Consider the following 56,298-nt stretch of genomic DNA (forward strand, 5'->3'; position numbering starts at 1 on the left):
TCGCGCGCGCGCGCGCGCCCCCCCCCCCCCCCCCCCCCCCCCCCCCCCCCCCCCCCCCCCCCCCCCCCCCCCCCCCCCCCCCCCCACCGCTCAGGACCGGTTGGTCTTGGCGAGCCGCTGGAGCGCGGCCGCGTAGACCTCGTCGGGGTCCAGCCGCCGCAGCTCCTCGGCGAGCAGCTCCGACGTCGGGCGCCGGGTCAGGGCGACCCTGCGGTCCGGCTGACCCGGACGCGAGAGCGTGGCCAGGTGGCCGTCGGACCGTGTGATCACGATGTCGCCGTCGGCGGCCGACAGCCTCACCGCGGTCAGGCCCGGGCCCTCGGACTCGGAGACCTTCACGGACGCGCCCAGCCGGTCGCTCAGCCAGGCCGCCAGCAGCAGGGCGCTGGCGTGACCGGGCACCGCCTCCACGCCGCCCCGCTTGACCTTGCCCACCGGCTGGTCGAACGCGGCGGCCAGCAGGCTCCGCCACGTGGTCAGCCGCGTCCAGGCCAGGTCGGTGTCACCGGGCACGTAACCGCGGGCCCGGCCGACGATGGCCTTGACCGCGTCGGCCGCGGCCCGCGCGTCGACGATGCGGCGCTGGGCCAGCATGCCGATCGGGTCCTTGGCCGGCACGTCCGGGCACTCGCCCGGCCACCAGGCCACCACCGGGGTGTCGGTGAGCAGCAGCGGGCTGACCACCGAGTCGGCGTGCCGGGTCAGCTCCCCGTACAGGCGGAGCAGGATCACCTCGCCCGGCGTCGACTCGCCGAACCGGATCTCGGCGTCCAGCCGGTTCGGCTCGTTCGCGTCGCGGGAGATGACGACCAGGATCCGGGAGGGGTGCTCCCTGGCGGCCTCGGTCGCCGCGCGGACCGCGTCGTACTGCTCGCTCTCGCCGCAGACCACCACCAGGGTCAGCACCATGCCGACCGCGGGGGTGCCCATCTGGTGGCGCAGGTGGGTGAGCTGCGAGGAGATCTTCGAGGCGGTCGTGCCGCTCAGCATGAAGCTGGTCATCTACAGCCGCCTCCAGACGCGCCCGTCGCGGGCCATCATCTCGTCGGCCGAGGCCGGCCCCCACGTGCCCGCCGGGTACTCCTCCGGCGGGCCCTGGGAGCTCCAGTACTCCTCGATCGGGTCGAGGATCTTCCACGACAGCTCCACCTCCCGCTGGTGCGGGAAGAGCGGCGGGTCGCCGATCAGCACGTCCAGCAGCAGCCGCTCGTAGGCCTCGGGGGAGGACTCCATGAACGACTCGCCGTAGGCGAAGTCCATCGAGACGTCCCTGACCTCCATCGCGGTGCCGGGCACCTTGGAGCCGAACCGCACCGTGATGCCCTCGTCCGGCTGCACCCGGATCACCAGGGCGTTCTGCCCCAGGATCTCGGTGTCGTCCTTGCTGAACGGCAGGTGCGGCGCCCGCTGGAACACCACGGCCACCTCGGTCACCCGGCGGCCGAGCCGCTTGCCGGTCCTCAGGTAGAACGGCACCCCGGCCCAGCGCCGGTTGGCGATCTCCACCTTGACGGCGGCGTAGGTCTCGGTGATGGAGTCCGGCGGGATGCCCTCCTCCTCGGTGTAGCCGATGACCGGCTCACCGCCCTGCCAGCCGGGACCGTAGCGCCCGCGCGCGGTGGCCAGCGACAGGTCGGCCGGCAGCCGCAGCGCCTTGAGGACCTTCTCCTTCTCCCTGCGCAGCGAGTCGGCCCCGAACGACGTCGGGTCCTCCATGCCGACCAGGGCCAGCAGCTGGATCAGGTGGTTCTGGATGACGTCGCGGGCCGCGCCGATGCCGTCGTAGTACCCGGCCCGGCCGCCGATGCCGATGTCCTCGGCCATCGTGATCTGCACGTGGTCGACGTAACCGCGGTTCCAGATCGGCTCGAACAGGTTGTTGGCGAAGCGCAGCGCCAGGATGTTCTGGACCGTCTCCTTGCCCAGGTAGTGGTCGATGCGGAACACCGAGCTCTCCGGGAACACCGCGCTGGTGATCGCGTTGAGCTCCTGGGCGCTCTTCAGGTCGTGCCCGAACGGCTTCTCGATCACGACCCGCCGCCAGGAACCGTCCGGGCCGTCGGCCAGGTCGGTCCGCTTGAGCTGCTGGACCACGACCGGGAAGAACTTCGGCGGCACCGACAGGTAGAAGCCGTAGTTGCCGCCGGTGCCCCGGGTCTGGTCGATCTCCTTGAGCATCATCGCCAGCGCGTCGAACGCGCCGTCGTCGGTGAACTCGCCCCGGCAGAAGAAGATGCCCTCCGACAGCTGCTTCCAGACCTCCTCGCGGAACGGCGTCCGCGCGTGCTCCTTGACCGCGTCGTGGGTCAGCTGCGCGAAGTCCTGGTCCTTCCAGTCGCGGCGGGCGAAACCGACCAGCGAGAAGCCCGGCGGCAGCAGCCCCCGGTTGGCCAGGTCGTAGATCGCCGGCAGCAGCTTCTTGCGGGCCAGGTCGCCGGTCACGCCGAACAGCACCAGCACGCAGGGCCCGGCCACACGCGGCAGGCGCTTGTCGCGCGGGTCGCGCAGCGGGTTGGCGTCGATCACGGCCTCGGTGATGCCGACGCTGGAGGCGGCGGTGGCCGCGGTGGTGGTGTCCGTCCCCTTCGCGGGACTCTTGTGCCCCTTGTGCCCGCCCTGCCGGTCGGACGCGGCCGGGGAGCCCGTCCTGCTCTCCCCGGCGGGCGCCGGGGAGCTGTCCTTGCTCATGCGAACCTCCAGCGGCCCATCAGACCTCCCTGGCGGCGGCCAGCAGGCGCGCGACGCCCGCGACGCGGTCGGTCAGGTGCAGCCGCACGACGGGACGTCCGCGGCCGGCGAGGGCTCCCAGGTCACCGAGCGCCTGGGCGAGCTGGAGCCTGCCCAGGGTGTACGGCTTGCCGGGTACCTCGAGATCGTTCTCCACGGCCCCGGTGATCTGCAGGAACGCCCCGTTCTGCGGGCCGCCCTTGTGGTACTGGCCGGTGGAGTGCAGGAAGCGGGGGCCCCAGCCGAAGGTGACCGGGCGGTCGGTGCGGACGGCGAGCATCCCGCGCAGCGTGGCCGCGTCGGCCCCGCTCCACACGTCGGTCATCTCCTCGAACGAGGCGCCCTCGGCGTAGGGGGCGTCGAAGGCCGCCTCACGGTCGAGGTAGGCCATCACCGCGAGGTAGCCGTCGGAGGGGATCGCCTCCAGCAGCCGGGTGAACACGTCGGACAGGTCCTTGGCCTCGCCCTCCCCGGGAAGCTCGCCGTAGACCTCCACCGGGCCGTCCACCAGGAGCGGCGTGCCGACCGGCAGCTCGGCCCGGTCGAGCAGCGCGGCGGTGTTCTCCTTGGACTCCGACACGTTCGGCTGGTTGAACGGGTCGATGCCCAGCACCCGCCCGGCCACGGCCGTGGCGTACTCCCAGACGAGGAACTGCGCGCCCAGCGGACCGGCCACGGTCACCACGCCGTCGGTGTCGATCCCGGCGAGCAGCTCGTCCTCGGCGTCGCTCGGGTCGGCGCCGACCACGGGCAGGATGCCCTTGCCGGACTTGCCGGTGGACTCGGCGACCAACTGCTCGATCCAGTCGGGCAGGCCGTTGATCTCCGACAGGCCGTCCTCGATGACCAGCTTGTCGCGCCCGGCGGCCGCGGCGGCCCCCAGGGCGGCGCCGAGGTCGAGGCCGGGGTTGCCCTCGGTGCGCGACAGCAGCGGCAGAACCTCGGCCGCGTCGTCGAGCAGCCGCTCGACGTCGGCCCCGGCCAGCGCGCTGGGCACCAGGCCGAACGCGGTCAGCGCGCTGTAGCGCCCGCCCACGTTCGGGTCGGCCAGGAACACCTGGTAGCCGGCCTCGCGGGCGGTCTGCTCCAGCGGCGAGCCCGGGTCGGTGACGACGACGATCCTGCTCGCCGGGTCGATCCCGGCGTCGCGGAAGGCCTTCTCGTAGATCCGCCGGTGGCTGTCGGTCTCGACGGTCCCGCCGCTCTTGCTGGCCACGACCACGATCGTGCTCTCCAGCCGGTCCGACAGGGCCCGGCGCACCTGGCCGGGGTCGGTGGTGTCGAGCACGGTCAGCGGTACGTCGTCGGAGGCCGTGATGACCTCGGGGGCCAGGGAGGAGCCGCCCATGCCGGCCAGGACCACGTGGTCCAGGCCCTCGGCGCGGGCCCTGCGCACCAGCGCGTCGATCTCGGGCAGCAGCTCCCGGCTGGTGTGCGGCAGGTTCAGCCAGCCGAGGCGGACGGCCGCCTCGGCCTGGGCCTCGGGCCCCCACAGGCGGGAGTCGCCCGAGGCCAGCGCCTGGGGGACGCCCTCGGCGGCGAGACGCCCCGCGGTCTCGGCGGCAAGCTCGGTGAGATCGTCCTCACCGAACGTCACGGACACTGACATGTGCTCCCTCACGCCTTCTTCAGCTCGGCGGAGACGGTCGCCAGCAGCTCGGTCCAGGAGGCCTCGAACTTGTCCAGGCCGTCCGTCTCCAGGAAGCCGACGACGTCGTCGTAGTCGATGCCGACCTCCTTGAGGGCGGCCATGGTGTTCCAGGCCTCCTCGTAGGAGGAACGGATCGTGTCGCCGTCGATCTTGCCATGGTCGGCGGTGGCCTCGAGGGTCTTCTCCGGCATCGTGTTGACCGTGCCGGAGGTGACCAGCTGGTCGACGTAGAGCGTGTCGGGGTAGTCGGGGTTCTTGGTCCCGGTGGAGGCCCACAGCGGGCGCTGCGGCCGGGCACCGGCCGCGGCCAGCGCCTTCCAGCGGTCCGAGGCGACGACCTCCTCGAAGGCGGCGAAGGCCAGGCGGGCGTTGGCGAGCGCGGCCTTGCCCTTGAGGGCCAGCGCCTCGGGGGTGCCGATCTTGTCGAGCCGCTTGTCGATCTCGCCGTCCACCCGGCTGACGAAGAACGAGGCCACCGATTCGATGCCGCCCAGCTCAAGGCCCTTGGCCTTGGCCTGCTCCAGGCCGGTCATCCAGGCGTCCATGACCGCGCGGTAGCGCTCCAGCGAGAAGATCAGCGTGACGTTGACGCTGATGCCCTCCGCGATCACCTGGGTGATCGCCGACAGGCCCTCGACGGTGGCCGGGATCTTGATGAACAGGTTGGGCCGGTCGACCAGCCACCACAGCGCGCGCGCCTCGGCGACGGTCTTGTCGGTGTCCTTGGACAGCCGCGGGTCGACCTCGATCGAGACCCGGCCGTCGGTCTGGCCGCCGCTCTCGTAGACCGGCTTGAGCACGTCGGCGGCCCAGCGGATGTCGTAGGTGGTGATGGCGCGCACCGCCTCCTCGACGTCCACGCCGCGGATCTTCAGGTCGTGCATCTGCTCGTCGTAGGCGTCGCCCTTGCTCAGCGCCGAGGCGAAGATCGTCGGGTTGGACGTGACGCCGACCACGTGCCTGTCTCGGATCAGGTCCTGGAGGTTGCCGGTGCGCAGGCGCTCGCGGCTGATGTCGTCCAGCCAGATGGAGACGCCCTGCTCGGACAGTTTCCTGAGAATCTCACTCATGATCAGTTTCCCGTCGTCTCGCCCTTGTCGGCTCCGGTCTTGGCGAGGGTCGCCTTGGCGGCGGCGGCCACGCGCTCGGCGGTCAGCCCGAACTGCTCGTACAGGGTGCGGTAGGGGGCCGAGGCACCGAAGTGGTCCAGGCCCAGGATCACGCCCTCGTCTCCCACGAACTCCCGCCAGCCCAGCGGGATTCCCGCCTCGACCGCGACGCGCGCCTTGACCGAGGGCGGCAGCACCGACTGGCGGTAGGCCATGTCCTCGGCCTGGAACCACTCCACGCACGGCATCGACACGACCCGGGCGGTGATGCCCTCGGCCTCCAGGAGCTTGCGGGCCTCGACGGCCAGCTCGACCTCGGAACCGGTGGCGATCAGCAGCACCGACGGCTGGCCGTCGGAGGCGTCCTGCAGGATGTAGCCGCCGCGGGCGACCTTGGTGGCGTCCCGGGTGCCCTCGTAGACCGGCAGGTTCTGCCGGGTCAGCGCCAGCGCGGCCGGGCGGTCGTGGTGCTCCAGCACGACCTGCCAGGCGGCGGCCGTCTCGTTGGCGTCGGCCGGGCGGACCACGTCCAGGCCCGGGATGGCGCGCAGCGCCCACAGGTGCTCGATGGGCTGGTGGGTCGGGCCGTCCTCGCCCAGGCCGATGGAGTCGTGCGTCCACACGTAGGTGACCGGCAGCTTCATCAGCGCCGCCAGCCGCACCGCCGGGCGCATGTAGTCGCTGAAGACCAGGAACGTGCCGCCGTACGGGCGGGTGCCGCCGTGCAGCGCGATGCCGTTCAGGATCGCCCCCATGCCGTGCTCGCGGATGCCGAAGTGCAGCGTGCGGCCGTAGGGGTGCCCCGGGAAGTCCTTGGTCTGGAACTCCTCGGGGATGAAGGACGGCTCGCCCTTCATCGTGGTGTTGTTGGACTCGGCCAGGTCGGCCGAGCCGCCCCACAGCTCGGGCAGCACCGGCGCGAGGCTGCTGAGCACCTCGCCGGAGGCCTTGCGGGTGGCGACCGAGGAGCCGATCTCGAAGGTCGGCAGCGCGTCGGTCCAGCCCGCGGGCAGCCGCCGGGAGGCGATGCGGTCGAACTCGGCGGCGCGCTCGGGCTCGGCCTCGCGCCAGCTCTCGTAGCGCGCGTTCCAGTCGGCGCGGGCGGCGCGGCCGCGCTCGACGACCTCGCGGGCGTGCCCCAGCACGTCGGCGGGGACCTGGAAGTCCTTCTCCGGGTCCAGGCCCAGGACCTTCTTGGTGGCGGCGACCTCCTCGGCGCCCAGCGCCGAGCCGTGGATCTTGCCGGTGTTCTTCTTGTTCGGCGCGGGCCAGCCGATGATCGTGCGCAGCCGGATGAACGACGGCCTGCCGGTCTCGGCGCGGGCCTCCTCCAGCGCCTGGTACAGCGCCTGGACGTCCTCGACGTAGTCGCCGGTCTGCGTCCAGTCGACGGTCTGGGTGTGCCAGCCGTACGCCTCGTAGCGCGCGACGACGTCCTCGCTCAGCGCGATCTGGGTGTCGTCCTCGATCGAGATGTGGTTGCTGTCGAAGACGACCGTCAGGTTGCCCAGCTTCTGGTGCGCGGCGAGCGCGCTGACCTCGTGGCTGATGCCCTCCTCGATGTCACCCTCGGAGGCGATGCACCAGATGTCGTGGTCGAACACGCTGGTGCCCGGCGCGGCGTCCGGGTCGAACAGGCCGCGCTCGCGGCGGGCGGCCATCGCCATGCCGACCGCGTTGCCCAGGCCCTGGCCCAGCGGGCCGGTGGTGGTCTCCACACCGGCGGTGTGCCCGTGCTCGGGGTGGCCGGGGGTCAGGCTCTGCCACTGGCGCAACCCCTTGAGGTCGTCCAGGCTCAGGCCGTAGCCGGACAGGTAGAGCTGGATGTAGAGGGTCAGGCTGCTGTGCCCGGCCGACAGGACGAACCGGTCGCGGCCCGTCCAGGAGGGATCCGACGGATCGTGCCGCATGACCCGCTGGAACAGCAGGTAGGCGGCGGGCGCCAGACTCATCGCGGTGCCGGGGTGTCCCGAGCCCGCCTTCTCAACCGCGTCCATGGCCAGAGCCCGTACGACGTCGACCGCGCGGCGGTCCAGGTCGCTCCATTCAAGGGTTGGCACGAGTTCACTGCTCAAGTGCTCGATCTCCGGATCTTTAATCGTGTGATGATGGCGCCGATCTGGCTAGTTCCCGCCCACACCGGACCCTAACGGTTTCGGCCGCGCCGTCGTGGCGCGAGCGGCTCCCGGGCGGGCCCGCAGGACCCGTGATCCGTCCGCGCCGCCGTGGCGCGGGCGTTCCCCGACGGGCCCGCGGGACCGGTGAGCGGCCCGGACGCCGTCCCCGCGGGGTGGCGCGCCATGCCGCTTCCGTACCCCGTGCCGGGACCGTCCCCCCCTGCAACTACAGTTGAGTCCTCAAGGCTGGCTGGTGCCCGCATTCACGGATCCGCTCTAATCAGAGGTTACGCGTTGACCCCGCACGTGCTGGAAGCGCCTTAGATGGTGCTCACCGACAAGCAATCGACGGCCCCGCACGAGCCGGGCGCGACCCCGCACACGCCGGGCGCGCCCCGCTCCCTCGGCGACGTCGTGAAGGCGTACGTGGCCCTCACGAAGCCGCGGATCATCGAGCTGCTGCTGATCACGACGCTGCCGGTGATGTTCCTGGCGGCAAAGGGCCTGCCGCCGCTCTGGACCGCCGTCAACACCCTGGTCTTCGGCACCCTGTCGGCCGGTAGCGCCAACGCCCTGAACTGCTACATCGACCGGGACATCGACGCGGCCATGCGCCGCACCCGGCGCCGGCCGCTGGCCCGGCACCTGGTGCCGCCCACCAACGCGCTGATCTTCGGGATCGTCCTGGGCGTGCTGTCCACCCTGGGCCTGGGCCTGACGGTGAACTGGCTCGCCGCGGGCCTGTCGCTGGCCGCGAACCTGTTCTACGTGCTGGTCTACTCGATGATCCTCAAGAGGCGGACCTCGCAGAACGTGGTCTGGGGCGGGCTCGCCGGGTGCATGCCGGTGCTGATCGGCTGGGCCGGCGTCACCGGAAGGCTCGACTGGGCCCCCGTGGTGCTCTTCGGCGTGGTGTTCTTCTGGACGCCGCCGCACACCTGGACCCTGGCCATGCGCTACAAGGAGGACTACGCCGCGGCCAAGGTCCCCATGCTCCCGGTGGTCGCCACCGAGCGCCGCGTGGTGATGGAGAGCATCGTCTACACCTGGGCCACCGTGCTCTGCTCGCTGCTGCTGTGGCCGGTGGCCGGCACCACCGCGCTCTACCCGGTGGTCGCCGCCGTCCTGGGCGCCGCCTGCCTGTGGGAGGTGCACCGCCTCATGGGCCGGGTCAACGCCGGCAAGACCGGGGTCGACCTGCGCCCGATGCGCTTCTTCCACTGGTCCAACGCCTACCTGGCGCTGCTGTTCCTGGCCGTGGCGATCGACTCGATGCTCGTCTGAGGCCGCCCGTCGGGCCGTGGTCTCCACGCGCCCCGGGGCGGGCCCATGGGGGAGACGGGAAGGGACGCTCGTGGTCACCGGTGACGGGTACGGGCCGGATTCCGGGTTCGCTCGCGAAAGCGGGCCCCCACCCGGTAGGGTCACGGGATTCCAGGCGGCCGTACGGGGCCGCCGGACCGTCGGCAGGGTGTGGGGGCCCCGCCGCCGGACGATCCGCCGTCCGGTCGCCCACCCGGTGATCCGCGCCCGGCCGATCGCCGACGCCGGAGGTGGAATCCCCCTGTACGAGCCGTGGTGTGCACATCAGCGGTTACGGTTGCCACATGTCCAGCAGTGATCCCCGATGGGTGCTCAGGGACCGCCCGTCACGCGCGCTGATCGGCGGGCTCGTGGCGACCGGGCTCTGCGGCCTGGTGTCGCTCTCCTTCGACGTGCTGAACGGCGACCCGGTCTACTTCTTCATCGCGCTCCTTCTGGCGCTGGCGCCCGTCCCGGTGCTGCTGGCCGCGGTGCTGGCGCTGGACCGGATCGAACCGGAGCCGCGCGGCAACCTGGTCTTCGCGTTCGCCTGGGGGGCGGGGGTGGCGGTCCTGTTCGCCGGGGTGATCAACTCCTTCAACCTGATCTACCTGGAGAACACCGTCCGGCTGGGCTACGACTACGCGCGCAACCTCACCGCCACGTTCGGCGCCCCGGTGGTGGAGGAGACGATGAAGGGCCTGGTCCTGCTGGGCCTGCTCAGGTTCAGGCGCGCCGAGCTCGACGGGCCCACCGACGGCATCATCTACGCCTGCATGGTCGGCCTCGGCTTCGCCATGAGCGAGAACGTCAGCTACTACGTGGCCGCGCTCGACGAGATGGGCGCGCAGGGCCTGGCGGTGACCGTCGTGCTGCGCGGGGTCCTGTCGCCGTTCGCGCACCCGCTGTTCACCTCGATGATCGGGGTCGCGGTGGCCTACGCGGCGCAGCGCAGCGGGCCGGGCCGGATTCTCGTCATCGTCGCCGGATGGGTCGGCGCGATGCTGCTGCACGGCATCTGGAACGGCTTCGCCTCCTACGTCGGCATCGCCGGCCTGGCCATCGCGTACGTGCTGCTGATGATCGTGTTGTTCGTCCTGATCTGGATCGTCTTCCGCGACCGCAAGCGCATCATCGGGCTCATCCAGGCCTACCTGCCCGCCTACTGGGCGACCGGCCTGGTCTCCTCCGCCGACGTCGCGATGCTCTCGTCCCTGCCGGGCCGCCGTCACGCCAGGCAGTGGGCCAGGGCCAACGGGGGGCGGCCCGGGCTGCGGGCGATGAGCGACTACCAGCTCGCCGCGACCGAGCTGGGCCTGCTGCACGAGCGGGCCAGGGGGCACGTGATCGACGAGCCCACCTTCAACGCCGAGCAGCGGGCGCTGCTGGAGTGCATGGCCGCCGCCCGCACCCGGTTCCCCGCCGTGCCCCCGCCCCCGCCGCCCTCGCCGTTCCCGGGTCCCCAGGCCGGGGGCGCTCACCTCGGCTGAAGCGCCGCGTCCAGGGTGGTCTCGCGCGGCCCGGGGAAGACCGGGGCGGAGTCCAGGACCACCGAGTCCAGGAGCCCCTTGGCCGCGGCGGCGAACTCGCGGGCCGCGTAGGCGTAGGTGGGCGCCGCCCACGCCCGTGAGGAGTCGTCGCCCACACCGAAGGTCTCCAGGCCCGCGGTACGGCAGAGCGTGACGGCCCTGGGCAGGTGGAAGACCTGGGTGACCACGGTGAGCCGGGTGGCGCCGAACACGGTACGGGCCCGCACGCAGGAGTCCCAGGTGTCGAAGCCCGCGTGGTCGAGGACGAGCGAGCGCCCGGGGATCCCCCGGGCGAGCAGGTAGTCGCGCATCACGGTCGGCTCGTCGTAGCCCGTCCGGCCGTTGTCGCCCGAGAGCAGGATCGCTTCGACCCTGCCGGCCCGGTACAGCTCGGCGGAGATGTCCAGCCGCCTGGCCAGCATGGCGGAGGGGGTGCCCCCGAAGGCGGCGGCCCCCAGCACCAGCGCCACCGGCGCCGCGGGCACCCCGGCCGTCCAGCCGGGGGAGGTTCCGGCGACCACGCGGTGTCCGGAACTGGCCAGCCAGACCCAGGTCAGCGGCGCGATCGCCAGGACGCTCAGCAGCACGGCGCCCTGGTAGCAGAGGCGGAGAGCCCGTCGTGACGGTGACATCCGATCATTGTCCCGGCCGGGCGGGACCGTGTCGAACCTGCGGGGCGGGCACGGGTCCGGGGGACGGGGTCGGGGACGAGGCCGGGACAGGGACGGGACGGCCGCCGGGAGGACGCGGGGGCGGGCGAGGGTCAGGCGTGAACGGTGGAGGCGGGGGCGGCGGGGGCGGCGGGGGCGGCGGGGGCGCTGTCGAGCCGGTCCGCGTCGCCGGTCCCGGAGGTGCCGGTGGGCTCGGCCGGGACGTACGGGCGGGTCGCGAAGAGCACCCGCAGCGCGCAGACCCAGACCAGGGCGGCGCCGAGCACGTGCAGGTTGACCAGGGCCGCGGGCACCCCGGTGAAGTACTGGACGTAGCCGACGAGGCCCTGGGCCGCCTCCACGGCCAGCAGTGTCCACGCGGCCTTGCGGGCGCGTCCGGAGGCGCCGGTGAGGTGGAACGCGAACGCCAGCGCGAAGGTGAGGCCGACCGTCACGTAGGCGATGTCGGCGTGGATCCGCGCCACGGTCTCGATGTCGAAGCCGAACCGGGAGGCCATCTCGTCGCCGGAGTGCGGGCCGGTGCCGGTGACCACCACGCCCGCGACCACCAGGACGAACGTGGACGCCAGCAGGGCCCAGGCGAGCGCGCGGACCTCGCGGCGGACCGGCGGCTCGGGGCCCTCGTACCGGCGGGAACGCGCGTACAGCGCGTACGCCGCGGCGGTCATGCCGATGGAGACCAGGAAGTGCACGCTCACGGTGACCGGGTTGAGCGCGCTGCGCACGACCAGGCCGCCCCACACGCCCTGGAAGGCCACGCCGATCGGCTGCACCCAGGCCAGCAGGACCAGGTCGCGGCGCCGGGGCAGCAGCCGCAGGGCGGCGAACAGGCAGCCCAGGGCGATGATCAGCACCACGAAGGAGAGCAGCCGGTTGCCGAACTCGATCGCCATGTTGATCGGCGAGATCTCGTCGTGGGCCCTGGGGATGAAGCTCTCCGGCGTGCACCGGGGCCAGGTGGGGCACCCCAGCCCGGAGCCGGTGACCCGCACCGCCGCGCCCGTGACGGTGATCAGGACGTTGACGGCCACCGCCACCAGCGCCCAGCGGTGCACGGTGGGAAGGGTGGGGGGCCCCACGATCCGTGCCGCGCTCAGGGCGCGCCGGCCGGCCCGGTCAAGGAGGTGTTTCACGGCTCATATGGTAGGCGGCCAGGTGGGCGGTCCCGTGGCGGACCCCGGCGGGCGAGGGGGCCGGGCGGGCGAGGGGCCGGGCGGCGCGTCCCCTCGATGCCTGATTTGGGGCATTGATCCGGTTAAGGGTATGTGACATAGTACTGACGGATCCGGGCCGCGAGAGCGAGGTGGGACATGCCGGACGTCGTGGTCATCGGGGCCGGGGTCGTCGGTGCCGCCTGCGCCTACTACGCCGCCCGCGCCGGACTCGACGTGGTGGTCGTCGACCGAGGACCCGTGGCCGGGGGGACGACCGGCGCCGGCGAGGGCAACATCCTGGTCTCCGACAAGGAGCCCGGACCCGAGCTGGACCTGGCCCTGCTGTCCAACCGCCTCTGGCGCGACCTGGCCGGGGTGGAAACGGGCGACGGACCGGGGAACGGCCGGGGGACCGGGTCGGGGAACGGGTCGGCGGACGCGGCGGGTCGCGGGGACGGGGCCGCGGCGGGCGGGTTCGAGTTCGAGGCCAAGGGCGGCCTGGTGGTCGCCGAGACGGACGAGGTCCTGGAGGCGCTCACCGGCCTGGCCGCCGCGCAGGGGGTCGAGCACGTCCTGGCCGGTCCCGGAGAGCTGCACGACTACGAGCCGCACCTGGCCCGGGGCTTCGCCGGGGGCGTGTTCTACCCGCAGGACGCCCAGGTCCACCCCATGCTGGCGGCGGCAGGACTCATCCGGCGGGGCGCCGAGCGGTTCGGCCACGGCGCCCTGATGCTGCGCACCGGCGTCACCGTGACCGGCTTCGTCCGCCGCGGGGGCCGGATCGCCGGTGTCACCACCGACCAGGGCGAGATCCTCGCCGGGGCCGTGGTCAACGCCGCGGGCACCTGGGGCGGCCAGGTCGCCGCGCTGGCCGGGGTGCACGTCCCGATCCTGCCCCGGCGCGGCTTCATCCTGGTCACCGAGCCCCTGGCCGGGCCGCTCGTCCGGCACAAGGTCTACACCGCCGCCTACGTCACCGCGGTGGCCAGCGACTCCGCCGGGCTGGAGACGTCCGCCGTGGTGGAGAGCACCCCGTCCGGACCGGTGCTCATCGGCGCCAGCCGGGAGCGGGTCGGCTTCGACCGCACGGTCTCGATCCCGGTGCTCGAACGCCTCGCCCGCCAGGCGGTGGAGCTGTTCCCGGCCCTGGCGGACTACCGGGCGATCCGCGCCTACTGCGGGTTCCGCCCGTACTGCCCCGACCACCTGCCGGTGATCGGCGAGGACCCCCGGGCGCCGGGCCTCTACCACGCCTGCGGCCACGAGGGCGCGGGCATCGGCCTGGCCCCGGCCACCGGCCACCTGATCGCCCGGCTCCTGGCGGGCCTGCGCCCCGAGCTGGACCTCACCCCCTTCCGCCCGGACCGTTTCGCCGAGGAGGCATCGTGAACCCCGCCGACGGCGACCCTCCGAAGGGCGGTCCGGTCCTGGACGGCCGTGCCCGCGGCTCCACCCGGAACGGCGCCGACGGCGCCGACGGCGCCGACGGTGCCGACGGTGCGGTCCGGGACGGCTCTGCGCGGGGTGCGGCGACGTGCCCGGCCACCGGGAGCGCCCGATGAGGGGGCCGTACGACCTGGTGCGGGCGCGTCCCGAGCCGGGGTTCGAGATCAGCGTGGACGGCGTCGGTGTCCCGGTGGTCCCGGGTCAGACGATCGGCGCGGCCATGCACGGCGCGGGCATCCGGTCCTGGCGGACCACCAGGTTCGGCGGGCGCCCGCGCGGGCTGTTCTGCGGCATCGGGGTCTGCTTCGACTGCCTGGTCACGGTGAACGGCGTCCCCTCCCTGCGCGCCTGCCTGACCGAGGCCCGCCCCGAGGACCGGGTGACCACCGGCGCCGCCGGGGACACAGGGGACACAGGGGACACCGGGGACACCGGGGACACGGCAGGCAAAGACAGTGGCGGGGACATCGGGGACCTCGGGGACGAGGGCGGGAGCGACGGAGGACGGGCGGTGAGCGGTCCGTGACGCGGGTCCACGACCTGGCCGTGGTCGGCGCGGGCCCCGCCGGGGTCGCCGGTGCGCTCACCGCCGCCCTGGCCGGGCTGGACGTGGTGCTGCTCGACGGCGCGGCCAGGCCGGGCGGCCAGTACTTCCGCCGTCCGGCCGAGGGCTTCCACGCGGCCCGGCCCGGCGCCCTGCACCACGGCCTCGACGGGTTCACCCGCCGCTGGGAGCTGCTCACGGAGCACGCCGAGGTGCTGCTGCGTCACAGGGTGTGGGCGGTCGAGCGCACCGGGGAGACGGTCGTCCTGCGCTGCCTGGAGGGGGACCGCGAGGAGCGGCCCCGCACGGTGACCGCCCGCGGGCTGCTGATCGCCACCGGCGCGCACGACAGGCCGCTGCCCTTCCCCGGCTGGGACCTCCCCGGCGTGCTCACCGCGGGAGCGGCACAGGCGCTGCTCAAGGGGGACCTGGTCCTCGCCGGCCGCGAGATCGTGGTCGCCGGCACCGGCCCGTTCCTGCTCCCGGTCGCCGCGGGCCTGGCCGACGCCGGCGGACGGGTGGCCGGCGTGTACGAGGCCAACGGCCGGTTCGGGCTGGCCGCGCACCCGATGCTGGCGGCCGGCCGGGCCGGGGAGGCCCTGGGGTACGGGGCGCGCCTGGCCCGCCACCGGATCCCCTACCGGGGACGGCGGGCGGTGGTCGCCGCGCACGGGGACACCGCGCTGACCCACGTCACCGTCGCGACCCTGGACGCCGCCTGGCGGCCGGTCTCCACGACGACCGTCGCGTGCGACACCCTGGCCTGCGGCTACGGCTTCGTCCCCCAGCTCGACCTGCCGGTCCAGCTCGGTTGCGCCACCCGCCGCGACCACGACGGCAGCGCGGTCGTCACGGTGGACGCGGGCATGCGCACCAGCGTGCCCGGCGTGTACGCGGCCGGGGAGAGCACCGGCGTGGGCGGCGCCGTCCTGGCCGAGGTGGAGGGCCGCCTCGCGGGCCGCTCCGCAGTCACCGACCTGGGCCGATCCACTGCCGCCGACCTGGGCCGATCCACTGCCGCCGGTCGGCCCGGTCCCGCGGCCGACCGGCCCGATCCCGCGCTGACCCGCCGCAGGGACCGGCTCGCGGCCTTCGCGCGGGCCCTGCAGGAGGCGTACCCGGTACGGCCCGGCTGGCAGGAGTGGCTCCGCGACGACACGCTCGTCTGCCGCTGCGAGGAGGTGCCCCTGTCGGCCGTGCGCGAGGCCCAGGCCATGGGCGCCGCCGATGCCCGTTCGGTCAAGCTGCTGGCGCGGCCCGGGATGGGCTGGTGCCAGGGCCGGATGTGCGGGTACGCGGTCGCCTGCCTGGCCGGTGAGGATCCCGCCCCGGCCGGGCGCCCGATCGCCCAGCCCATCCGGCTCGGCGCCCTCGCGTCACAGACCGGACCCGAGACCGCACGGACCGATCCCGGGACCGCGCGACCCGGACCCGAGCCTTTTCCCACGGAACCGCCGGTGTCCCCGGCGGGCCCGGACCGGCCCGAACCCCCTCGGGACCGACCCCACCGGAAGGATGAACGATGACGACCCGCGTGAAGCCCTGGCACGGCGTGATGGTGGCCACCGCGCTGCCCCTGGCCGAGGACCTCTCCGTCGACCTGGACGGCTACGCCGAGCACTGCCGCTGGCTGGTCGAGTCCGGCTGCGACGGCGTCGTGCCGAACGGGTCGCTGGGGGAGTACCAGACGCTGACCCCCCAGGAGCGCGCCGCGGTCGTGGAGACCGCGGTGGCGGCCGTCGGCGGTGACCGGGTGATGCCCGGGGTGGCGGCGTACGGCTCCCTGGAGGCCCGTCGCTGGACCGAGCAGGCCGCGGAGGCCGGGTGCCGGGCGGTGATGCTGCTCCCGCCGAACGCCTACCGGGCCGACGACCGGACCGTGGTGGAGCACTACCGGGAGGTGGCCGCGGCCGGCCTGCCGGTGGTGGCCTACAACAACCCCTTCGACACCCGCGTGGACCTGACCCCCGAGCTGCTGGCCACCCTGTACGGCGAGGGCCTGATCGTCGGGGTCAAGGAGTTCAGCGGCGACGTCCGCCGCATCTACGAGATCGCCGAGCTCGCGCCCGGCCTGGACGTGCTGGCCGGGGCCGACGACGTGCTGCTGGAACTGGTCACCGCGGGCGCGGTCGGCTGGGTCGCCGGGTACCCCAACGCGCTGCCCGTCTCGACCGTGGCGCTGTACCGGGCGGCCGCGGAGGGGGACATGGCCACCGCGCTGCCGCTCTACCGCGCGCTGCACCCGCTGCTGCGCTGGGACTCCCGGCCGGTGTTCGTCCAGGCCATCAAGCTCTCCATGGACCTGGCCGGGCGCACCGGCGGCCCGTGCCGCCCGCCCAGGCTCGCGCTCGCCGGCGAGCAGGAGGCCGCCGTGCGCGCGGCCACCGAGAAGGCGCTGGCCGAGGGCATGCGATGACCCCGGCGCCACCGGTGCCCGCCCGGCCCGTATCCGTACCCGTGCCGGTGCCCGTTTCGCCGGTTCCCGGCCCGTCCGTGGCGGGAGACCCCTCCCGCGAGGAGCGCCCATGAGAACGAAGAGGGTCTTCCACGCGGTGGACTCCCACACCGAGGGCATGCCCACCCGGGTGATCACCGGGGGAGTGGGGGTGATCCCGGGTGCGACCATGGCCGAGCGGCGCGAGCACTTCCTGGCGACGATGGACCACGTCCGCACCCTGCTCATGTACGAGCCGCGCGGCCACTCGGCGATGAGCGGCGCCATCCTGCAGCCCCCCACCCGGCCCGACGCCGACTACGGGGTGCTCTACATCGAGGTCTCGGGCTGCCTGCCCATGTGCGGGCACGGCACCATCGGGGTCGCCACCGTCCTGGTCGAGACCGGGATGGTCGAGGTCGTCGAGCCGGTCACCACGATCCGGCTGGACACCCCCGCCGGGCTGGTGGTCGCCGAGGTGCGGGTCGCCGACGGCGCGGCCGTCGAGGTGACCATCACCAACGTGCCCTCCTTCAGCGTGGGCCTGGACCGCGTGGTCCGGGTGCCCGGCATCGGGGAGGTCGTCTACGACCTCGCCTACGGCGGCAACCACTACGCGATCCTGCCGGTCGAGTCCGTGGGCCTGCCGTTCGAGCGCTCGCACAAGCAGGAGATCCTCCAGGCCGGCCTGGCCGTCATGGGGGCGATCAACGAGCAGGACGAGCCCGTCCACCCGCTGGACGCCGCCATCCGGGGCTGCCACCACGTGCAGTTCACCGCGCCGGGCTCGGACGCCCGGCACTCGCGGCACGCGATGGCGATCCACCCCGGCTGGTTCGACCGCTCGCCGTGCGGCACCGGCACCAGTGCCCGGATGGCCCAGCTGCACGCCAGGGGGGAGCTCCCGCTGGGGGCCGACTTCGTGAACGAGTCGTTCATCGGCACCCGGTTCGTCGGGCGGCTGGTGGAGGAGACCCGGGTGGCGGACCTGCCCGCGGTGATCCCGACGGTCACCGGCAGGGCGTGGATCACCGGCACCGCGCAGTACTTCCTGGACCCCTCCGACCCGTTCCCTGCCGGTTTCCTGCTCTGACCCACCGGCCGCGGCCCGTCATGACCGGGTCGCTGCCCGGCCCCGTCACGACCGGGCCGTGGCTCCGGGGGCCCGTTCCGGTCCTGTCACGAACCGGGTCGCGGCCCCGGGGTCCGCTCCGGGGACCCGCTCCGGCCGGGGCCGGATTCGGGCTGTCCGGAAACCCCCGCGACACCCCCGTACCCAGGGCCGGGCAGGGGCCGCCGGGGCCGTCGCGACGACGGTTCGTACCCGACGAGATGGTTTCGCGGGGAAACGGCCACTTAACGCTAACGGTCTGATTTCGGCCCTTGACGTTGTGCTTCCCTTACCCATGCAATGTCACACATCACCAGATGTGAGGAGCGGCAATGCGCGCCATCCCCCTGAAATCCTTCACGTCCCTGGCCGTCCTCGGTCTCCTGGTCACCGGATGTGGCCAGGGGCTGCTCGGCGGCGGCGAGGACGGCGGCCAGGCGGCCGGCAAGAAGGACGAGCCGATCGTGCTCGGCATGCTGATCCCGCAGTCGGGCAGCGAGGCCGCCATCGGTCCGTACATGAGCAACGCGGCCCAGCTCGCGATCGACGAGATCAACGCCAAGGGCGGCGTGCTCGGCCGCCAGCTGCAGCTGAAGACCGCGGACGACGCCTGTGACGCCCAGTCGGCGGCGGCCGGTGCCAACAAGCTGGTCACCGAGGGGGTCGACGTCTCCGTGGGCGGTTACTGCTCCGGGGCGACGCTACCCACCCTGCCGATCTTCGGCAAGGCCGGCATCCCGATGATCATCCCGGCCGCCAACTCCCAGGAGCTGGTGGACCAGAAGCTCAAGCACGTCTTCCTGATCAACGGCACCGGCTCCCAGCAGGCCGCCGCCGCCGAGAAGTGGATCACCAAGCAGGGCGCCGAGAGCGTCGCGCTGATGCACGACAACACCAGCTACTCCAAGGACATCGCGCTGCGCACCGAGACCCTGCTGAAGGCCCCCGACGGGGCCGAGGCGGTCATCACCGAGGCGGTCACCCCCAAGGAGAGCGACTACAGCGCCAACATCACCAACGTGCTGGCCAAGAAGCCCGACTTCGTCTACTGGACCGGCTACTTCCAGGAGGGCGGCCTGATCGCCCGCCAGCTGCGGCAGGCCGGCTACAAGGGCTCCATCATGGTCGGCGACGGCTCGGTCTCGCCCAAGTTGATCGAGATCGCCGGGGACGAGGCCGCCGAGGGCGTCTACGCCACGATGACCCAGACCCCCGACACCCTCGAGGGCGCCGAGGGCTGGATCGACGCGTACAAGAAGAAGTTCGGCACCGACCCCGGGCCTTACTCCAACCAGGCCTACGACGCGGTGCGGCTGGCCGCCGAGGCGGTCACCAAGGCGGGCGGCACCGACGGCCCGAAGGTGATCGCGGCCCTGGAGGCGGTCGACGGCTTCTCGATGTTCTCCGGGCCGCTGAAGTTCACCCCCGAGCACACCCTGGCCAACGGCGGCTTCCAGATCCTCGTCGTGAAGGGCGACGCCTTCACCCTGCAGGACTCCCTCAAATGACCGGCAACACCTCACCCGGCGCCTACGGCGGCGACGCCGGGTGCGACAGGGCCCGGGGCGGCGAGAACGACGCCCGCCCCGAGCCCTCCGAGGACCGGCAGCCCGCCGGGTACCGGGGCCGTCACCGGCGCTCGGGCACCGGCGGCACCGGCGGCACCGGCAACGGCGGCAGCGGCGGGCACGGCGGCCCGGACCGCCCGCCGGGGAAGCGGGCCGCGCGATGACGCAGCTCGTCTGGAACGGCCTGTTCGTCGGCTCGTTCTACGCCCTGGTGGCCCTGGGCTACAGCATGGTGTACGGGATCATCAAGCTGCTCAACTTCGCCCACGGCGACCTGTACATGCTCGGCGCGTTCGCCGGCTTCGCCATCCTCGGCGCGGTCGGCGGCGTGACCTCCTCGATGGCGCTGCCGCTGCTGCTGGCGGTCCTGCTGGCGAGCATGGCGCTCACCGGCCTGGCCGGGGTCGCGCTGGAGCGGATCGCCTACCGGCCGCTCCGCCGCGCCCCGCGCCTGTCCCTGCTGATCACCGCGGTCGGCGCCTCCTTCGCCCTGGAGTACGGGATGCGCGCGGTGGCCGGGGCCGACCCGCGGGTCTACCCGGTACGCCTGGGCGGCACCTCGATCGAGATCCTCGGCGCCCGGATCACCCTGCAGCAGCTCGCCCTGATGGGGGTCGCGGTGGTGCTGATGGCCGGGCTCAACCTGCTGGTCACCCGCACCCGCGAGGGACGGGCCATGCGGGCCATCGCGCTGGACCCGCGCACCAGCGCGCTGATGGGCATCGACGTCAACGCCGTGATCTCCCGCACCTTCTTCATCGGCTCGGCCCTGGCCGGGGCCGCGGGCGTGATGGCCGGGGCCTACTACGGGAAGATCGACTTCCTGATGGGCTTCCTGATCGGCCTCAAGGCCTTCACCGCGGCGGTCATCGGCGGCATCGGCAACATCCCGGGCACCATGCTCGGGGGGCTGCTGCTCGGGCTGCTGGAGTCGTTCGGCACGTTCTGGCTGGGCGGCGAGTGGCGCGACGTGTTCGCCTTCGGGGTGCTGATCCTGTTCCTGACCGTGCGGCCCACCGGCCTGCTCGGCGAACGCGTCACGGAGCGGGTGTGACGGCCGGGACCAAGGTCCGCCGCCGCGGCACGGACCGTCCCCCCAGCCTGGCGTCGAAGCTGATGCAGAACAGGTGGGCCGGCACCGCCGGCCTGCTGATCGCGCTGCTGGCGCCCTTCGTCAACGCCAGCCCGTACGCGCTGTCGGTCATGACCAGCGCGGCCATCGCCGTGATGCTCGCGGCCGGGCTGAACATCGTGGTCGGCTACTGCGGCCTGCTCGACCTGGGCTACGTCGCCTTCTTCGCGGTCGGCGCCTACACCAGCGGCGTGCTGGCCACCCGGTTCGACCTGCCGCTGCTGGCCACGGTGCCCGCGGTGATCGTGGTCACCGTCGTCGCCGGGATCGTCATCGGCGCGCCCACCCTGCGGCTGCGCAGCGACTACCTGGCCATCGTGACGCTCGGCTTCGGCGAGATCATCCGGATCACCGCCAACAACCTGGACGTCACCGGCGGCCCGTCGGGCATCTACGGCATCCCGTCCCTGGTGGACAGCCCGGTGCTCTTCTACTACGTCACCGTCGCCGTCGTCTCGCTGGCGGTCCTCGGCTCGGCGCGGCTGGGCCGCTCCCGGCTGGGGCGGGCCTGGCGGTTCGTCCGCGAGGACGAGGACGCCGCCGAGGCGATGGGCGTGCACACCTACCGGGTCAAGCTCGCCGCCTACATCGCCGGCGCGGTCTGGGGCGGCCTGGCCGGGGTGCTGTTCGCCGCGCAGCTGTCCGCCGTCTCACCGGGCAGCTTCACCTTCCTGGCGTCGGCGCTGGTGCTGATGGCCGTCGTGCTCGGCGGCATGGGCTCGGTCTCCGGCGTCGTGGTGGGCGCCGTCGTGATCAGCGTCCTGCCGGAGATCCTGCGGGACCTGGCCGACTACCGTTACTTCCTGTTCGGCGTCCTGCTCATCGCCTTCATGCTGCTGCGCCCGCAGGGCCTGTGGCCGGCCCGTTCCAAGGAGGTGCCGTGAGCCTGCTGAGCGTGACCGACCTGCGCCTGACCTTCGGCGGGGTGACGGCCATCGACGGCCTGTCGTTCTCGGTGGACGAGGCGGAGATCGTCTCCGTCATCGGACCCAACGGGGCGGGCAAGACGTCGGCCTTCAACTGCGTCACCGGCTTCTACCGGCCGACCGCGGGCCGGATCACCCTGCGCGGCAAGGACCTGCCGGGACTGCGGCCCTCGGCCGTGGCCGCCCTCGGCGTCGCGCGCACCTTCCAGAACCTGCGCCTGTTCGGCGAGCTGTCGGTCCTGGACAACGTACGGGCCGGATCGCACCTGTGGCTGCGCCAGAGCGTCTTCGACGCCCTGCTGCACACCCCCCGGTACCGGCGTTCCGAGCGCGAGTGCACCGAGCAGGCCCACCACTGGCTGGACTTCGTGGGCCTGCGCGGCGACCGGTACGGGCAGGCCCGCAACCTGCCCTACGGCGAGCAGCGCCGCACCGAGATCGCCCGCGCCCTGGCCCGCAAGCCCGACCTGCTGCTGCTGGACGAGCCCGCCGCCGGGCTCAACCACGGCGAGAAGGCCGAGATGCTCGACCTGATCCGGCGCATCCAGGCCCTCGGCGTGGCCATCGTGCTCATCGAGCACGACATGGGGCTGGTCATGGAGGTCTCCGAGAGGGTGGTCGTGCTCAACTTCGGCAGGGAGATCGCCGACGGCCGTCCCGAGGACGTCCGGCGGAACCCGGCCGTCATCGAGGCCTACCTCGGCGGTGACATCACCGCGGGGGAGAGGGACACCCCGCAGGACGATCCCTCCGCGACCACGCCGGGCACGGACGCCGCGCACACGCGGGCCCCGGACGCCGACGGCGCCGACGGTGCCGACGGGGACGACCCCGCGGACGGCTCCGGGGACGGGGCCGGAGACGGGGCCGGGAACCGTACCCCCGCACGTGACAGGACCGCCGGGAGCGACGCCGATGCTTGAGATCGAGGACCTCGACGTCCACTACGGCGGCGTGCACGCGCTGCGCGGGCTCTCCCTCACCGTCGGCGAGGGGGAGATCGTGGCCCTGCTCGGCAACAACGGCGCGGGCAAGACCACCACGCTGTCCGCGGTCTCGGGGCTGGTACGCCCCAGCGGTGGCGGCGTGACCTTCGACGGGCGGAGGATCACCGGTGAGAAACCGCACCGGATCACCGCCTCCGGCCTGGTGCACGTCCCCGAGGGACGCAGGATCTTCAGCACGCTCAGCGTCCACGAGAACCTCCAGCTGGGCGGCTACCTGGTCCGCGACCAGGCGGAGGTCCGCAGCCGGATCGAGCGGGTCTACGGGCTGCTGCCCCGCCTGGCGGAACGGCGTACCCAGCAGGGCGGCACGCTGTCGGGCGGCGAGCAGCAGATGCTCGCCATCGGCAGGGCGCTGGTCACCGGGCCGCGCCTGCTGCTGCTCGACGAGCCGTCCATGGGCCTGGCCCCGCTGGTGGTCGCCTCGGTCATGGAACTCATCGCGGGCATCAACGCCGAGGGGACCTCGGTGCTGCTCGTCGAGCAGAACGCCACGGCCGCCCTGGGGATCGCGCACCGCGGGTACGTGATCGAGAACGGCGCCTGCCTGCTGGACGGGCCGGCCGCCGGGCTCCGCCGGGACCCCCGGGTCGTCGAGGCCTACCTCGGCGGGGTCTGACGGCCGGGGTCCGGCGACGGGGTCCGGTGCGGGCTCGGCACGGGTTCGACGGAGAACCCCGCAGGACCTCGGATGTTCGATGGCGGGCGCACCGCCTGGGAGGATGTGACGGTGGCGGGTTCCGTCCGCCGGACATGGACGCGGTCGACAGGAGAGGCTCCGTTATGGCTTCGAGGGCGGACGGCCGGCTCGACCTGCCCGCGGTGGGGGAGAGACAGAGCCTGCGGGAGCAGGTGGCCCACGCGCTGCGGGCGGCCCTGATCACCGGTGAGATGCGGCCCGGCATGGTCTACTCCGCCCCGCTGCTGGCCGCCCAGTTCGGCGTCTCGGCCACCCCGGTGCGCGAGGCCATGCTCGACCTGGCCAAGGAGGGCCTGGTCGAGGCGGTGCGCAACAAGGGCTTCCGGGTCAGCGAGATGTCCGAGCGCGACCTGGACGAGCTGGCGGAGATCCGCGAGCTCATCGAGGTGCCCACGGTGACGCGGCTGGCCGACGCCGGTCGCGCACCGGCCTTCGAGACGCTCCGCCCGATGGCCCAGGAGATCGTCGACGCGGCCGAGCGGGGCGACCTGCTCGCCTACGTCGACGCCGACATCCGCTTCCACCTGGAACTGCTCGCCCTGGGGGGCAACTCCCACCTGGTGGAGGTGGTCCGCGACCTGCGCAACCGGGCCCGCCTGTACGGGCTGTCCGGCCTCCACCGGCGCGGGCGGCTCGCCGACTCCGCCCGCGAGCACCTCGCCCTGCTGGAGCTGCTCTCCACCGGTGACGCGAACGGCGCCGAGCGGCTGATGCAGCACCACATCCAGCACGTGCGGGGCATCTGGGCCGGGGCCACCGAGCCCTGACGCCAGCCCCGGGCACCCCGGCCGGAGCCGCGAACAGGCCGGGAACAGGCCGGAGCCGCAGTGGGATCCCCGGGCGCGGTGGATCGGCCCGAGCGGTGGGGTCAGCCGGAGGAGCGGGTGGCGCCCAGGGTCGCGATGACCACGCAGCCGACCGCCGCCCACTCGCGCGCCTGGAGCACCTCGCCCAGGATCACCAGGCCCGCCAGCGCGGCCACGGCCGGCTCCAGGCTCATCAGGATGCCGAAGACCCGCTTGGGCATCCTGCGCAGCGCCTCCAGCTCGATCGAGTAGGGGATCACCGACGAGAGCAGGCCCACCCCCAGGCCGATCAGCAGCACCTCGGGCCGGAGCAGGTCGGCGCCGCCCGAGGAGATCCCGACGGGGGCGACCACCACGCAGGAGATGATCATCGCCAGGGAGAGCCCGGTCGCCCCGGGGAAGCGCCGGCCGACCGAGGCCGACAGCAGGATGTAGGCGGCCCAGCAGGCCGCCGCGACCAGGGCGAAGGCGATCCCGGACCAGCTGATCCTGGACGCCGACGTCCCCCACGGTGCCAGCAGCACCACGCCCGATCCGGCGAGCGTCACCCAGAGCAGGTCGAGGCGGCGGCGCGAGGCCGCGACCGCGACGCCGAGCGGGCCGAGGAACTCGATGGCCACCGCGATCCCCATGGGAAGGCGGGCCAGCGCCTCGTAGAACGACAGGTTCATCACGCCCAGCGTCACGCCGAACGCCAGGCCCGCCGCCGCGTCCCCCCGGCTCAGCCCCCTCAGCCGTGGCCTGGCGACCGCCCCCAGGATCAGCGCGCCGGTGGCGATCCGCAGGAACACCACCGCGCTCGGCGAGAGCTGGCCGAACAGGTCCTTGGCGAACCCCGCGCCGACCTGGACCGACAGGATCGCCAGCAGGACCAGCCCGGACGGCGGAACGGCGTCGGAGGCGGCCTTCAGCAGCGCGCCGGGCCTGACCGGGCCGGGCTCGTAGGGTTCTGCGGGCCCGTGCAGGGCTTCGGCGGTCACGGCACTCCTCAGGTGCGAAAAGGTCGGTCACACCTTACCGGGCGGGGTGTCCCCGCTCAGGGGCATCCGCCATGTGAGACGGAGCCCGCCCGCCCCGGGCCCGCCGGCCACGCGGGCCCGAAGCGATCCCACGGACCCGCTCCGGACCTGCTCCGGCCCGCCGTGCCCCCGAAGCGCCCCGCGATCCCGCTCCGGGCCCGCGGGGGTACGCGCTCAGCGGGTGTAGAGGGCCACCGTCATGCCCGGTACCCGGCCCGTCCGCCACGCCTTGGCACGGACGAACCCCTCCCCGGTCAGGACGGCGACCCGGTCGACGCGCGAGGCCGCCTCGGACCCGCCCCGCCAGACGACCCAGACCCGCTCGCGCCCGGCGACGGCGGCGGCCAGGTCGGAGCGCTCCGGGTAGCCGAACGAGGCCGGCAGCGGGTCGCGGCCCGTGAGCATCACGTCGTCGGGCAGGCCCGCGCCGCCGTAGTAGAGCAGGCCCTGGCGCAGCGAGGAGCGCCCGTAGACGAGGGCGTCGCCGGGCCGCGCCTCGCTCGCCAGGATGCGCGCCGCCCGGGGGAAGTTCTCGTGGTGCCCGTCCTCCCCGCGGACGTCCAGCTGGCCGGGGAACCCGGCCGCCAGCACGCCCGCCACCGCCAGGACGGCGGGCGGCCGGGGCAGGGCGGCGACCGTGAGCCCGGCCAGCAGCGCGTACCCGGGCACCGTCGCGAACAGGTAGCGGTCCACGTACACCGGGGTGATCAGGTGGGAGAGGGCGAACAGCGCCAGGGGCGGCAGGAGGGCCCAGCCGGCCAGCAGCGCCACCCAGAGCCGGTCGGCGCCGTGGCGTCGCAGGAAGGGGGCCGCCGCCGCGAGCAGGAACAGCGCGCCCCCGGCCAGGGCGGTGCCGCCGATCATCTTGGGCAGCGCCAGGAACACGTCGGGTCCCGGCAGGGTGATCCAGCTGATCGCGTGCCGTTCGGCGAACCCGACCACCGCCCAGACGGCCCCCGGCACGAAACCGGCCGCCAGGCAGGCCAGCACCCTGGGCGCCACTCCCCGCCCGTACAGCGCGACCGCCGTCAGGTGCGCCGCCGTGACGAGCAGGGCGAACACCTGGGTGCAGCCGAGCAGCGCCACGGCGGCCGCGTACCCCCACCAGCCGCGGCGCCGTCCCGGCTCCTCGATCGCCCGGTACAGCGTCCAGGTGGCCAGGACCGCGGCGGCCGCGGCGAACGCGTACGAGCGGGCGTTCTGCCCGTGGTAGGAGACCGACGGCAGCGCGACGTAGACGACGGCCGCGGCCGGCCCGGCCGGCCACGAGCCCATCCGGCGTCCCAGGTCGGCGATCAGCGCGGTCGCCACACCGGTGGCGAGCGCGGAGGGCAGGCGCATCCACCACTCCGCCTGCCCGAACTCCAGCCACAGGTGCATGAACGCGTAGTACGGCAGGAAGTGCCCGTCGATGTGCTGGGCCAGCTCCCAGAGCCCCGCGGCGCTCCGGCGGGCCGCGCTGAGGGTGGCGAGCTCGTCCGAGGAGTGGGAGACCGTGGAGGCGCCCGCGACGCAGACGAGCGTGGCGACGATCCCCGTGGCCGGGCCCGCCCACGTCCGTCCCTGCCGTTCCCGCGCAGGCCGGGATGGACGTCGCGCTCCGGTAATGATCACCCGGAGGATGTTAGGCGGAAACGATCACCCTTGATCGTCTTTCTCTGACAAAGACCGTATTTCTACGGGAAAAGTCGGATCATTCCCAGCGGAAGGTCCGCGCGGTCAGCAGGAGCGACCCCGCCGCCCATGCCGCGAGGACCACCACCGCGGCCGGCGGCGGCCCCGACCCGTCGGCGAGCACCGCGCGGAGCCCGCCGGTGAGCGCGGAGATCGGCAGCAGCTCCAGCACCGGCCGCACCGCCTCGGGGAACCGCTCCAGCGGGAAGGCGACCCCGCCGCAGGCCAGCAGGACCAGGTAGACCAGGTTCGCCGCGGCGAGCGTGGCCTCGGCGCGCAGCGTCCCGGCCATCAGCAGGCCCAGGCCGCTGAACGCGGCCGTGCCCAGCACGATCAGCAGCAGCGCCGCGAACGGCGAACCCGCCGGGCGCCATCCCAGGGCGGCCGCCACCGCGCAGAGCACCGCGACCTGGACGACCTCCACGGCGATCACCGCGAGCGTCTTGGCCAGCATCAGCCCGGTCCGCGACAGCGGGGTCGCCCCCAGCCGCTTCAGCACCCCGTAGCGGCGCTCGAAGCCGGTCGCGATGGCCTGCCCGGTGAAGGCGGTGGACATCACGGCCAGCGCGAGCACCCCCGGGGTCATGAAGTCGATCCGGGAACCGCCGCCCACGTCCAGGATGGGGGCGACCGAGAGGCCGACGAGCAGCAGCACCGGAATGATCATCGTGAGCAGCAGCTGCTCGCCGTTGCGGAGCATCGCCCGGATCTCCGCGCCGGTCTGGGCCGCCACCATCCGTCCCAGCGGCGCGGCCCCCGGGGCCGGGGTGAGGTCCAGGGTCGTCATGTGCGTCGTCTCCTTCGGGGCGGGCCGCGTCAACGGAGCTCACGCCCGGTCAGTTCGAGGAAGACGTCCTCCAGGGTGCGCCGCTCGATGCTGAGGTCGTCCGCGGTCACGCCCTCGGCCGCGCACCAGGTCGTCACGGTCGCCAGCAGCTCCGGCACGACCTGTCCCTCGATGATGTAGTGCCCGGCCGGCGACTCCTTGGCCGCGCTGCCGACGGGCAGGGCGGCGAGCAGCTCGTCCAGGGAGAGTCCCGGCCGGGCGCGGAAGCGCAGCTGCCGCTCGGCGCCGGTGAGGGAGGAGGGGGTGCCCTCGGCGACCACCCGGCCGCGGTCGATGATCACGATCTGGTCCGACAGGCGCTCCGCCTCGTCCATGTGGTGGGTGGTGAGCACCACCGAGACCCCGCTCGCGCGCAGCTCGCGGACCAGCTCCCAGCAGGCGTGCCTGGCCTGCGGGTCCAGGCCCGCGGTCGGCTCGTCGAGGAAGACCAGCTCGGGACGGCCGATGACCGCCCCGGCCAGCGACAGGCGCTGCTGCTGGCCGCCGGAGAGCCTGCGGTACGGGGTGCGGGCGTGCTCGGTCAGCCCGAGCCGCTCCAGCAGTGCCCCGGGGTCGAGCGGACGGGCGTGGAAGCGGGCCATCAGCCGCAGCCACTGCCCGCAGCGGGCCGCGGGCGGGACGCCACCGGCCTGGAGCATCACCCCGACCCTGGCCCGCAGCTCCCGCGCGGACGGGTCGAGCCCCAGCACCTTCACGCTGCCCGCGTCGGCCCGGCGGAACCCCTCGCAGATCTCCACGGTGGAGGTCTTGCCGGCCCCGTTGGGGCCCAGCACCGCGGTGACCGCGCCGCGGGCGGCGGTGAGGGTCAGGCCGTCGACCGCGGTCGTCCCGCCGTATCTCTTGACCAGGTCGACGATCGCGACGGCTGGGGAGTCCATGGCCACGAGTTTAGAGACCGCCTCCGGCGCTCCCGCTTCCGGACCACGCGTCCGGCGCGCCCGCGGTTCGCGGGCGGCGCGGAAGGGGGGCCCGACGCCCCGCTCCGACGCCCCGCTCCGACGCCCCGACCCGGCGCGCCGGACCGGGGCGTCGGAGCGCGCGACGGACCTGCTTTTTTCTGCCCTTTTCAGGAAATTTCCGGAACAAAGGAATTCGGATGACCGATCGGTGGTTGGGACGCTTCGGCTCACGCGGCCCCTCGGGGCTCGTGGGCCGTCTTGCGCCGGTGACCGGAGAGGGAGGACGAGTATGACCGCGGCCGTCGTCGAGCCGGGGGTGACGCCGGGCACGCGGCGCAGGGGACTGCTGCTGATCCTGGGCGCGTTGTCGGCGATCGGCCCCCTGTCGATCGACATGTACCTGCCCGCCTTCCCCGCCATCGCCGAGGGGCTGGGCACCGGGCAGGCGCAGGTGCAGCTCACCCTCACCGCCTGCCTCATCGGGGTCTCCGCCGGGCAGGTCGTCGCCGGGCCGCTCAGCGACGTCCGCGGGCGCCGCGGCCCGCTGCTGATCGGCATCGCCGCCTACGCCGCGGCCTCCCTGCTGTGCGCCTTCTCGCCCTCGGTGTACGGGCTGATCGCCTTCCGCCTGCTCCAGGGCTTCGCGGGCGGCGCCGCGCTGGTGATCGTCCGCGCGATCGTCCGCGACCTGTACGAGGGCGCGGCCATCGCCCGCATCTTCGCCACCCTGATGCTGGTGACCGGCCTGGCCCCCATCCTGGCCCCGATCGCCGGCGCCCAGCTGCTCGCCCACACCTCCTGGCGGGGCGTCTTCGTCGCCCTCAGCGTCGCCGGGCTGCTGCTGCTGGTCTCGGCGCTGGCCGGGGTGCGCGAGACCCTCCCGGCCGACAGCCGCGAGGGCGGCGGGCTCCGGCACACCCTGGTGACCTTCTGGTACCTGCTGCGCGACCGGCCCTTCATGGCCGCCGCGCTGTCCGGCGGGATGGGGTTCGCCGCGATGTTCGCCTACATCTCCGGGTCGCCGTTCGTGCTCCAGGAGGTCTACGGCACCTCTCCCGAGGTGTTCTCCCTGGTGTTCGGGCTGAACGCGCTCGGCCTGACCATCACCGCGCAGATCGGCGGGCGCCTGGCCGGGCGCCGGGTGGACCCGGCCCGGCTGATCCTCCTCGGGCTGCTGCTGAGCGTGGCCGGGGCCGCGGCGATCCTGGCCACGGTCGTGTTCGGGCTGGGCCTGCCGGTGCTGGTCGCCGGATTGTTCGTGATGATGTGCGGGGGAGGTTTCGTGCTGCCGGGCAGCGGCGCGCTCGCCCTGGCCGGCCAGCCCCCGCAGATCGCCGGGAGCGCGGCCGCGCTGACCGGTGTGCTGCAGTTCGGGCTCGGCGCGCTCGCCGCGCCGCTGGTGGGCCTGGGCGGCGAGGGCAGCGCCCTGCCGATGGCCGTCGTGCTGACCGGCTTCACCGTGGCGGCGCTCGCGATCTTCGCCGGTCTGGGCCGGGGACCGGGGCACGTTTCCGCAGGTTAGGTAAGCCTTTCCTACGTGATGCATCACATTCCCGGCACGCCCACACCGGTTTGTCAGCGGGGAAGTAATTACGGCACACTGATGTTGTGAAATACGTGACCGGGATGCGAGACACCGAGAAGGCCGCCGCCGCGCGGCTCTCCGGCGTGTCCGCCGAGCGCAGCACGCGAGCGCGTGTCGCCCGGCTCATCCTGGAGCACGGACCGATCACCGCCGCCGCTCTCGGCGAGCGGCTCGGCCTGACCCCGGCGGCCGTGCGCAGGCACCTGGACGCGCTGCTGGCCGAGGGGATGACCGAGGTCCGCACCGCCCGGCCGCGCGGCCAGCGCGGGCGCGGGCGGCCGGCCAAGCTGTTCGCGATGACCGACCAGGGCCGCAGCGCCTTCGAGCACGCCTACGACGACCTGGCGGGCAGCGCGCTGCGCTTCCTGGCCGAGCGCGTGGGCGAGGAGGCCGTGGCCGAGTTCGCCCGTTCGCAGGTGGCCGGCCTCGTCGACCGGCTGCGGCCGCAGATGCGCGAGGTCCCCGCCGACCAGCGGGTGCGCGTCCTGGCCGAGGCCCTCTCCGACGACGGCTACGCCGCCTCGGCGAGCAAGGCCGGTGTCGGCGGCGAGCAGCTCTGCCAGCACCACTGCCCGGTGGCGCACGTCGCCGCCGAGTTCCCGCAGCTGTGCGAGGCCGAGACCGAGGCGTTCGCGCGCATTCTCGGCACGCCCGTGCAGCGGCTCGCGACCATCGCCCACGGCGACGGTGTGTGCACCACCCACGTGAGCCCCCACCGGGCTCCGGGAGCGGGCGCGCGGGAGGGCGCGACGTCATCCCCACCCTCCCCACGCTCCGAACCGGCACCACCGCCGGCCGTCCACGAAACGATCGACATATCGAGCAAGGAGACCGGAAGGTGACTGTCACCGACCGCCCGGAGCTGGAAGGCCTCGGGAATTACAAGTTCGGCTGGGCCGACTCGGACGCCGCGGGAGCGACGGCCAAGCGTGGCCTGTCCGAAGAGGTCGTCCGCAACATCTCCGCGCTGAAGAACGAGCCGGAGTGGATGCTGGACCTGCGCCTGAAGGGGCTCCGCCTCTTCGGCAAGAAGCCCATGCCGAACTGGGGCTCCGACCTCAGCGGGATCGACTTCGACAACATCAAGTACTTCGTGCGCTCCACCGAGAAGCAGGCCGCCTCCTGGGAGGACCTGCCCGACGACATCAAGAACACCTACGACAGGCTGGGCATCCCCGAGGCCGAGAAGCAGCGCCTCGTCGCCGGGGTCGCCGCCCAGTACGAGTCCGAGGTGGTCTACCACAAGATCCGCGAGGACCTTGAGGAGAAGGGTGTCATCTTCGTCGACACCGACACCGCCCTCAAGGAGCACGAGGAGATCTTCAGGGAGTACTTCGGGACCGTGATCCCGGTCGGCGACAACAAGTTCGCCGCGCTGAACACGGCCACCTGGAGCGGCGGCAGCTTCATCTACGTGCCGCCGAACGTCAACGTGGAGATCCCGCTCCAGGCCTACTTCCGGATCAACACCGAGAACATGGGCCAGTTCGAGCGGACCCTGATCATCGTGGACGAGAACTCCTACGTGCACTACGTCGAGGGCTGCACCGCGCCGATCTACACCTCCGACTCGCTGCACAGCGCGGTCGTGGAGATCATCGTGAAGAAGGGCGCCCGCTGCCGGTACACGACCATCCAGAACTGGTCGAACAACGTCTACAACCTGGTCACCAAGCGCGCCGTGGCGTACGAGGGCGCGACCATGGAGTGGGTCGACGGCAACATCGGCTCCAAGGTCACCATGAAGTACCCGGCCGTCTACCTCATGGGCGAGCACGCCAAGGGCGAGACCCTCAGCGTCGCCTTCGCCGGTGAGGGCCAGCACCAGGACGCCGGGGCCAAGATGGTCCACCTGGCGCCCAACACCAGCTCCTCGGTGATCTCCAAGTCCGTCGCCCGCGGCGGCGGCCGGACCTCCTACCGCGGCCTGGTGCAGATCGAGGAGGGCGCGCACGGCAGCGCCAGCACGGTCAAGTGCGACGCGCTGCTGGTCGACCAGATCAGCCGCTCCGACACCTACCCGTACGTGGACGTGCGCGAGGACGACGTCTCCATGGGGCACGAGGCCACCGTCTCCAAGGTCTCCGACGACCAGCTCTTCTACCTGATGAGCCGCGGTCTGGGCGAGGACGAGGCGATGGCGATGATCGTCCGCGGCTTCGTCGAGCCGATCGCCCGCGAGCTCCCGATGGAGTACGCCCTGGAGCTGAACCGGCTGATCGAGCTGCAGATGGAAGGAGCCGTCGGCTGATGGGCCTCGACACCGCTGTGAAGCCCCTCTCGACGCTGCACGAGAGGGCCTCCTACGACGTGGCCGACTTCGCCGTCCCCACCGGCCGGGAGGAGGAGTGGCGCTTCACCCCGCTCTCCCGGCTGCGGGGCCTGCACGAGGGCGTCCCGGCCTCGGCGAACGTGGCCGTGCACGTCGACGCCGCGCCCGAGGCCGTCGTGGAGACCGTCGGGCGCGACGACGCCCGGCTCGGGCGGGCCTACGTGCCCGCCGACCGGGTCAGCGCCCAGGCGTACGCCTCCTTCGAGAAGGCCACCGTGATCACGGTGCCCCGCGAGGCCGTCGCCTCCACGCCGACCGTGGTCACCTTCACCGGGTCGGGCACCGGCACCGCCTACGGCCACACGGTCGTGCGCCTGGAGCCGATGGCCGAGGCCGTGGTCGTCCTGGACCACCGGGGCAGCGCGGTCTACGCCGACAACGTCGAGTTCGTCGTGGGCGAGGGCGCCACGCTCAAGGTCGTCAGCCTGCAGGACTGGGCCGACGACGCCGTGCACGTCTCCCACCACCACGCCCAGCTCGCCAAGGACGCCGTCTTCCGCGGCTTCGTGGTCACCCTCGGCGGCGACCTGGTCCGGCTCTCGCCGTCGGTCTCCTACTCCGGCCCCGGCGGCGACGCCGAGCTGAACGGCCTGTACTTCGTCGACGCCGGTCAGCACCTGGAGCACCGCCTCCTGGTCGACCACTCCACGCCCGACTGCCGGAGCAACGTCGACTACCGCGGCGCGCTCCAGGGAGCAGACGCCCACGCGGTCTGGATCGGCGACGTCATCATCCGCGTCGAGGCCGAGGGCACCGACACCTACGAGCTGAACCGCAACCTGCTGCTCACCGACGGCGCCCGCGCCGACTCGGTGCCCAACCTGGAGATCCTCACCGGGGAGGTCGCCGGGGCCGGCCACGCCAGCACCTCCGGCCGCCTCGACGACGAGCACATCTTCTACCTCCAGGCCCGGGGCATCTCCTTCGAGGACGCCCGCCGCCTGGTCATCAGGGGCTTCTTCGCCCAGCTTCTGGAGAAGATCGAGATCCCCGAGCTTCGCGAGCGCGTTCTCGCCCGGGTCGAGGCGGAGCTCGAGAAGTGACGTTCGAGAAGGTCTGCAAGCTCGCCGACATCCCCGACGAGGGAGTGATCGGCCTTGAGGTGGGGGACACCCCCGTCGCCCTGGTCCGCCGGGGCGAGGAGGTGCACGCGCTGCGCGACGTGTGCTCCCACGCCGAGGTGAAACTCAGCGAGGGGGAGGTCTACGACGGCACCCTCGAGTGCTGGCTGCACGGCTCGTGCTTCGACCTGCGCTCGGGCAAGCCCACCGGCCCGCCCGCCATCAAGCCCGTCCCCGTCTACCGAGTAAAGATCGACGGCGATGACGTCCTCGTCTCGCTCTCGAAGGAGTCATAACGTGTCTGACACCAGCCGAGTCACCTCGGGTTCCACCCTGGAGATCCGCGACCTGCACGTCACCGTCGCCGACAAGGAGATCCTGCGCGGCGTCGACCTGACCGTGCGCGCCGGTGAGACCCACGCCATCATGGGCCCCAACGGCTCGGGCAAGTCCACCCTCGCCTACGCGATCGCGGGCCACCCCAAGTACGCCGTCACCGGCGGCCAGGTCCTGCTCGACGGGACCGACCTGCTCGACCTGTCGGTCGACGAGCGCGCCCGCGCCGGCCTGTTCCTCGCCATGCAGTACCCGGTCGAGGTCCCCGGCGTCAGCGTCGCCAACTTCCTGCGCACCGCGGTCACCTCGACCACCGGCGAGGCCCCCAAGCTCCGCCAGTTCGCCAAGGACCTCAAGTCCGGCATGGACGCCCTGTCCATCGACTCGGCCTTCGCCCAGCGCAACGTCAACGAGGGCTTCTCCGGCGGCGAGAAGAAGCGCCACGAGATCCTCCAGCTGGAGCTGCTCAAGCCGAAGATCGCCGTTCTCGACGAGACCGACTCCGGTCTCGACGTCGACGCGCTGCGCGTGGTCTCCGAGGGCATCAACCGCTTCCGCGCGGGCGGCGAGACCGGCGTGCTGCTCATCACCCACTACACCCGCATCCTGCGCTACGTGAAGCCGGACTTCGTCCACGTCTTCTCCGCCGGGCGGATCGTGGAGCAGGGCGGCCCCGAGCTCGCCGACAAGCTCGAGGAAGAGGGCTACGAGGCCTACACGAAGGCGTCGGCCTGATGAACAACGGCCTTGACGTGGAGAGGATCAGGAAGGACTTCCCGGTCCTGTCCCGCGAGCTTCCCGGCGGCAGGCCGCTGATCTACCTCGACTCCGGAAACTCCGCGCAGAAGCCCACCCAGGTGGTCGAGGTGATGCGCGAGCACATGGCCATGCACTACAGCAACGTCGGCCGCGCCATGCACGTGCTGGGCGCGGAGTCCACCGAGGCGTACGAGGACGCGCGCGACAAGATCGCCGCGTTCATCGGCGCGCCCGGCCGCGACGAGGTGGTCTTCACCAAGAACGCCTCCGAGGCGATCAACCTGGTGGCGTACGCCTTCGGCAACCCGACCTGCGAGGACCCGCGCTTCCGGCTCGGCCCCGACGACGAGATCGTGATCTCGGAGATGGAGCACCACTCCAACATCGTGCCGTGGCAGATGCTGGCCCAGCGCACCGGCGCGACCCTGCGCTGGTTCTCCGTCACCGACTCCGGCCGCCTGGACCTGTCGAACCTCGCCGAGCTCGTCACCGAGCGCACGAAGATCGTCTCGATCGTGCACCAGTCGAACGTGCTCGGCACGGTCAACCCGGTCGCCCCGGTGCTGGCCAGGGCCCGCGAGGTCGGCGCCCTGATGATGCTGGACGCCTCCCAGTCGGTCCCCCACCAGGGAGTGGACGTGGCCGCCCTGGGCGTCGACTTCCTGGCCTTCACCGGCCACAAGGTCGTCGGCCCGTCCGGCATCGGCGTCCTGTGGGGCCGCGCCGAGCTGCTGGAGGCCATGCCCCCGTTCATGGGCGGCGGCGAGATGATCGAGGCGGTCTGGATGGACCACTCGACCTACGCTCCCGCGCCGCACAAGTTCGAGGCCGGCACCCCGCCGATCGTCGAGGCCATCGGCCTCGGCGCCGCGGTGGACTACCTCACCGAGATCGGCATGGACGCCGTCGCGAGCCACGAGCGCGAGCTCACCGCCCACGCGCTCGACGCCCTGGGGGAGATCCCGGGCCTGCGGGTGATCGGCCCGGCCGACCTGGCCGACCGCGGCGGCACCGTCTCGTTCACGCTGGAGGGGATTCACCCGCACGACGTCGGGCAGATCCTGGACGACAACTTCGGCGTGGCCGTGCGGGTGGGTCACCACTGCGCCCGCCCGCTCCACCTCAGGTTCGGGATCCCCGCCACCACGCGGGCCTCCTTCTACCTGTACAACACACCGGCCGAGATCGACGCGTTGGTCCGCGGCCTCCACCACGTGCGGAAGGTGTTCGCCTAGCCATGCCCGAGCAGTCGAGCCGGCGTACGGGCGGACGGCGGGGGCCCGGTGCCCTCCGCACGGCGGCCGGCGACGCGCGAGCGCACGGCGCAGCGAACGAGAAGGTGAGCACGACCCTATGATCGCCGAGTCCATGTACCAGGAGCTGATCCTGGAGCACTACAAACACCCGCAGGGGAGGGGTCTTCGCGACCCCTACGACGCCGAGGTCCACCACGTGAACCCGACCTGTGGCGACGAGATCACCATGCGGGTGAGACTGGGCGACGGCGGCAAGGTCGAGGACGTCTCCTACGACGGCCAGGGCTGTTCCATCAGCCAGGCCGCCGCCTCGGTGCTGCACGAGCTGGCCACCGGCTCGACCGTCGAGGACACCCTCGGCGTGGTCGACGAGTTCACCCGGCTCATGCAGGGCAGGGGCAAGGTCGAGGCCGACGAGGACGTGCTGGGCGACGCGGTCGCCTTCGCGGGCGTGGCCAAGTTCCCCGCCCGTGTGAAGTGCGCGCTACTGGCCTGGATGGCCTACAAGGACGCGGTCGTGAGGAGCACGAAATGAGCAAGGCTGTTGAGACGCCGACCACGGCGCAGGACGACACCGCCACCCATGACGAGGTCATGGAGGCGCTCAAGGACGTGGTGGACCCCGAGCTCGGCATCAACGTCGTGGACCTGGGCCTGATCTACGGGCTGCACCTCGACCCGGCAGGGGAGGGCGCCGAGGGCACCGATGGCGCTGCTGCGCTGCCGGTCGCCACCATCGACATGACGCTGACCAGTGCGGCCTGCCCGCTGACCGACGTCATCGAGGACCAGGCGCACTCGGCCCTGGAGGGCATGGTCTCCGACGTGAAGATCAACTGGGTGTGGCTCCCGCCGTGGGGCCCGGACAAGATCACCGACGAGGGGCGCGAGCAGCTCCGCATGCTCGGCTTCAACGTCTGACCGAGGCACCGTCCGGGACGTCCGGGGACGAGGGGCCCGCGCCCCGCGTCCCCGGACGTCCTTCCGGCTCTCCGGGGGCGGCGGGGCGACGTGGAGCGGCGGGGAACCACACGGAGGCGCCGCGGGTGCTCGAAGGGCTCGCGGGACGGCTCCCGAGGGTCCGCCGGGGCGGGGCCCCGGGTCCGGCGGAGAGCGTCCGGAGGGCCTGCCGGTCCTCCGGAGCATCCCCCGCCGGGGCGGGTCTCGCACGCTCCGGTGCAGGTCAAGGCACGACGGGGCCGTGCCCGGTGAGGAGCGCGAACCCCCGGATTCGAGCTGTGCCGAATTGTGTGAGAGTATTTCCGAGGCCGGGAAGAAAAGCCCGGCCGGGAGTGTTGACTCCAATCGACGGACAAGCGGACGGCCGATGCCGGACGCCCCGACCGAACCTGGCACTGCGAACGCCGGGTATGCTTGATCGTGGTTTGACTGCGTGCGGGTAAGCTAGACCCGCCCCGTGCGGTGCGCCTCGACTTGCACCGCACCACCGCCCCGATGTGGGTGTTCATCCAGCGCGGCCTCAGGCCGCGCGCTCCAGGCTCGTCCTTTCGCAGAAGTGACGTGCCCCGTTCTTCTATCGAAAGGCACGAGTCTTCGTGACCATGCTTGACGCTGTTCTGCCCGAGTTCACCGAGATCACCGAGATCTCCCAGGCCCCGTCCGGGCCGTCCGAGTTCACCCTTCTCGGCCTGCCGAAGCCCCTGGTGACCGGGCTGTCCCGCGCGGGCATCGACAGCCCCTTCCCCATCCAGCGGGCCACGATCCCCGACATTCTCGCCGGGCACGACGTCCTGGGCCGCGGCCAGACCGGCTCCGGCAAGACGCTCGCCTTCGGCCTGCCCATGATGACCCGCATCGCCGGTGCCAAGGCCCGTCCCGGCCGCCCGCTGGCCGTCGTCCTGGTGCCGACCCGTGAGCTCGCCATGCAGGTGACCGACGCGCTCGAGCCGCTCGGCCGTGGCCTGTCGCTGCGCATGAAGACCGTCGTCGGCGGCATGTCCATGGGACGCCAGATCGAGGCGCTGCGCCGCGGCGTCGAGGTCGTGGTGGCCACCCCGGGCCGGCTCACCGACCTCATGCAGCAGGGTGAGTGCACGCTGGACGAGGTCCAGGTGACGATTCTGGACGAGGCCGACCACATGTGCGACCTCGGCTTCTTCCCGGTGGTCAGCGCGATCCTGCAGCAGACCCCGGCCGACAGCCAGCGCCTGCTGTTCTCCGCCACCCTGGACGGCGACGTCGACAAGCTCGTCCGCCGCTTCCTCACCAACCCGGTGACCCACTCCATGGACCCGGCCACCTCCTCGGTCGACACCATGGAGCACCACGTCCTCGAGGTCCACCGCGACGACAAGTTCCCGGTGACCGCCGAGATCGCCAACCGCGAGGGCCGGACGATCATGTTCGTGCGCACCCAGCACGGCGTGGACCGGCTCTGCAAGCAGCTCGCCCAGGTCGGCATCCGCGCCGGCGGCCTGCACGGCGGCAAGCGCCAGAACCAGCGCACCCGCATCCTGTCCGAGTTCAAGGAAGGCGCGATCAACGTCCTGGTCTGCACGGACGTCGCGGCCCGCGGCATCCACGTCGACAACATCAGCCTCGTGCTGCACGTCGACCCGCCCCAGGACCACAAGAGCTACCTGCACCGCGGCGGCCGTACCGCCCGCGCCGGGGAGAAGGGCACCGTCATGACGCTGGTGCTCCCCAACGAGCGTCGCTCCACCGAGTCGATGACCCGTCGCGCCGGCATCAAGCCGTTCCGCATCAAGGCCACCCCGGGCCACCCCCGCCTGGAGGAGGTCGCCGGTGCGCGTACCCCCAGCGGCGAGGCGATCCCGGTCTGGGAGCCCTCGGCCCCGGCCGCCAAGCAGCGTCAGGGCCGTGGCGGTTACGGCAACGGCGGCGGCAACGGCGGGGCCCGTGGCCCGCGCCGCTTCCGCTCCGACCGTCCCGCCCACGGCGCCGAGGGCGGCCAGCCCCGCGAGCGTTCCTTCGGTGACGACCGTCCCGCCGGTGGCGGTGGTTACCGCTCCGAGCGTCCGGCCGGTGGTGGCGGCTACCGTTCCGAGCGTCCCGCCGGTGGCTACCGCGGTGGCGAGCGGCGCGAGCCGTTCCGCGCCGACCGTCCGGCCCCGGCCGGTGGTGGCGGTTACCGTTCCGAGCGTCCCTCGGGCGAGCGCGAGCCCTTCCGCGGCGAGCGTCAGGGCGGCGGCTTCCGCGGTGGCGAGTTCCGCGCCGACGGCCGCGGCTCGGCCCCGCGCAGCGGTGGCAGCCGCTACGGCCGCTGATCGCTGATCCATCGTCGGGACCCCTCGGGGGTCCCGGTACGACCCTTCGAAGGGCCGGTACGGCATCCGCCGTGCCGGCCCTTCGGCGTTCCGCCCCCGGCGGGTGTGCCGGGCCTTCGTTCCCGGCCCGGTGGGCGCACGGGCTCAGTGGACGGCCGGCGACCGGTCGGCCGGTCGAGTCCTGAACGGCCGATCCGCCCCGGTGGGCGCGCGGGCTCAGTGGCCGGCCGGGGCCGGATCGTCGCGCAGCCTGCTGTAGAGGTGGCCGTCACGCCACCGGCCGGCGCGGAACTCCACGGCGCGCAGGACGCCCTCCAGGGTGAAGCCCGCCTTCTCCAGCGACCTCTGCTCCGCGATGTTCTCCGGGTGGGTGGCCGCCTCGATGCGCTGTGCCGGGGTGTGCGTGAACAGGTAGTCGCAGAGCATCGCCTGTGCGCGCCAGCCGATGCCGCGCCCGCGCCGGTCCGGGAGCAGGGCGATGCCGATCTCCCAGTACCGGGAGAGCGCGGACCCGCGTGCCACCCAGCTCATGAAGCCGGCGGTCGTGCCGTCGGCCTCGACGACGAGCCTGCTGTCGTCCGCTCCGAGATAGCCGTCCAGGGCGAAGCGCCTGGCCGGGGCCTGCGCGTCGCGGAACCCGGCCCAGTCCAGGCCGATCAGCCCGGGTTCGGTGCTGAAGCGCCGGAACATGCCGAGGTCGTCCTCGGTCACCGGCCGGAGCCGTACCTCGGGGCTGCTCACCGTAGTGCCTCCTCGGGAACCGCCAGCGAGGGCGTGATCATGTCGACGCCCGGACCATACCTCGCGCGTCCCGGCGGCGCGGAGCGGTCCTCGGGGAGGGGCGGGCCGGATCGTGCGGCCGGGACCGGTCCGTGCAGGTGGCGGCGTACGTCCTCAGGGGGTGGTGGCCGGTGGCCGGGCGCCCGGGCCGGGGAGCACGTCGACGTCGGTCGCGTGCATCGGCCGGTGGCAGACCGAGCAGTGCGGCTCGACGTGGCTGATCTCGCCGCAGGCGTGGTGCCGGTAGAGCACCGGGGGGCCGGCCTCGCCGGCCGTCCAGCGGTCGCCCCAGCGCACCATCGTCAGCAGCAGGTCGCACAGCTCCATGCCCTTGGTGGTGAGCGTGTACTCGTGACGCGGGGGCCGGCTGGAGTACTCGGTGCGCTCCAGGACGCCTTTCTCGACCAGCCACCTGAGCCGTTCGGCGAGCACCTTGCGCGAGATGCCCAGGCTCTGCTGGAGCCGTTCGAAGCGGGTGATGCCGACGTAGACGTTCCGCAGGATCAGCGGTGACCACGGCTCGCCGATGACGTCCAGGGTGCGGGCGATCGAGCAGGCCATGTCACCGAACGGGGTTCGCTGCATGATGACAGTCTAAGGGAAGGGTTTCCTCAGGGAACCGTCTCCGGTCGCGGCCCCTGCACGTTCCTTTCGGAAGCTCGGTCGGGACGGCATGTGGATCACATGTTGACGATCTAGATCCAGTCGTCATCATGGGCTTATATCCCCTCATGTCGAGTCATGTCAGTGTCCCTGTCATCCCCGTCGTTCCCGTCGTCCCCGCTCGTCGCGGCCCCGGGGCCGGGCCCCCTCCGCCGGGCCGCCCGCACGGCCGGCCGACGCGCCGGAGCTGGTCGAGACGTCCGAGATAAGAGGATCAATGCGCCGCTCGTGGTTCGGTCCCCGCACGTCCGCCCACCTTCGTCTCGTCGTCCCGCGGGCCCTGGCCGCCCTCCTGGTCGCGGCGACGACCCTGCCCGTGACGTCCCCGGTGTCCGCGGCGTCCGTCGCGTCCGCCACCGTCGTCCGCTCCCCGGCCGGTACGGCCGCCGCGCAGAGCTACCGCGTCCTGCAGCTCAACCTCTGTCACAGCGGGGTCAACACCTCCTGTTTCAACGGTGAGAACACCGTCCGGGAGGCGCTGGACGTCATCGGCGCCAGGCAGCCGCAGGTGGTCACGCTGAACGAGATCTGCCGCGCGGACCTGGCCCGGCTGGCCTCCGCGATGGGCGACGGCCACCGGGTGTTCGCCCCCGCGCTGCGTCCCGACGGCACGCCGGTCCGCTGCGTCGACGGCGACGAGTACGGCAACGGGATCGTCTTCCGGGCCACCGGGGCGACGAACTTCTCCGGCGTCCACGCCACCCAGGACGGCGGGAGCGAGAGGCGCGTCTACGTGTGCGCCGAGTTCGCCGACCTGACCGGCTGCACCACCCACCTGTCGACCACGGGCACCGTCGCGATGGCGCAGTGCAAGGCGACCGTCGCCCTGCTGCGCGACAGGGGCGCGGCCACGAGACCGACCTTCCTGGCGGGGGACATGAACATGAAGTACGCCCCACTGTTCGGGCAGAACGTCCAGAACTGCAACTCCGCGCCCTTCTTCCGCAAGGGGGACGGGGACGTCCAGCACGTCTTCGCGGCGAGCATGGGCTTCGAGCGCACCGACGTCATCCCCATGCGGTACACCGACCACCCCGCGCTGCTCGTCACCCTGACCCGGCCCTGAACCGGCCCCCACGCGGCCCGCGGACGGGACGTCCCGGGACCGCGACCGAACCGTTCTCACCCGTCCGCGGGGACGCGCTCCCGTACCCGCGGGGGAGCGGTGCTGCCGCGCGGGGTGAGGCGGGCGGCCTCCTCCTCGTGCGGGCCGGGGTCCTGACCGGAGACCAGCGAGAGCAGCCGGCGGGCGGCGTGCGCGCCGTAGGCGGCGATGTCGCGGCTCAGGGCGGTGAGCGGGGGGCGGACGACCTGGCAGAGCGGGGAGTCGTCCCAGGCGACGACGGACAGGTCGCCGGGGACGTCCAGGCGCAGCTCCTGGGCGGCGGACAGCCCGGCGACGGCCATGATGTCGTTGTCGTAGACGATGGCGGTGGGCCGGTCCGGGGAACTGAGCAGCCGCCGGGTGGCGCGGGCCCCCTCCTCGCCCGTGTAGTCGGTGTGCACGGTCACGTACTCGGCGACGCCCTCGCACGCCTCGGTGAAGGCGCGGTCGCGCAGCACGGTGTGGACCAGGCGCGGCAGGCCGGCGACCCTGGCGATCCTGCGGTGGCCCAGGGCCAGCAGGTAGCGCACGGTCTCGCGGACGGGGCGGTCGTCGTCGGACCAGACCGGGAGCAGCGGCCCCGCCCCGGAGGGATGGCCGATCACCACGGCGGGCAGTCCCAGCGACGCGAACGCGGCCGGGCGGGGGTCGTCCACGTGCAGGTCGACCAGGATGGCGCCGTCGATGCGGCCCTCGCCCCACCAGCGACGGTAGATCGCGACCTCCTGGTCGTGGTCGGCGGCCATCTGCAGCATGAGCGCGTACGAACGGTCCGACAGCTCGCCCTCGATGCCGCTGATCAGCTCCATGAAGAACGGCTCCACGCCGAGCGTGCGGGCCGGGCGGCACACGGCCAGGCCGACGGCGCGGGCGTGCGCGCCGTTCAGGGCGCGGGCCGCGCTGCTGGGACGCCAGCCGATCTCCTCGGCGATCGCCAGGATCCGGGCCCGGGTGCTCGCGGACACCCCGGGCTGCCCGTTGAGCGCGTACGACACGGCCCCCTTGGACACCCCGGCCTGCCGGGCGACGTCCGCGATCGTCGGTCTTCTCATGATCCCCCCGTCGACGATTGGAGCGATTGTAACTGAACCGGTCCAGTGTTCTATTGACAGGGCCGACACATGGACTTTACGGTCTCGATACTTATCCGGTTCAGCAAGCGCATGCGGTCGCGTCTGGTCGGTTGGGAGCGCTCCCATGCTGGAGAGGAGAACTGTCCAATGCGGATTCGACGAAGGTTCGCGGTCCTCGGGACGGCGGCCTGCCTGGCCGCCGCCGGATGCAGCGGGGGTTCCACCACGCCGTCGGCCCCCTCGGGGGCGCCCCCGGCGTCGGGCGGTGCCGGGGCCCCCTCGGCCCCTGCGGGTCCGGGCGCGGCGGACGCCGCGTTCCCGCGCAACGAGACCCTGTACACCAGCGGCACCCAGTGGGGTCCCCCGGCCAACTGGAACCCGCTGCGCACCTGGGACTCGGCCACCGGCACCAAGGGACTCGTCTACGAGACCCTCTTCCTGTACGACCCCCAGAACGACACCTTCACCCCCTGGCTGGCCGAGAGCGGCACCTGGACCGGTGAGGACACCTACGAGCTCAAGCTCAGGCAGGGTGTGACCTGGGCCGACGGCAAGCCGTTCACCGCCGACGACGTGGTCTTCACCGTCGAGCTCGGCAAGATGAAGACCGTCCCCTACGCCAACCTGTGGGGCTGGCTGGAGAAGGCCGAGGCGGTCGACCCGAACACGGTCAGGTTCACCTTCTCCAAGGCCAACCACCAGCAGTGGGCCAACTGGGTCTACAACAACGCGATCGTCCCCAAGCACATCTGGCAGGGCCGCTCCGAGGACGACGTGATGAACGGCGTCAACGAGAAACCGGTCGGCACCGGGCCGTACGCCTACCACAGCCACGACCAGGACCGGATGGCCTGGGTCAAGCGGGACGGCTGGTGGGCCACCAAGGCGCTGGGCAAGGACGTCAAGCCGAAGTACGTCGTCGACATCGTCAACTCCAGCAACGAGGTGGCGATGGGCCTGCTGCTGCAGAAGGGCCTCGACCTCAGCAACAACTTCCTGCCCGGCGTGGCCAACCTGGTCAAGGGCAACTTCGGCATCCAGACGTACTTCCCCGAGCCGCCGTACATGCTCTCGGCCAACACCGCCTTCCTGGTCCCCAACACGAAGAGGAAGCCGCTGGACGACCCGGCCTTCCGCAAGGCCATCGCCAACGCCATCGACACCAAGAAGATCGTCGAGGGCGTCTACGGCAACCTCGTCAAGGCCGCGAGCCCCACCGGCCTGCTGCCGCAGTGGGACAAGTACGTCGACCAGGCCGTGGTGAGCGAGAAGGGGTTCTCCTTCGACACCGCCAAGGCCAAGAAGCTGCTGGCCGACGCCGGGTACAAGGACCGCGACGGCGACGGGCTCGTGGAGAACAAGGACGGCTCCAAGGCGTCCCTGAAGCTCATCGTCCCGGCCGGGTGGACCGACTGGATGGAGGCGAGCCGGGTCATCGCCGAGGGCGCCAAGGCCGCAGGGATCGACCTCACCGCCGACTTCCCCGACTTCAACGCGCTGGTCGACCAGCGCTCCTCCGGCAAGTTCGACCTGGTGCTCAACAACGAGCGGCAGCTGTCGAACACCCCCTGGATGTACTACGACTACATCTTCCAGCTCCCGGTGAACAAGCAGCAGAACACCGTCAACTTCGGCCGGTACGAGAACAAGAAGGCATGGGACCTCGTCCAGGAGCTCGACGGCAAGAAGGTCGACGACGTCGAGGGCATGAAGAAGGTCACCTCCGAGATCCAGAAGATCCAGCTCGACGACCTGCCGGTGATCCCCCTCTGGTACAACGGCCTGTGGGCCCAGACCAGCACCGCGGTCTGGACGAACTGGCCCTCCTCGGCACCCGGCACCCCCAAGAGCCCGCCGACCATGTGGCGCAACTGGCTGGAGCTGGGCGGCGTGCTGACGCTGACCGAGATCAAGCCGGCCGGGGGCTGACCCCGCGATCCTCGCCCCCTCCCGCGCCCGGCGCGCGGGAGGGGGCCCATCTCGCCGATTCTGGAGGATCGCGTGCGACGTTACTTCGGCCGGAAACTGCTGGTCTACGGGCTGACCTTCCTGGTGGCCGTCACCGTCAACTGGATGATCCCGCGCTTCATGCCGGGCGACCCGGTGCAGAGCATGCTGTCGCGGGCCAACGTGTCCCAGCCGGCCGCGGTGGAGGCGATGCGCGCCCACTACACCGCACTGTTCGGCCTCGACCTGCCTTTGTGGCAGCAGTACGGCAACTTCTGGGCCGCGCTGTTCCGGGGTGACCTGGGGATCAGCATCTGGGTGTTCCCCACCCCGGTGACCGACCTCATCATGCGGGCGGTGCCGTACACGCTGGCGCTGCTCATCCCGTCGATCCTGCTGAGCTGGTGGGCGGGCAACAGGTTCGGCGCCTTCGCGGCCCGGCGCAAGTGGCTCGACAACACCGCGCTGCCCATCGGGTACGTACTGACCGCCACCCCGTACATGTGGCTGGCCATCCTGCTGGCCTGGGGGCTGGGCGTGGTGGCCGGGATCTTCCCCGTCTCGGGCGGCTACAGCTTCTCGATGCGGCCCAACTGGTCGTGGGAGTTCGTCGGGGACCTGGCGCTGCACTGGTTCCTGCCGTTCGCCTCGCTGTTCCTGGTCGCGTTCGGCGGCTGGGCCATCGGCATGCGCAACATGATCATCTACGAGCTGGAGGCGGACTACTCCACCTACCTCGCCTCGCTCGGCGCGCCGCGCAGGCTCATCCGCCGCTACGCGTTCAGGAACGCGGTGCTGCCGCAGATCACCGGCCTGGCCCTGCAGCTGGGCGTGCTGGTGGCCGGGGCGCTGGTCACCGAGATCGTCTTCTCCTATCCGGGGCTGGGCCACCTGATCCTCAAGGCGATCCAGAACCAGGACTTCTTCCTGCTCCAGGGTGCCTTCCTGTTCATCGTGGTGGGCGTGCTGGTCGCCAACTTCGTCATCGACATCGTCTACGTCCTGGTCGACCCGCGTACCAGGATCGGCATGGGAGGGGAGGCGACGTGACGGCCGTTCCCGCGCGACGGCGCGAGGGCCTGTACTTCGCGGTCCGCAACGGCAAGCTGCTGGCCGGCCTGGCCGTGCTGGTCCCGCTGCTGCTCCTGGCCGCGGCGGCCCCGCTGCTCGGCGGCCAGGACCCCAACGCCTACGTCGCCGCCCCGGCCTCGCCGCCCTCGGCGCAGAACTGGTTCGGCACCACCATGTTCGGCCAGGACATCTTCGCCCAGTTCGTCTACGGGCTGCGCTCCACCTTCATCGTGGGGGCGCTCGGCGGCGGGCTGGCCGCGATCATCGGCATGACGATCGGCTTCACCGCCGGGTACCGGGGCGGGATCGTCGACGAGGTGCTGAACATGCTCACCAACATCGTCCTGGTGCTGCCGGCGCTCGCGGTGCTGCTGATCGTCAACGCCTACCTCGGCGTGCGCAGCGTGGGCGTGCAGGCGCTGTTCATCGGCCTGACCTCCTGGCCGTGGGCGGCCAGGGCCATCAGGGCCCAGACCTTCTCGCTGCGCTCGCGCGACTTCGTGGACCTGGCCAGGCTCAGCGGGGTGCGCACCTGGAAGATCATCGCTCGCGAGATCGCGCCCAACATGAACTCGTACCTCTTCATGACCTTCATCCTGCTGTTCGGCGGGTCGATCCTGATCGCGGCCTCGCTCGACTTCATCGGGCTCGGGCCCAGCCAGGGCATCTCGCTCGGCCTGATGCTCAACAACGCGGCCCGCTGGAGCGCCCTGCACCTGGGGATGTGGTGGTGGTTCATCCCGCCCGGCGCCGGGATCACCGCGATCGTCGGCGCCCTGTACGTGATGAACGTCGGCCTGGACGAGGTCTTCAACCCCCGGCTGAGGGAGCTGTAGTGGAGGAGAGCACATGACCCTGAGCGTGCGCGACCTGAGGGTCCACTACAGGACCCTGCGCGGTGAGGTGAAGGCCCTCGACGGCGTCGGCTTCGACGTCGCCGACGGCGAGATCCTCGGCCTGGCGGGCGAGTCCGGGTGCGGCAAGACGACCCTGGGCAAGAGCCTGATCAGGATGGACGGCCGGATGCGGCTGGCCGGGGGCACCGCCGAGCTGGACGGCGAGGAGCTGCCGATCGGCGACGACCGCCGGATGAACCGCTTCCGCTTCGCCAGGGTGTCGCTCATCCCGCAGTACTCGATGAGCGCGATGAACCCCACCCGGAAGATCGGGAAGATGGTCGGCGAGCTGCTCGCCTCCCGGGGCGAGAAGCTGGACCTCGCCGAGCTGGAACGCCGCCTGGACCTGGTGGAGCTCCCGCGCGACGTGCTCGGGCGCTACCCGATCGAGCTGTCCGGCGGGATGAAGCAGCGGATGGTGATGGTCATCTCCACCCTGCTCGACCCGTCCCTGCTGATCGCGGACGAGATCACCTCCGCGCTCGACGTGTCCACCCAGAAGGCCGTGGCCAGGACCCTGGTGGAGTTCCGGGACCGCGGCTTCGTCCGCAGCATGATCTTCATCACCCACGACATCTCGCTGACCTACCAGATCGCCGACACGATCATGATCATGTACGCCGGGAAGCTGGCCGAGAAGGCCCCGGCGGGCGTGATCGTCAGCGAGCCGCGCCACCCGTACACCCGGATGCTCATCTCCTCGCTGCCCGAGGTCGGTGTCCGGCACGCCGAGCGCAGGCTGTCGGGCATCCCCGGCAGGCCGCCCTCGCTGCTCGACCCGCCCACGGGCTGCCGGTTCCGGGACCGCTGCCCGCTGGCCTTCGAGCGGTGCGCCGAGGAACCCCCGCCGATCGAGGTCGCCCCCGGCCACCACGTCGCCTGTTGGAAGGCCTGACATGCCCGCGCCGAGCCCGTACGCGCCCGCAGGAGTGAGACGATGCTGAGCCTCGAAGGGGTCACCAAGACCTACCGGGTCGGTGCCTTCGGCACCTCCACCCTCACCGCCGTCGACGACGTGAGCCTCGACCTGGCACCGGGGGAGGTGGTCTCCCTCATCGGCGAGAGCGGCAGCGGCAAGACGACCCTCGGCAAGACGGTCCTCGGGCTGCTCTCCCCGACGAAGGGAAGGATCACCCTCGACGGCGAGCGGGCCAGGCCGGGCAAGGCGTACTACCGGCACGTGCAGGGCGTCTTCCAGGACCCGTTCAGCTGCTACAACCCGGTCTTCAAGGCCGACCGGGTGCTCGCGATGATCAGGAACGAGTACTTCCCCGGCGTCGCCGACTCCGAGTGGCAGGGCAGGATCGAGACCTCTCTCAAGGACGTCGGCCTCGACCCCGGCCAGATCCTGGGCCGCTACCCGCACCAGCTCAGCGGCGGCCAGCTGCAGCGCCTGCTGATCGCCAGGGCGCTGCTGCTCGACCTGCGGTACCTGGTCGCCGACGAGATCACCAGCATGCTGGACGCGTCCACCAGGATCGACGTGCTCAACCTGCTCGCCGACCTCAAGGCGCGCGGGCTGGGCGTGCTGTTCGTCACCCACGACCTGTCGCTGGGCAACTACATCAGCGAGCGGGCCGTGGTGCTCTACCGGGGGCGGGTCGTCGAGTCGGGCTCGACCGCGGCCGTCTTCGGCAACCCCCTGCACCCGTACACGATCAGGCTGCTGTCGTCGGTGCCGAGGCTGACCGCGCGGTGGGGCGGCGAGGAGGACACCGGGTCCGCCGAGGTGCCCGAGCCGGACGACCGGAAGGGGGCCTCCGCGCTGGTGGAGGCCGAGCCCGGCCATCTCGTCCGGCGCGCCGACGCCGGGACCGCATCGCTGAGGAGCGCGAGTTGAGCACCGAGCCGAGCACCGAGCCGAGCACCGGGTTGAGCACCGGGTTGAGCACCGGGTTGAGCACCGGGTTGAGCAGCACCTACCGTCCGCTGCACGACGGGTGGACCCTGCGCCAGGTGGACGGGGACGTCTCCGGCGTCCCGGCCACGGTGCCGGGGTGCGTGCACACCGACCTGCTGGCCGCCGGGCTCATCGAGGACCCCTACCTGGACGACAACGAGAACCGGCTGACCTGGATCGGCCGCTCGGCCTGGGAGTACGAGACGGTCTTCGACTGGCACGACGACGGGCACGAGCGCGCCGACCTGGTCTGCGAGGGCCTGGACACCGTCGCCACGGTCGAACTCAACGGGGTACGGGTCGCGTCCACGGCCAACCAGCACCGCTCCTACCGGCTGCCCGTGCGCGAGCTGCTGCGCGAGGGCGGCAACACGCTGCGGGTCCGCTTCGACTCCCCGGTGGCCTACGCCGAGGCACGCCGGGCCGAGCTGGGGGAGCGGCCCGGTGCCTACGAGGCGCCGTACCAGTTCATCCGCAAGATGGCCTGCAACTTCGGCTGGGACTGGGGGCCGGCCGTGGTCACCTCCGGCGTCTGGCGGCCGATCGGGCTGCACTCGTGGAGCGGGACCCGGCTGGCCGGGGTCCGGCCGCTGGTGCGCACCGACGGGCCGGACGGCCTGGTCGAGGTGCACGTCACCCTTGAGCACTCCGGCGGGCCCTCGTCGCCCGGTGGGACCCCCGTGACCGTGACGGCCTCGGTCGCGGGCGTCCGGTGCGAGGTGCGGCCGGTGCCGGGCGAGCGCGAGGCCGTCCTGACGCTGCGGGTCCCGGACGCGGAGCGCTGGTGGCCGCGCGGGTACGGCGCCCCGCACCGCCACGAGCTCACGGTCGGCCTCGACGACGAGACGCCCGAGACGCCCGAGACGCCCGAAAGGCCCCAGAGGTCCCAAGAAGGCGGGGAGCGGTGGAGGGGCCTGATCGGTTTCCGCGACGTGCGGCTGGACCGGGCCGACGACGCCTTCAGTCTGGTCGTCAACGACGTGCCGGTGTTCGTGCGCGGCGTCAACTGGATCCCCGACGACTGCTTCCCGTCCCGGATCACCCGCGAGCGGCTGGCCGAGCGCTTCGGCCAGGCCGTCGGCGCGAACGTCAACCTGCTGCGGGTCTGGGGCGGCGGCCTGTACGAGAGCGAGGACTTCTACGACCTGGCCGACGAGCTGGGCCTGCTCGTCTGGCAGGACTTCCCGTTCGCCTGTGCGGCCTACCCCGAGGAGGAGCCCTTCGCCTCCGAGGTCGAGGCCGAGGCGCGCGAGAACGTCGCCCGGCTGGCCTGGCGTCCCTCGCTGGTGCTGTGGTGCGGCAACAACGAGGTGCTGGAGGGACACGCCGACTGGGGCTGGCGCGACAGCCTGGGCGAGCGCACCTGGGGGGCGGGTTTCTTCCACGACCTGCTTCCCGCGGTCGTGGCCGGGCTGGACCCCACCCGTCCCTACTGGCCGGGCAGCCCCTACTCCGGCGACCCCGACCTGCCGCCCAACGACCCCTCGCGCGGCACCCTGCACATCTGGGACGTGTGGAACCGCGAGGACTACACCCGCTACGGCGACTACCGGCCCCGCTTCGTGGCCGAGTTCGGCTTCCAGGGCCCGCCGGTGCACGCCACGCTGCGCGCCGCCGTCAGCGGGGAGCTGGCCCCGGACGCGCCCCTGGTGCTGCACCACCAGAAGGCGCACGAGGGCAACGCCAAGCTGCTGCGCGGCCTGGGCGAGCACCTGCCCGCACCGGGCGCCTACGACGACTGGCACTACCTGACCCAGCTCAACCAGGCCAGGGCGGTCGTCCACGGCATCGAGCGCTTCCGCGCGCTGGCCCCGTACTGCTCGGGCACGATTCTGTGGCAGCTCAACGACTGCTGGCCGGTCACCTCCTGGTCGGCCGTCGACGGCGCCGGGCGGCGCAAGCCGCTGTGGTACGCGCTGCGCCGCGTCTACGACGACCGGCTGCTGAGCGTCGTCGACGGTGCCGTGGTCGTGATCAACGACGGCCCGCAGCCGTGGGCGGGCGAGCTGGAGCTGCTGCGGCTCGGCCTGGACGGTGAGCCGCTGGCCAAGGAGACGTCCGTCGTCGAGGTGGGTCCCCGCTCGGTGGCCACGATCCCGCTGCCCGGCCCGGTCGCGGTCCCGGGCGATCCCGCGGCCGAGCTGCTGCTGGCCCGGCTGGGCGACCGGCGCGCGGTCTCGTTCTTCGCCGAGGACACCCGGGTCGCCTTCCCGGCCGCGGCCCACCGTACCGAGGTGACCCCGGTGCGGGGCGGTCTGGACGTCACCGTCACGGCCGTGACCCTCCTGCGCGAGCTGGCGCTGTTCCCCGACCGTCTCGACCCGGCCGCCTCGGTCGACGACATGCTGGTGACGCTGCTCCCCGGGGAGAGCGTCACCTTCCACGTCGCCACCGAACGCGCGCTCGACCCGGCCGCGCTCGTCACCCGCCCGGTCCTGCGCTGCGTCAACGACTGAACGGCCCGCCCGGCCCGCCCGGGGCGCGGCCCCGTGTCCGGTCACCGGGCGGCCCCGGATCACCGGCGGGGCCGCCCGATCGGCGGACCTGCGGCGTCCCGGAGCGTGGACCCGCACACGCGGAGGCCGGGCGGCCCGTTAGGCTTGACGCGCACATCCGACGACGCCGAGAGAGATCATGAAGACCTTCGAAGAGCTGTACGCCGAGCTGTCCGAAAAGGCGCGCACCCGGCCCGAGGGCTCGGGCACCGTGGCCGCGCTGGACGCCGGGGTCCATGCCATCGGCAAGAAGGTCGTGGAGGAGGCCGCCGAGAGCTGGATGGCGGCCGAGCACGAGTCGAACGAGCGGGCGGCCGAGGAGATCTCCCAGCTCCTCTACCACGTGCAGGTCCTCATGATCGCCAAGGGGATCGGGCTGGACGAGGTCTACAAGCATCTGTGAGCCGGTGCGCCCGGCTCCGGTCTCGCAGGCAGATCCCGTCCACACCTAAGGAAACCCGTCATGCTCCGTCTCGCCGTACCCAACAAGGGCGCCCTCACCGAGGGTGCCCAGACGATCCTCAAGGAAGCCGGATACCGGGCCCGCAAGGACAGCAAGGAGCTCGTGGTCGTCGACCCGGAGAACTCCTGCGAGCTGTTCTTCCTGCGTCCCAAGGACATCGCCGTCTACGTCGGCGAGGGCACCCTGGACGCCGGGATCACCGGCCGTGACATGCTGCACGACTCCGGGGCGCAGGTGGAGGAGCTCATCCCGCTCGGCTTCGGCCGCTCCACCTTCCGCTTCGCCGCCAACCCCGGCGACTTCGACTCCGTCGCCGACCTCAAGGGCAGGCGCATCGCCACCGCGTACGCGGGCCTGCTGGAGTCCTACCTCGCCGAGCGGGGCGTCGAGGCCCGGGTGATCAAGCTGGACGGCGCGGTCGAGACCGCCATCCGGCTCGGCGTGGCCGACGCGGTGGCCGACGTCGTGGAGACCGGCACCACGCTGCGCAACATCGGCCTGGAGGTCTTCGGCGAGCCGATCGCGCAGTCCGAGGGTGTGCTGATCAAGCAGGTCGGGGCGGCCGAGACGCCCGGCCTGCGCCAGCTCATCCGCCGCCTGCAGGGCGTGCTGATGGCGCGCGACTACGTGATGATGGACTACGACATCCGCGCCGAGCGGATCGAGGAGGCCATCACGCTCACCCCCGGCATGGAGGGCCCGACGGTCTCCCCGCTGCACCGGGAGGGCTGGGTCGCGGTCCGCGCCATGGTGCCGCGCAAGGGACACCAGCAGATCATGGACGAGCTCTCGGAGATCGGCGCCAAGGCCATCCTGGTGACCGCCATCTTCGCCTGCCGCGTCTGACGCTTCGCGTCCGACCCGACGCGACCCGTCCGGCCCGTCGCATCCGGCGCGCCGTGCCGGGCACGACCGGGCCGGTGACGCCCGGCCCGGCGCGTCCGGCCCGGTGGCGACCGGGTCCAGAAGGGCTCAGGAGGACTCAGGAGGACAGGGCCGCGGCCTCCTCGGCCTCGATCTGCTCGTTCCACTCGCGCTTGGAGGAGCGCCACGCCTCGTCGTCGCGGCCCAGCCGCCAGTAGCCCGAGATGGACAGCCGCGACAGCGGGATGCCGCGCTCGGTGCGCAGGTGGCGCCTGATGTCGCGGACGGCACCGGCCTCGCCGTGCACGAAGGCGTGCACGACGCCGTCGGGGAAGTCGAGCTCGCGGACCGCCGTGACCAGCGCCTCGCCGTACGGGGCGTCCCCCCGGTGCAGCCAGACGATCTTCACGTCGCCGGGGGAGTCGAGCCGCTGCTCCTCCTCGGGACCGGCGACCTCGATGAAGGCCCAGGCCGGGGCCCCGGCGGGCAGGTGCTCCAGGGCGACGGCGATGGCCGGCAGCGCGCTCTCGTCACCGGCGAGCAGGTGCCAGTCGGCCTCGGGGTCCGGGGTGTACGCGCCACCGGGGCCGAAGAAGTGCAGCTCGTCGCCGGGCCGGGCCCGGTCGGCCCACGGCCCGGCGAGGCCGCTGTCGCCGTGGTGGACGAAGTCGATCGTCAGCTCGCCCGCCTCGGCGTCCCAGCGGCGGACGGTGTAGGTGCGGGTGGTGGGCCACTGCTCGCGGGGCAGGTCGCGGCGGACGGCCTCCATGTCGAACGGCTGCGGGTAGCTCACCCCGGCCGGGGCGAACAGCAGCTTCACGTAGTGGTCGGTGTACTCGTCGGCGCTGAAACCGGCCAGGCCCTCACCGCCGAGCACCACCCGGATCATGTGCGGGGTGAGCCGTTCGGTGCGCAGGACCCGGCCGGTCGTCACCTTCCGCGCGGGGCGTTCAGCCTTGTCGTCTGCCATGTGGTCACTCCCGGGGGTACGAGTTAGGTAAGCCTAAGTCTCACCTTACGTCACCGGAGGGTGGCGACGGCCTTGACGGCCTGGTCGACCTGCTCGGGGGTGGTGACGATCCCGGGACCGAAGCGCAGGTAGACCTCCCGGTAGGGGGTGACGCTGGTGACGATCCGGTGCTCCCTGCGCAGCCTGCCCGCGGCGACCGGGGCGTCCACGCCGTCGATCTCGCAGCAGACCAGCCCGGCCGACAGCTCGGGGGAGACCGGGGTGACCAGCCGCACGTTGGGCAGGGCGGCCAGTCCCGCCTTGAGCCGGGTGGCCTGCTCGGTGATCCTGGCGGCCACCCGTTCCCTGCCGATCGCCCGGTGGAAGCCGAACGCCTCGCTCAGCGCCCAGCGGTGCTCGAAGCTGTGGTAGCCGCCCGGGGTGGCGACCAGCCCGCCCGGCCCGTACGGCCGGTACGACCGCCCGGCCTCGTCGCCGGCCTGGAGGTCGAGCCTGCCGGAGAAGGTGGGGATCACCGGGAGCATCGCGTCCCAGGCCCGTCCCCGTCCCCACAGCACGCCGGTGCCCCGGGGGCCGAACAGCCACTTGTGGGTGCCCGCGACCAGGAAGTCGCAGCCCAGCTCCGCGGCCTCGTCGGCCACGGCGCCGAGGCCGTGCACCCCGTCCACGCAGAGCAGCGCCCGGTCGGCGGCGTCCCTGTCCCGGTTGGCCTCGGCGATCATGTCGGCGATCGCCCTGACCGGTGTCCGCACCCCGGTGCCCGAGTGCACCCAGGTGATCGCCACCACCCGGGTCCTGGGGCCGAGCCCGGCCTTGAGCCGGGAGACGATCTCGTCGGCCGAGGCCGTGGCCGGGTCGTCGTACAGGCGGACCCTGCGCACCGGGGCGCCGGTCCTGGCGGTGAGCAGCCGCAGGCTCTCGTGGGTGGCGTAGAAGTCGTGCTCGGTGGTGAGCACGTCCTGGCCCGGCAGCAGCCGCATGCCGCCGTAGAGCAGGCCGAGGCCCATCGTGGTGCTGTCGGTCAGCGCCACGTCGGGGGCGTCGGCGCCCAGGTAGGCCGCGGCGGCCTCGCGCACGGCGTCCTCCCGGTCCTCGCCGTGCAGGTAGGCGTCGGTGTCGGTGTCCAGGCCGCGCCGGTGCTCCTCGATGGCCCGCCGCACCGGTGCCGGGTGGGCGGCCAGCACGTAGGCGGCGAACTGGGCGTGGGAGGGGTCGAGCGGGAACTGGGCGCGTACCGACTCCCAGTCCTGGGGGTCGAAGGGCGGCGGCCGCCTCCCGGTCGCGGGGTCGGGGGGAGGGGAGGCGGCGTCGGAGGTGCAGCCGGTCAGCGCGGCCCCGGCCAGCGCCCCCGCGCCCAGCAGCCCGGCCCCGAGCAGTCCGCGCCGTCCGACGCCAGGTCCCTGATGGTCCATGCCGTGCCCCTGTCGCCCCGCCCGCGGCCCCGATCGCCGTCCTGACCGTGACCTTCTGCCCTGTACGCCCCTTCCTATCGGGATCATGCGCGCCTGCCAAGGGGCGCCGTAATGAATCTACAACGTAAAGGGGTCGGCACGGTGAAACGACGGGCGGGGGTGATGGAGCGTTCCGGAGGGTCAGTGGCGCATGACCGCGACCTGGCGGATCAGGTCGGCGACCCGGACGACGCCCATGCAGCGGCCGACCTCGTCGGTGACGACCAGGTCGTCGTAGACGCGCTCGGCGTCCCGGCCCGCGACCTGCATGGCCGCGATCACCGGGGTGGTCCTGGGGACCGTGCGGGCCGGGTCGGCCAGCCGTCCGGCCGGCTTCCTGCCGTGCAGGGCGTGGCCGAAGCGGCCGGCGATGGAGAGCAGGAAGCGGCTGCGGTCGAGGCTGCCCGTGGGGCGCTGGTACTCGTCGACGAGGATCACGCTGGTGATCGACGGCTCGCCGCCGAAGGCGTTGACCACGGCCTCGGCGCTCGCCTCCTGCGGGAGAGTGACCGCGGGGAGCAGGAACTCCTGGACGCGCGGGCCGAGCGCGGCCCCCGCCGCCTTCCGCTCGACGACGGGCAGCGGCACGCGCACGCGGCCGGACGGGCCCGGGGTCAGCAGCGGCCCGTGCGCCAGCCGTACCCCCCAGCCGCGGACCGCGGCGAGCTGCGCCTCGTCGTTCACCCCGGGGGCCAGCACGTGCGCCCCCGTTCCGCGGGCGAGGGCGGCCAGGCCCTCGCCGATCGCGGCGCGGCGCGGGTCGCGGGCCGCCTGGGCGACCAGGTCGCGGGAGAGCACCGCCAGGTACGGCACCGCGTCGGCGAGCAGGTCGAGCGGGATGTGGCCGCAGCCCAGCTCGCCCACCGCGATGAGGTAGCCGATGGCGCGCAGGCCGTCCAGCCCGGTGAGCAGGGAGCCGCGCTCGAACTGCGCGAAGTCGCCGCGCACGGTGAGGATCACCTCGCGGGGACGCCGGCCGGACGCGCGCAGGGCCTCGTGCAGCGGTGCCAGCGCAGCCGATCCGCCGATGACCGCGGACGTCGGCAGGGTCAGCAGCAGCGGGAGCGGGACGTCGCCCCCGGCCAGGGCGCGTACCGTCTCGACGGTGGAGGAGATGTTCCCCCGGTGCCCGCCGTCGGCCTGGAGCGCGATGACGCCCCCGGTGTCGAGGTCGACGACGGGTGTGACGCCCGCCGGGGCCGCTCCCGGCGTCCCCGCCGGGGCCCCCGGGGCGGGCGCTGTCAGGGGCGGCGCGGGGGTGTGCGGGACGGTGTGCGCTCTGGTCGTCACGTTCAGATCATGGAGCATCCCTTACCGTCACGAAAGTGACGCACAGTTATGTTCACCGATATTTCGCCATCCGTTGTGATCGTTCGGTGAGATCGCGGGCTCGCCGGGGCGCCCGGTAGTGTCTCGTTCCATGACGTCGCGACCGGCCAAGGGGGGAGGCCGCTGGGTCTCGGTGGCACCCGAGCGGCTCAACCGCTGGATCGACGGCTTCGTCGACCGGCACGGCCCGCCGGAGGTGACGGCCTCGCCCGGCGTGGTGCGGCTGGCGGGCGCGGACGGCGCGGTGGCCGAGTGCCAGGTGCCCTTCCCGCCGCTGACCGGCTCCGGGGGCGGGCCGCTGGGCCGGCTGGTCACCCACGTGCGCACCGAGCGCAGGATCGGCG

The 56,298-nt window shown here is 72.5% G+C and carries 52 protein-coding genes (1 of these 52 only partly in view); 35 read left to right on the plus strand and 17 right to left on the minus strand.

The annotated features are described in order from the left end of the window. Positions 1-90 precede the first annotated feature (90 nt). Genes ACIBCT_RS14250 through tkt form a run of 5 tightly spaced genes read right to left on the minus strand, consistent with a single transcriptional unit; the run spans position 91 to position 7,484 of the window. Complete coding sequence (locus ACIBCT_RS14250; protein WP_399188368.1) at positions 91-1,002, minus strand: glucose-6-phosphate dehydrogenase assembly protein OpcA; 912 nt, start codon at positions 1,000-1,002, stop codon at positions 91-93. Continuing rightward, positions 1,003-2,688: a glucose-6-phosphate dehydrogenase gene (gene zwf, locus ACIBCT_RS14255; RefSeq protein WP_344903439.1), complete on the minus strand. Its 1,686-nt coding sequence runs from the start codon at positions 2,686-2,688 to the stop codon at positions 1,003-1,005. Positions 2,689-2,707: 19 nt separating this feature from the next. Then, complete coding sequence (locus ACIBCT_RS14260) at positions 2,708-4,336, minus strand: glucose-6-phosphate isomerase (RefSeq protein WP_399188370.1); 1,629 nt, start codon at positions 4,334-4,336, stop codon at positions 2,708-2,710. A gap of 8 nt (positions 4,337-4,344) precedes the next feature. Then, positions 4,345-5,448, minus strand: coding sequence for a transaldolase (gene tal / locus ACIBCT_RS14265; RefSeq protein ID WP_399188372.1), 1,104 nt, complete (start codon positions 5,446-5,448; stop codon positions 4,345-4,347). Between the two features lie 2 nt (positions 5,449-5,450). After that, entirely contained in the window at positions 5,451-7,484 is a 2,034-nt protein-coding gene (tkt, locus tag ACIBCT_RS14270) for a transketolase (protein ID WP_399188923.1), read from the minus strand. A gap of 444 nt (positions 7,485-7,928) precedes the next feature. Here tkt and ACIBCT_RS14275 point away from each other — a divergent pair, with 444 nt between their 5' ends. Then, on the plus strand, positions 7,929-8,888 hold the full coding sequence (locus ACIBCT_RS14275; RefSeq protein WP_399188374.1) for a heme o synthase: 960 nt from the start codon (positions 7,929-7,931) through the stop codon (positions 8,886-8,888). Positions 8,889-9,211: 323 nt separating this feature from the next. Further along, positions 9,212-10,396: a PrsW family intramembrane metalloprotease gene (locus ACIBCT_RS14280; RefSeq protein ID WP_399188376.1), complete on the plus strand. Its 1,185-nt coding sequence runs from the start codon at positions 9,212-9,214 to the stop codon at positions 10,394-10,396. Here ACIBCT_RS14280 and ACIBCT_RS14285 read toward each other — a convergent pair. Both ACIBCT_RS14285 and ACIBCT_RS14290 read right to left on the minus strand, forming a co-directional pair. Continuing rightward, positions 10,384-11,067, minus strand: coding sequence for a vancomycin high temperature exclusion protein (locus ACIBCT_RS14285; RefSeq protein WP_399188378.1), 684 nt, complete (start codon positions 11,065-11,067; stop codon positions 10,384-10,386). The genes ACIBCT_RS14280 and ACIBCT_RS14285 overlap by 13 nt on opposite strands. Before the next feature lie 131 nt (positions 11,068-11,198). Next, positions 11,199-12,239: a heme A synthase gene (locus tag ACIBCT_RS14290; RefSeq protein WP_399188380.1), complete on the minus strand. Its 1,041-nt coding sequence runs from the start codon at positions 12,237-12,239 to the stop codon at positions 11,199-11,201. Between the two features lie 177 nt (positions 12,240-12,416). Here ACIBCT_RS14290 and ACIBCT_RS14295 point away from each other — a divergent pair, with 177 nt between their 5' ends. From ACIBCT_RS14295 to ACIBCT_RS14355, 13 genes are all read left to right on the plus strand, one after another. Continuing rightward, on the plus strand, positions 12,417-13,649 hold the full coding sequence (locus ACIBCT_RS14295; protein ID WP_399188382.1) for an NAD(P)/FAD-dependent oxidoreductase: 1,233 nt from the start codon (positions 12,417-12,419) through the stop codon (positions 13,647-13,649). After that, positions 13,646-13,822: a hypothetical protein gene (locus ACIBCT_RS14300; RefSeq protein WP_399188384.1), complete on the plus strand. Its 177-nt coding sequence runs from the start codon at positions 13,646-13,648 to the stop codon at positions 13,820-13,822. Before ACIBCT_RS14295 ends, ACIBCT_RS14300 begins: the two co-directional genes overlap by 4 nt. Then, on the plus strand, positions 13,819-14,232 hold the full coding sequence (locus ACIBCT_RS14305; RefSeq protein WP_399188386.1) for a (2Fe-2S)-binding protein: 414 nt from the start codon (positions 13,819-13,821) through the stop codon (positions 14,230-14,232). Before ACIBCT_RS14300 ends, ACIBCT_RS14305 begins: the two co-directional genes overlap by 4 nt. Continuing rightward, the gene (locus ACIBCT_RS14310) at positions 14,229-15,776 is read left to right on the plus strand and encodes an FAD-dependent oxidoreductase (RefSeq protein WP_399188388.1); all 1,548 of its coding nucleotides are present in this window, start codon (positions 14,229-14,231) and stop codon (positions 15,774-15,776) included. Before ACIBCT_RS14305 ends, ACIBCT_RS14310 begins: the two co-directional genes overlap by 4 nt. Further along, positions 15,773-16,666, plus strand: a complete 894-nt coding sequence (locus ACIBCT_RS14315; RefSeq protein ID WP_399188390.1) for a dihydrodipicolinate synthase family protein — start codon at positions 15,773-15,775, stop codon at positions 16,664-16,666. Before ACIBCT_RS14310 ends, ACIBCT_RS14315 begins: the two co-directional genes overlap by 4 nt. A 109-nt stretch (positions 16,667-16,775) precedes the next feature. Continuing rightward, a complete protein-coding gene (locus ACIBCT_RS14320; protein WP_399188392.1) occupies positions 16,776-17,777 on the plus strand; it encodes a proline racemase family protein in 1,002 nt (333 codons plus the stop codon). A gap of 350 nt (positions 17,778-18,127) precedes the next feature. Beyond that, a complete protein-coding gene (locus ACIBCT_RS14325) occupies positions 18,128-19,303 on the plus strand; it encodes a branched-chain amino acid ABC transporter substrate-binding protein (RefSeq protein WP_399188394.1) in 1,176 nt (391 codons plus the stop codon). After that, positions 19,300-19,527, plus strand: coding sequence for a hypothetical protein (locus ACIBCT_RS14330; protein ID WP_399188396.1), 228 nt, complete (start codon positions 19,300-19,302; stop codon positions 19,525-19,527). The genes ACIBCT_RS14325 and ACIBCT_RS14330 overlap by 4 nt, the downstream gene beginning before the upstream one ends. After that, positions 19,524-20,417, plus strand: coding sequence for a branched-chain amino acid ABC transporter permease (locus tag ACIBCT_RS14335; protein ID WP_399188398.1), 894 nt, complete (start codon positions 19,524-19,526; stop codon positions 20,415-20,417). Before ACIBCT_RS14330 ends, ACIBCT_RS14335 begins: the two co-directional genes overlap by 4 nt. Beyond that, a complete protein-coding gene (locus ACIBCT_RS14340) occupies positions 20,414-21,379 on the plus strand; it encodes a branched-chain amino acid ABC transporter permease (RefSeq protein ID WP_399188400.1) in 966 nt (321 codons plus the stop codon). The genes ACIBCT_RS14335 and ACIBCT_RS14340 overlap by 4 nt, the downstream gene beginning before the upstream one ends. Further along, complete coding sequence (locus tag ACIBCT_RS14345) at positions 21,376-22,344, plus strand: ABC transporter ATP-binding protein (RefSeq protein WP_399188402.1); 969 nt, start codon at positions 21,376-21,378, stop codon at positions 22,342-22,344. Before ACIBCT_RS14340 ends, ACIBCT_RS14345 begins: the two co-directional genes overlap by 4 nt. Next, positions 22,337-23,044: an ABC transporter ATP-binding protein gene (locus ACIBCT_RS14350; RefSeq protein ID WP_399188404.1), complete on the plus strand. Its 708-nt coding sequence runs from the start codon at positions 22,337-22,339 to the stop codon at positions 23,042-23,044. Before ACIBCT_RS14345 ends, ACIBCT_RS14350 begins: the two co-directional genes overlap by 8 nt. Before the next feature lie 164 nt (positions 23,045-23,208). Then, entirely contained in the window at positions 23,209-23,892 is a 684-nt protein-coding gene (locus ACIBCT_RS14355) for a GntR family transcriptional regulator (protein WP_399188406.1), read from the plus strand. A 101-nt stretch (positions 23,893-23,993) separates the two neighbouring features. On the opposite strand, the gene ACIBCT_RS14360 is transcribed toward ACIBCT_RS14355, so the two are convergent. The 4 genes from ACIBCT_RS14360 to ACIBCT_RS14375 form a co-directional block, all read right to left on the minus strand. Next, on the minus strand, positions 23,994-24,911 hold the full coding sequence (locus tag ACIBCT_RS14360) for an EamA family transporter (protein ID WP_399188408.1): 918 nt from the start codon (positions 24,909-24,911) through the stop codon (positions 23,994-23,996). A gap of 213 nt (positions 24,912-25,124) precedes the next feature. After that, positions 25,125-26,564 (minus strand): glycosyltransferase family 39 protein, encoded by a 1,440-nt coding sequence (locus ACIBCT_RS14365; protein ID WP_399188410.1) that lies wholly within the window; start codon positions 26,562-26,564, stop codon positions 25,125-25,127. A gap of 79 nt (positions 26,565-26,643) precedes the next feature. After that, on the minus strand, positions 26,644-27,411 hold the full coding sequence (locus ACIBCT_RS14370) for an ABC transporter permease (protein WP_399188412.1): 768 nt from the start codon (positions 27,409-27,411) through the stop codon (positions 26,644-26,646). Between the two features lie 29 nt (positions 27,412-27,440). After that, positions 27,441-28,349 carry an ABC transporter ATP-binding protein gene (locus tag ACIBCT_RS14375; protein ID WP_399188414.1) on the minus strand — a complete coding sequence of 303 codons (909 nt, stop codon included), beginning with the start codon at positions 28,347-28,349 and terminating at the stop codon, positions 27,441-27,443. 310 nt (positions 28,350-28,659) lie between these two features. Between ACIBCT_RS14375 and ACIBCT_RS14380 the strand changes: the two genes are divergently transcribed. The 10 genes from ACIBCT_RS14380 to ACIBCT_RS14425 all read left to right on the plus strand — a co-directional run bounded on the left by ACIBCT_RS14380 (position 28,660) and on the right by ACIBCT_RS14425 (position 38,947). Next, positions 28,660-29,892, plus strand: coding sequence for a multidrug effflux MFS transporter (locus ACIBCT_RS14380; RefSeq protein WP_399188416.1), 1,233 nt, complete (start codon positions 28,660-28,662; stop codon positions 29,890-29,892). Positions 29,893-29,996: 104 nt separating this feature from the next. Beyond that, on the plus strand, positions 29,997-30,797 hold the full coding sequence (locus tag ACIBCT_RS14385; RefSeq protein ID WP_399188418.1) for a helix-turn-helix transcriptional regulator: 801 nt from the start codon (positions 29,997-29,999) through the stop codon (positions 30,795-30,797). Continuing rightward, a complete protein-coding gene (gene sufB / locus ACIBCT_RS14390; protein ID WP_399188420.1) occupies positions 30,794-32,206 on the plus strand; it encodes a Fe-S cluster assembly protein SufB in 1,413 nt (470 codons plus the stop codon). The genes ACIBCT_RS14385 and sufB overlap by 4 nt, the downstream gene beginning before the upstream one ends. Continuing rightward, positions 32,206-33,330, plus strand: a complete 1,125-nt coding sequence (sufD, locus tag ACIBCT_RS14395) for a Fe-S cluster assembly protein SufD (RefSeq protein WP_399188422.1) — start codon at positions 32,206-32,208, stop codon at positions 33,328-33,330. Before sufB ends, sufD begins: the two co-directional genes overlap by 1 nt. Beyond that, the gene (locus tag ACIBCT_RS14400) at positions 33,327-33,644 is read left to right on the plus strand and encodes a Rieske (2Fe-2S) protein (protein WP_399188424.1); all 318 of its coding nucleotides are present in this window, start codon (positions 33,327-33,329) and stop codon (positions 33,642-33,644) included. The genes sufD and ACIBCT_RS14400 overlap by 4 nt, the downstream gene beginning before the upstream one ends. 1 nt (position 33,645) lies before the next feature. Then, on the plus strand, positions 33,646-34,419 hold the full coding sequence (gene sufC, locus ACIBCT_RS14405; RefSeq protein WP_399188426.1) for a Fe-S cluster assembly ATPase SufC: 774 nt from the start codon (positions 33,646-33,648) through the stop codon (positions 34,417-34,419). After that, a complete protein-coding gene (locus ACIBCT_RS14410; protein WP_399188428.1) occupies positions 34,419-35,678 on the plus strand; it encodes a cysteine desulfurase in 1,260 nt (419 codons plus the stop codon). Before sufC ends, ACIBCT_RS14410 begins: the two co-directional genes overlap by 1 nt. A 118-nt stretch (positions 35,679-35,796) precedes the next feature. After that, the gene (gene sufU / locus ACIBCT_RS14415) at positions 35,797-36,234 is read left to right on the plus strand and encodes a Fe-S cluster assembly sulfur transfer protein SufU (RefSeq protein WP_399188430.1); all 438 of its coding nucleotides are present in this window, start codon (positions 35,797-35,799) and stop codon (positions 36,232-36,234) included. After that, positions 36,231-36,620, plus strand: a complete 390-nt coding sequence (locus ACIBCT_RS14420) for a metal-sulfur cluster assembly factor (RefSeq protein WP_344903351.1) — start codon at positions 36,231-36,233, stop codon at positions 36,618-36,620. Before sufU ends, ACIBCT_RS14420 begins: the two co-directional genes overlap by 4 nt. Positions 36,621-37,261: 641 nt before the next feature. Next, complete coding sequence (locus ACIBCT_RS14425) at positions 37,262-38,947, plus strand: DEAD/DEAH box helicase (RefSeq protein WP_399188433.1); 1,686 nt, start codon at positions 37,262-37,264, stop codon at positions 38,945-38,947. Positions 38,948-39,163: 216 nt separating this feature from the next. Here the strand turns inward: ACIBCT_RS14425 and ACIBCT_RS14430 are convergent, their stop codons facing one another. After that, positions 39,164-39,688: a GNAT family N-acetyltransferase gene (locus ACIBCT_RS14430; protein WP_399188435.1), complete on the minus strand. Its 525-nt coding sequence runs from the start codon at positions 39,686-39,688 to the stop codon at positions 39,164-39,166. A 153-nt stretch (positions 39,689-39,841) separates the two neighbouring features. Then, on the minus strand, positions 39,842-40,312 hold the full coding sequence (locus ACIBCT_RS14435; RefSeq protein WP_399188437.1) for a winged helix-turn-helix transcriptional regulator: 471 nt from the start codon (positions 40,310-40,312) through the stop codon (positions 39,842-39,844). A 295-nt stretch (positions 40,313-40,607) separates the two neighbouring features. Between ACIBCT_RS14435 and ACIBCT_RS14440 the strand changes: the two genes are divergently transcribed. Continuing rightward, positions 40,608-41,456 (plus strand): endonuclease/exonuclease/phosphatase family protein, encoded by an 849-nt coding sequence (locus ACIBCT_RS14440; protein ID WP_399188439.1) that lies wholly within the window; start codon positions 40,608-40,610, stop codon positions 41,454-41,456. Between the two features lie 56 nt (positions 41,457-41,512). On the opposite strand, the gene ACIBCT_RS14445 is transcribed toward ACIBCT_RS14440, so the two are convergent. Then, positions 41,513-42,547 carry a LacI family DNA-binding transcriptional regulator gene (locus ACIBCT_RS14445; RefSeq protein ID WP_399188441.1) on the minus strand — a complete coding sequence of 345 codons (1,035 nt, stop codon included), beginning with the start codon at positions 42,545-42,547 and terminating at the stop codon, positions 41,513-41,515. A 168-nt stretch (positions 42,548-42,715) separates the two neighbouring features. Between ACIBCT_RS14445 and ACIBCT_RS14450 the strand changes: the two genes are divergently transcribed. The 8 genes from ACIBCT_RS14450 (at position 42,716) to hisG (ending at position 52,186) form a co-directional block, all read left to right on the plus strand. Next, a complete protein-coding gene (locus ACIBCT_RS14450) occupies positions 42,716-44,497 on the plus strand; it encodes an ABC transporter substrate-binding protein (protein ID WP_399188443.1) in 1,782 nt (593 codons plus the stop codon). Between the two features lie 72 nt (positions 44,498-44,569). Continuing rightward, on the plus strand, positions 44,570-45,565 hold the full coding sequence (locus ACIBCT_RS14455; protein WP_399188445.1) for an ABC transporter permease: 996 nt from the start codon (positions 44,570-44,572) through the stop codon (positions 45,563-45,565). After that, positions 45,562-46,422 carry an ABC transporter permease gene (locus ACIBCT_RS14460; RefSeq protein ID WP_399188446.1) on the plus strand — a complete coding sequence of 287 codons (861 nt, stop codon included), beginning with the start codon at positions 45,562-45,564 and terminating at the stop codon, positions 46,420-46,422. Before ACIBCT_RS14455 ends, ACIBCT_RS14460 begins: the two co-directional genes overlap by 4 nt. A 13-nt stretch (positions 46,423-46,435) precedes the next feature. Then, positions 46,436-47,377 (plus strand): ABC transporter ATP-binding protein, encoded by a 942-nt coding sequence (locus ACIBCT_RS14465; protein ID WP_399188448.1) that lies wholly within the window; start codon positions 46,436-46,438, stop codon positions 47,375-47,377. 42 nt (positions 47,378-47,419) lie between these two features. Next, a complete protein-coding gene (locus tag ACIBCT_RS14470; RefSeq protein WP_399188450.1) occupies positions 47,420-48,322 on the plus strand; it encodes an ATP-binding cassette domain-containing protein in 903 nt (300 codons plus the stop codon). 68 nt (positions 48,323-48,390) lie between these two features. Further along, entirely contained in the window at positions 48,391-50,838 is a 2,448-nt protein-coding gene (locus ACIBCT_RS14475) for a glycoside hydrolase family 2 protein (protein WP_399188925.1), read from the plus strand. A gap of 178 nt (positions 50,839-51,016) precedes the next feature. Next, positions 51,017-51,280, plus strand: coding sequence for a phosphoribosyl-ATP diphosphatase (locus ACIBCT_RS14480; protein WP_399188452.1), 264 nt, complete (start codon positions 51,017-51,019; stop codon positions 51,278-51,280). Positions 51,281-51,340: 60 nt separating this feature from the next. Further along, positions 51,341-52,186, plus strand: coding sequence for an ATP phosphoribosyltransferase (gene hisG / locus ACIBCT_RS14485; protein WP_399188455.1), 846 nt, complete (start codon positions 51,341-51,343; stop codon positions 52,184-52,186). Between the two features lie 136 nt (positions 52,187-52,322). On the opposite strand, the gene ACIBCT_RS14490 is transcribed toward hisG, so the two are convergent. From ACIBCT_RS14490 to ACIBCT_RS14500, 3 genes are all read right to left on the minus strand, one after another. Further along, entirely contained in the window at positions 52,323-53,174 is an 852-nt protein-coding gene (locus ACIBCT_RS14490) for a siderophore-interacting protein (protein ID WP_399188457.1), read from the minus strand. Positions 53,175-53,224: 50 nt separating this feature from the next. Further along, positions 53,225-54,586: an aminotransferase class V-fold PLP-dependent enzyme gene (locus ACIBCT_RS14495; protein ID WP_399188459.1), complete on the minus strand. Its 1,362-nt coding sequence runs from the start codon at positions 54,584-54,586 to the stop codon at positions 53,225-53,227. 180 nt (positions 54,587-54,766) lie between these two features. Beyond that, the gene (locus tag ACIBCT_RS14500) at positions 54,767-55,915 is read right to left on the minus strand and encodes an EAL domain-containing protein (RefSeq protein WP_399188461.1); all 1,149 of its coding nucleotides are present in this window, start codon (positions 55,913-55,915) and stop codon (positions 54,767-54,769) included. Positions 55,916-56,045: 130 nt separating this feature from the next. Between ACIBCT_RS14500 and ACIBCT_RS14505 the strand changes: the two genes are divergently transcribed. Continuing rightward, on the plus strand, positions 56,046-56,298 hold the 5' end (the start) of the coding sequence (locus ACIBCT_RS14505; RefSeq protein WP_399188463.1) for an acVLRF1 family peptidyl-tRNA hydrolase. 404 nt of this gene lie beyond the right edge of the window; only the first 253 of its 657 coding nucleotides appear in the window; it begins with the start codon at positions 56,046-56,048; the stop codon falls past the right edge of the window.

Source organism: Streptosporangium sp. NPDC050855, from assembly GCF_044456585.1.
GTDB classification, from domain to species: Bacteria; Actinomycetota; Actinomycetes; order Streptosporangiales; family Streptosporangiaceae; genus Streptosporangium; species Streptosporangium longisporum.

What these genes read in the sequence shown, in the direction of transcription:
- ACIBCT_RS14250 (WP_399188368.1), bottom strand. Translation starts at nt 1,002, where the DNA reads ATGACCAGCTTCATGCTGAGCGGCACGACCGCCTCGAAGATCTCCTCG.
- zwf (WP_344903439.1), bottom strand. Translation starts at nt 2,688, where the DNA reads ATGAGCAAGGACAGCTCCCCGGCGCCCGCCGGGGAGAGCAGGACGGGC.
- ACIBCT_RS14260 (WP_399188370.1), bottom strand. Translation starts at nt 4,336, where the DNA reads ATGTCAGTGTCCGTGACGTTCGGTGAGGACGATCTCACCGAGCTTGCC.
- tal (WP_399188372.1), bottom strand. Translation starts at nt 5,448, where the DNA reads ATGAGTGAGATTCTCAGGAAACTGTCCGAGCAGGGCGTCTCCATCTGG.
- tkt (WP_399188923.1), bottom strand. Translation starts at nt 7,484, where the DNA reads ATGGACGCGGTTGAGAAGGCGGGCTCGGGACACCCCGGCACCGCGATG.
- ACIBCT_RS14275 (WP_399188374.1), top strand. Translation starts at nt 7,929, where the DNA reads ATGGTGCTCACCGACAAGCAATCGACGGCCCCGCACGAGCCGGGCGCG.
- ACIBCT_RS14280 (WP_399188376.1), top strand. Translation starts at nt 9,212, where the DNA reads ATGTCCAGCAGTGATCCCCGATGGGTGCTCAGGGACCGCCCGTCACGC.
- ACIBCT_RS14285 (WP_399188378.1), bottom strand. Translation starts at nt 11,067, where the DNA reads ATGTCACCGTCACGACGGGCTCTCCGCCTCTGCTACCAGGGCGCCGTG.
- ACIBCT_RS14295 (WP_399188382.1), top strand. Translation starts at nt 12,417, where the DNA reads ATGCCGGACGTCGTGGTCATCGGGGCCGGGGTCGTCGGTGCCGCCTGC.
- ACIBCT_RS14305 (WP_399188386.1), top strand. Translation starts at nt 13,819, where the DNA reads ATGAGGGGGCCGTACGACCTGGTGCGGGCGCGTCCCGAGCCGGGGTTC.
- ACIBCT_RS14315 (WP_399188390.1), top strand. Translation starts at nt 15,773, where the DNA reads ATGACGACCCGCGTGAAGCCCTGGCACGGCGTGATGGTGGCCACCGCG.
- ACIBCT_RS14320 (WP_399188392.1), top strand. Translation starts at nt 16,776, where the DNA reads ATGAGAACGAAGAGGGTCTTCCACGCGGTGGACTCCCACACCGAGGGC.
- ACIBCT_RS14325 (WP_399188394.1), top strand. Translation starts at nt 18,128, where the DNA reads ATGCGCGCCATCCCCCTGAAATCCTTCACGTCCCTGGCCGTCCTCGGT.
- ACIBCT_RS14330 (WP_399188396.1), top strand. Translation starts at nt 19,300, where the DNA reads ATGACCGGCAACACCTCACCCGGCGCCTACGGCGGCGACGCCGGGTGC.
- ACIBCT_RS14335 (WP_399188398.1), top strand. Translation starts at nt 19,524, where the DNA reads ATGACGCAGCTCGTCTGGAACGGCCTGTTCGTCGGCTCGTTCTACGCC.
- ACIBCT_RS14350 (WP_399188404.1), top strand. Translation starts at nt 22,337, where the DNA reads ATGCTTGAGATCGAGGACCTCGACGTCCACTACGGCGGCGTGCACGCG.
- ACIBCT_RS14355 (WP_399188406.1), top strand. Translation starts at nt 23,209, where the DNA reads ATGGCTTCGAGGGCGGACGGCCGGCTCGACCTGCCCGCGGTGGGGGAG.
- ACIBCT_RS14370 (WP_399188412.1), bottom strand. Translation starts at nt 27,411, where the DNA reads ATGACGACCCTGGACCTCACCCCGGCCCCGGGGGCCGCGCCGCTGGGA.
- ACIBCT_RS14375 (WP_399188414.1), bottom strand. Translation starts at nt 28,349, where the DNA reads ATGGACTCCCCAGCCGTCGCGATCGTCGACCTGGTCAAGAGATACGGC.
- ACIBCT_RS14380 (WP_399188416.1), top strand. Translation starts at nt 28,660, where the DNA reads ATGACCGCGGCCGTCGTCGAGCCGGGGGTGACGCCGGGCACGCGGCGC.
- ACIBCT_RS14385 (WP_399188418.1), top strand. Translation starts at nt 29,997, where the DNA reads ATGCGAGACACCGAGAAGGCCGCCGCCGCGCGGCTCTCCGGCGTGTCC.
- sufD (WP_399188422.1), top strand. Translation starts at nt 32,206, where the DNA reads ATGGGCCTCGACACCGCTGTGAAGCCCCTCTCGACGCTGCACGAGAGG.
- ACIBCT_RS14410 (WP_399188428.1), top strand. Translation starts at nt 34,419, where the DNA reads ATGAACAACGGCCTTGACGTGGAGAGGATCAGGAAGGACTTCCCGGTC.
- sufU (WP_399188430.1), top strand. Translation starts at nt 35,797, where the DNA reads ATGATCGCCGAGTCCATGTACCAGGAGCTGATCCTGGAGCACTACAAA.
- ACIBCT_RS14420 (WP_344903351.1), top strand. Translation starts at nt 36,231, where the DNA reads ATGAGCAAGGCTGTTGAGACGCCGACCACGGCGCAGGACGACACCGCC.
- ACIBCT_RS14425 (WP_399188433.1), top strand. Translation starts at nt 37,262, where the DNA reads ATGCTTGACGCTGTTCTGCCCGAGTTCACCGAGATCACCGAGATCTCC.
- ACIBCT_RS14435 (WP_399188437.1), bottom strand. Translation starts at nt 40,312, where the DNA reads ATGCAGCGAACCCCGTTCGGTGACATGGCCTGCTCGATCGCCCGCACC.
- ACIBCT_RS14440 (WP_399188439.1), top strand. Translation starts at nt 40,608, where the DNA reads ATGCGCCGCTCGTGGTTCGGTCCCCGCACGTCCGCCCACCTTCGTCTC.
- ACIBCT_RS14445 (WP_399188441.1), bottom strand. Translation starts at nt 42,547, where the DNA reads ATGAGAAGACCGACGATCGCGGACGTCGCCCGGCAGGCCGGGGTGTCC.
- ACIBCT_RS14450 (WP_399188443.1), top strand. Translation starts at nt 42,716, where the DNA reads ATGCGGATTCGACGAAGGTTCGCGGTCCTCGGGACGGCGGCCTGCCTG.
- ACIBCT_RS14465 (WP_399188448.1), top strand. Translation starts at nt 46,436, where the DNA reads ATGACCCTGAGCGTGCGCGACCTGAGGGTCCACTACAGGACCCTGCGC.
- ACIBCT_RS14470 (WP_399188450.1), top strand. Translation starts at nt 47,420, where the DNA reads ATGCTGAGCCTCGAAGGGGTCACCAAGACCTACCGGGTCGGTGCCTTC.
- ACIBCT_RS14480 (WP_399188452.1), top strand. Translation starts at nt 51,017, where the DNA reads ATGAAGACCTTCGAAGAGCTGTACGCCGAGCTGTCCGAAAAGGCGCGC.
- hisG (WP_399188455.1), top strand. Translation starts at nt 51,341, where the DNA reads ATGCTCCGTCTCGCCGTACCCAACAAGGGCGCCCTCACCGAGGGTGCC.
- ACIBCT_RS14490 (WP_399188457.1), bottom strand. Translation starts at nt 53,174, where the DNA reads ATGGCAGACGACAAGGCTGAACGCCCCGCGCGGAAGGTGACGACCGGC.
- ACIBCT_RS14495 (WP_399188459.1), bottom strand. Translation starts at nt 54,586, where the DNA reads ATGGACCATCAGGGACCTGGCGTCGGACGGCGCGGACTGCTCGGGGCC.